This window comes from Cupriavidus sp. 96C5-1, from assembly GCF_057798855.1.
Genome location: NZ_JBYOJU010000048.1, coordinates 1 through 56,253, shown reverse-complemented (window position 1 = coordinate 56,253; position 56,253 = coordinate 1). Strand labels below are relative to the sequence as shown.

Genomic DNA, 56,253 nt, shown 5'->3' with positions numbered 1-56,253 from the left:
CCGAACTCGGCCGGGCGCTTGGCTTGCCCGTCAGGCTGCGTCATCTGCCGGCGGCGGGCAGCACCCAGTCACCCGGTTTCGATCTTGCCTTCGGCGCGGCGGCGGATAGCCGCCATCCCCGCACGGCCTCCGTGCAGGCGCCGGCCACCGCGCGCGGCACCCTGTTGACGCTGCGCTTCACGCCGGTCGACCGGCTCGATTCACTTGGCGGCAAGACCGCCTGCGTCAGCGAGGGCAGCCCCTTCCAGGCGGCACTGGCCCGGGCCGGGGCCGAACTGCGCCGCTACCCCTCCCCGCTGCAGGCGCTGCTGGCATTTCGCCGCGGCGAATGCGCCGCGGTGGCGGAAGACGCCGCGCTGGCCGGGCGCGTGATGCGCCTGTCCGAATGGCGCTTCTTCGTGGCGGCGCCGCTCGTGCTCAATGGCGAGGGCGCGGCGCTGACGCTGCGCGAGCCGGATGCGCAGTCCGCCCGCTACCTGGAACAGCTGCTGGCGCGCTGGCAGCGCGACGGGCGGCTTGGCCGGCTGCGGGAAGCCGCCGCGGGCGAGGCGGCTTTCAACATGATGCTGGTCGAGAGCGGGCAGATCTGTCATTGAGCGCGGCCGTGCCCCCCCAACAAGGCAGGCACGGCACAACACCACAAGACAACAGGGGAAAGCATGAGCTTGCAGTCCAGCGGTACTACCGCAAGGCGGCGAATTTCCGACTGGCACAGCGAAGCCGGTTTCGCGCCCGCCGTACCGGCGCCAGGTCCCGACGATGGTCTCACACCGCGCCCGCCCCCTCCGGAAGAGGCCTTGCGCGCGCTCTCCGCGCGCTTTGCCGCGCGCGCCGCCGGCCACGACCGCGACGCCACCTTTGCCTTTGAGAATATCGCCGAACTCCACCAGCTTGGCCTGCTCGCCCTCACCGTGCCGCGCACCCTCGGCGGCAGCGGCACTGGGCTGGCGGATGCGCGCCGCGTGATCCAGCACGTGGCTGCGGGCGATCCGTCCACTGCGCTGGTGCTGGTGATGCAGACCCTCGGCCATCGCAGCCTCGCGCAGGATACGCAATGGCCCGCTGCCGTGCGGGAAGCGGTACAACGCAGCGCGGTGGATCGTGGTGCGCTGATCAACTCGCTGCGCGTGGAACCCGACCTCGGTTCGCCCGCGCGCGGCGGCATGCCGGCCACCGTAGCGCGCCGCCATGGCGACGGCTGGCTGCTGTCCGGCCACAAGGTGTATGCCACCGGCATCCCGGCGCTGAGCTGGCTGGCCGTGTGGGGACGCACCGATGAGCCCAGCCCGCGCACCGGCGTATTCCTGGTGCCCCGCGACGCGCCCGGCATCACCGTGCTGCCAACCTGGGACCACCTCGGCATGCGCGCCACCGGCAGCCACGACGTGGTCTTCGACAACACGCCACTGCCCGCCGCCCATGCGGTCGATCTGCGCCAGCCGGAAGACTGGGCGCAACGCCATGACCCGGCCTGGGCCGTCTGGAGCGCCGTCCTGCTCGGCGCGCTGTACGACGCCGTGGCGCGCAGCGCCCGCGACTGGTTCGTCGCGTGGCTCAAGCTGCGCGCGCCCGGCAGCCTGGGCGCACCGCTCGCCACCCTGCCGCGTTTCCAGGAAGCGGTAGGCCGCATCGACGGCTGGCTCCTGGCCAACCGCATACTGCTGGACCGTTTCTGTACCGACGCGGATGCCGGCGCCCCGGCCAGCGCCACCGATGGCGGCCTGCTCAAGCTCACTGTGACCGACAACGCGATCGCCGCCGTCGAACTGGCGCTCAGACTGGCCGGCAATCCCGCCCTGTCGCGCGGCAATCCGCTGGAGCGCCACTACCGCAATGTACTGTGCAGCCGCATTCATACGCCGCAGAACGACGCCGTCCTGGCGGGCGCCGGTGCGCAGGCGCTGCGCGAGACCATCCAGGCCGCCCCTGCCGATCCCGCAGCAGCGGCCGCGCGAGGGTTGGGGAGAGGGGTGGTTTGACTGGGAGCCGCCAACTGCGTAATCCAGCGTGTGCGGCGGCATTTGCAGCTCCCGCCTCCCATCGGGGGGCCGTGGCGGGTTACTGCGCAGCCTTCGGATCGACCACCGGGTCCATGCCGCTGCGCTCGATATCGGCACGCGCTGCGGGAGACGCCAGGTAGCGGATCAGGGCGCGGCCGGCGTCCGGATGCTCGGCATTGACCGGCACGCCTGCAGCGAAGGTGGTGATGCTCTGCACGGCCTCGGGAATCTTGCCCACGAACGTGGTACCCGGCACCGGCAACAGTTCGCTGACCTGCTGCAGGCCGACCTCGTAGTCGCCCTTGGCCACCACGCTGCCCACGGGGGTTTTCTCGATCATATGGGCGCGGCCCTTGACCTGTTCTTCGATGCCCAGCTTCCTGAACATCTCCTTTTCCACGTACACGCCGCTGGCACTGTCCGAATAGGCGATGGAGGCGGCCTTCAGCAACGTGTCGCGGAATGCGTCGACCGTGCTGATATCGGGCTTGGGTGCGCCCGCCCGCACCGCGAGCCCAATGCGTGAATCGGCCAGCGCGACCTTGCTGTCGGGCACCACCTTGCCCTGCCTGATCAGGTCGTCCAGCGCATAGCCCACCATGATCACCACGTCGGCGTGCTCGCCCCGCGCCAGGCGGTTGGGAATGGCTTCGGGCGACTTGCCCATGGAGGGACCCCACGCGGTCGACAGCTTATGACCCGTGGCCTTCTCGAAATCCGGGCCAAGCGCTTTGTAGGCCGCAGTGAAGCCCCCCGAGTTCATGACCTTGACTTCGTCGGCCAGCGCGTTCCCAACGCCCAGGGCAAGGCTGGCCATGCCCGCCAATATCAGGGCCAGCAGGGGCCTGGCATGGGGCTTTACAGCATTCCTGCGGAGTGGGTTGACGGCGGGGACCAGCACGGCGGCGGATGAAATGGACATATGCACTCTCGATGGGCATTGAAGGGAAACCGGCCTGCCACGTTGTCTCCACCGGGCAGGCTGCACATTCTATGCAAGGCCGGCGTGCCGCGATAATGCAAACTTTCTTGGCTTTGATCGTTTTTACGCATCAATACTGCCAGCATCCCGCGTGTCTTCCCGTGGCGGGCGCAAGGCCCGGCCGCGCTTGGGTACGGCCTGCCCGACCAGGTCGTACAGTGCCTGCGCGTGCGGCGGCAGCATCGCTCCACGGCGCCGCAGGATGCCCAGCGTGCGGGATACTGCCGGCGCGCGCAAAGGCACTGCCGCAAGCGCCGCGCCATCGCCGCCGGGCAGCGCCAGGCGGGGCACTGCCGCCACGCCGAGCCCGGCCTCCACCAGCGCCAGCACGCCGCTGACATGGCGCACTTCGTAAAAGGCGGCCGGCCGCACCGGCGTGTCGGCCAGCGCGAGGTCAAGCAGCAGCCGGTTGCCGCTCGATCTGGCCAGGGCCACCAGGGTGTGCTTGCCCAGTTCGGCCCACGCCACCGAGCGCCGCCGCGCCAGCGGGTGGTCGCGGCGGCAGGCCAGTACGAAAGGATCGCGCAGCAGCGGTTCGAACTTGAGGTCTGCCTCCTGGGTACCGATAAAGTTCAAGCCAAAATCCGCTTCGCCGCTGGCTACGCTGTGCAGCACGGCATTGGCGCCTTCATCCACGATCTTGACGCGAACATTGGGATATTGCGCATGAAAACAGCCGATCACCGCCGGCAGGAAATAGTGAGCGGCCGACGGCACGCAGGCAACGGTCACTTCGCCACCGTGCGTCACCGCCGGATCTCCGATGCCCAGCAGCGAGGACTCCACTTCCGCCAGCAGGGCGCGGGCCCTGGCGGCAAACTCCCGCCCCACGAGCGTGAGGGTGACCCGGCGCGTGGTGCGCTCGAACAGTCTCACGTTGAGCGCCTGTTCGAGCTTTTCGATGCGGCGCGAGAGCGCTGGCTGGGACAGGCTGAGCGCTTCGGCTGCGGCGCGGAAACCGCCCTGCTCCACAACCGCCACCATGGCCTGCAGGTCACCGAGGTCGAATCTGATTTGTTGCATCGTGCGCGGGCCAAATGGCTGTGAAGACGAGTATCATGGCGGCGCGCCAGGCCCCGGCGGCAAAGCCGGGACCACGGCCCCGCCAGTGCTGGGCATGGCCGCACCACTTTTATTGATGCGCCGCGCCGATCAAAACGGCATTACCAGCCATTCTAGCGCCGCGCCGGGCGGCCAAGGCTCCGCATACGCGGGAGGGAGTGCGGAGCGGGCCGCCGCGATATTCTCCAGAACGCCGCACGCCGATTGCAACGTGATAGCCAGGCGCCAGGCACAAATCACCAGACCCGGAGGAAACCGTCAGATGTCGGACACGCTCGCCATGCTGGTCGTCACAGCAGCGCTCAGCGCCATGATGCTGGCCATCGTCTGGTCGCTGCGCCGCTGCGGCCAGCCCGGCGTGACGCTATGGTGGCAAGCCAACCTGATCGCCACGCCGGCGCTGGTGCTGATTGCACTGCGCGGCAAGATCCCCGACGTGCTGTCGATCGTGGTGGCCAACGCAGGCCTGTCGTGGGCGCTTGCCTTGTTCCTGGCCGCCACCCTGCGCTTCTGCGGGCGCGAGCCGAACTGGCGAGCACTGGCCGTCGGCACCCTTGCCACGGTTGCCGGCATCGCGACGTGGCGCTACGTATTCAATGACTTCAATACGCGCGTGGTGATCGCGTCGGCCTTCAACGCAACGCTTTGCGCCCTGGTAGGCATCGCCCTGGTACGCCACCGCCCGCGCGGCCGCCCTTCCAGCCATTACCTGACCACGGCCGGCTTCGCCTTTATCTTTGCCGGCGGCCACGCCTTGCGCGGCTTGCTCTCTGCACTGTCGGTCATGGACGATCCCGCAACCTTGACCGCCCCCGGGCTGAATCTGGCCTTCCTGATAGTCGGTGCCCTGGTCACGCCCGCACTGAGCATGGGCGCGGTGCTGATGATCCACGATGCCATGGTGCGCCGGCTGGAAGCCATCGCCAATACCGATTTCCTGACCGGCGCGATGTCCCGCATGGCGTTCGAGGAGGAAGCCGGGCGGGAGCTGGCGCGCGCCGCTCGCGGTGGCCGCCCGCCAGTGCTGCTGATCGTCGATATCGATCATTTCAAGTCGGTCAACGACACTTTCGGCCATGCCGCCGGGGACGCCGTGCTGGCTGAATTCTCCCGGCTGGCAGCGGCCAGCCTGCGCACGCCCGACCGCATCGGCCGCATGGGCGGCGAGGAATTCGTGGTGCTGCTGCCCGGCAGCGCGCAGGGGGAAGCAAGCCACGCGGCCGAGCGCATCCGCGCGCAGGCCCAGGCCAACCGCGTCACCGGCCCCTTCGGCACGGTGCGCTACACCGTCAGCGGCGGCTATGCGGAGTGGCAACCCGGCGAGACCCTGGCTCAACTCACCGCACGCGCCGATACGGCCCTCTATATGGCGAAGCTGTCCGGGCGCAACCGCATGCTGGCCTATACCACGCCGGCCGGCGCCGGCGCGGGAACGCCCGCCGCGGCCGGCGTTCCGTCCGTGCAGCGCTAGATTCCTGAACCAGGACATCAGGCCTGCGCCGGCGTGGCGCGGTAGGCGCCGGGCCGCAGCCCGGTCCAGCGCCGGAACGCCCGGTGGAAAGCCCCCGGTTCGGCGAAGCCAAGCTCGGCCGCGATTTCCGCCAGCGGGCGGCTGGAATGGCTCAAGGCCTCGATGGCCAGGTCGCGCCGCATTTCGTCCTTCAACTGCTGGTAAGTGCCGCCCTCCTCCATCAGCCGCCGCCGCAACGACGATGGCGACATGTGCACGTCATGCGCCAGCCGGTCGAAGGTTGGCCACTGCTCCGGCGCCTGGGCGCGCAACTGGCGGCGCACGCGGGCCATGACGCTGGCGCGGTCGGTGTACTTGACCACCACATTGTGCGGCGCATCACGCAGGAACGCCTTGAGGCTGCGCTCGTCCTGGTGCACCGGCTGGTCCAGCCAGGCCGCGTCGAACACCAGCGCCGTGGCGGGCTGGTCGAACGCGAGGTGGCGCGAATACATCAGGCGGTACTCCGCCGCATAGGGCGGCTCGGGGTAGCTGAAAGCGGCCAGCAGCACGGGCACGCGCCGACGCATCAGCCAGCTCATCAGCCCGTGCAGCATGATCAGCATGGTCTCCTGGGCGAATACGCCGGGCGCGCGGTCCGAGGTCGCGGCCAGTACCAGGGCGGCTCGCCTGCCCCTGCGCGCAGGATCCTCGCTGCCATCCTTTTCCCCTTCGGCCTCGCCCTGGCCGACGCCCTCGCGTTCGAGACGTACGCCGATATCGTCCAGTAGGAGCCGGAAGTACCGGACCACCCGCTCCAGCCCCTGCGCCAGCGTCCTGCTGCCGGCCACCGCATGGCACAGCATGGCAAAGCTGCCGCATTTCATGCGGCGCGAATCCTGGCCAAAGAATTCATCGTCCAGCGCGGCGGCTACGCCCAGCCATAGGGCGCTGTAGCTGGCGGAGGACACGCGCGCCTGCGGCACCGCCAGCAAGGCCGGCGCAATGCCGGCCGCCTGCAGCACCGGCTCTGGCGCAATACCGCGCGAGCGCAGCCCCGCAATGGCGTGATGCACGAAACAAATGGCGACGCTGTGTTTTTCCATGGACGCAACAAAAGGGGATGGGTTGCCCTGCCGCCAAGCCGGCAGTGGCAAACGAGTTCAGCAAGGTTGGCGGATTCTGGCATAGGAGCCGCCCGGCTGTCTTCCTACACTGCTGCCAGGCCCATCCCGGATGGGACCGACGGATACGACAGACACAGCAGGCACGCCTTACCTGCCCCGACCCCGCCTCCACCAGAGCAGCCATGCAACACGAATTCACCGAACAGCAAACCATGATCCGCGACACCGCTCGCGCCTTCGCCAGCGAGCGGCTCGCGCCGAATGCGGCGGCATGGGACCAGGCCAGCCAGCTGCCGGCGGAAGTGGTGGCGGAGATGGGCGGACTCGGCCTGCTCGGCATGATCGTGCCGGAGGAGTGGGGCGGCACCTATACCGACTACATCGCCTACGCGCTGGCCATCGAGGAGATCGCCGCCGGCTGTGCCGCCTGCGCCACGCTGATGAGCGTACACAATTCGGTGGGCTGCGGGCCCATCCTGCACTACGGCACCCAGGCACAGAAAGAACGCTACCTGCCGCGGCTGGCCAGCGGCGAGATGATCGGCGCCTTTTGCCTGACCGAGCCGCAAGCCGGCTCGGAGGCCCATAACCTGCGCACCCGTGCCCGTCGCACGGAAGCGGGCTGGGTGCTGTCCGGCAGCAAGCAGTTCGTCACCAACGGCCAGCGTGCCGGCGTGGCCATCGTCTTCGCCTCCACCGAGCCGGAGCAAGGCAAGCGAGGCCTCTCCGCCTTCGTCGTGCCCACCGATACGCCCGGCTTCGTGGTACACACGCCGGAGCGCAAGCTGGGCATCCGCGCATCCGACACCTGCGCCATCACGCTGGAGGAATGCCATGTGCCGCACGACGCCCTGCTCGGCGAACCCGGCGAGGGCCTGCGCATCGCCCTGTCCAACCTGGAAGGCGGGCGCATCGGCATCGGCGCGCAGGCCCTCGGCATCGCCCGTTCCGCCTTCGAGGCGGCCTGCCGCTACGCTGCCGAGCGTGTGCAGTTCGGCCGCCCGCTGCGCGAGCATCCGCCCATCGCCAATATGCTGGCCGACATGGCCACCGAGCTGAACGCCGCACGCCTGCTGGTGCACCGCGCCGCGCATATGCGCACGGCCGGCCTGCCCTGCCTGTCCGAGGCCTCGCAGGCCAAGCTCTACGCCTCCGAACTGGCCGAGCGCGTGTGCTCCAAGGCGCTGCAGATCCACGGCGGCTACGGCTATCTGGAAGACTATCCGGTCGAGCGTCATTACCGCGACGCGCGCATCACCCAGATCTACGAAGGCACCAGCGAGATCCAGCGCATGCTGATCGCGCGCAGCCTGTGAGCGGCACGGTCCCCCTGGCCGCCCCCAACCATTGCACCACCCAAACCTAGAACCGACGGAGACCTACCCAATGAGTGCCCAGCCCACAACCGCAACCGGCGCCAGCGCCGCCGCGCCCACCGTCAAGCTGCTGATCAACGGCGAATGGGTGGAATCCGCGGCCACCGAGTTCCGCCCGGTGGTCAATCCCGCCACGCAGGAAATCCTGGCGCGCGTACCGCTGGCCACCGCGGCCGAAGTCGATGCGGCCGTGGGCGCGGCCCAGCGTGCCTTCGCCACCTGGCGCCATACGCCGCTCGGCGCGCGCCTGCGCATCATGCTCCGCTACCAGGCGCTGATCCGCGAGCACAGCAAGCGCATCGCCGCCATCCTGACCGCCGAACAAGGCAAGACCCTGGCCGATGCCGAAGGCGATATCTTCCGCGGCCTGGAAGTGGTGGAGCACGCCTGCTCGATCGGCACGCTGCAGCAAGGCGGCTTTGCCGAGAATGTGGCGGCCACGGTCGACACCTACACCCTGCAGCAGCCCATCGGCGTGTGCGCGGGCATTACGCCGTTCAACTTCCCGGCCATGATCCCGCTGTGGATGTTCCCGATGGCGATCGTGTGCGGCAACACCTTCGTGCTCAAGCCTTCGGAACAGGACCCGCTGTCCACCATGGAGCTGGTCAGGCTGGCGGTCGAGGCCGGCGTACCGGCGGGCGTGCTGAATGTGGTGCACGGCGCCCGCGAGGTCGTGGACGCCCTGTGCACGCATCCGGACATCAAGGCGGTTTCCTTCGTCGGCTCCACCGCCGTCGGCACCCACGTCTACAACCTGGCCGGCGCGCACGGCAAACGCGTGCAGTCGATGATGGGCGCCAAGAACCACGCCGTGGTGCTGCCCGATGCGCACCGCGAGCACACCCTCAACGCCCTGGTGGGCGCGGCCTTCGGCGCTGCCGGCCAGCGCTGCATGGCGACCTCCGTGGCGGTGCTGGTAGGGGCGGCGCGCGACTGGCTGCCTGATCTGGTGGCGAAGGCCAGGACGCTCAAGGTCGGCGCGGGCAGCGAGCCCGGCACCGATGTCTGCCCGGTGGTCTCGGTTGCGGCAAAGCAGCGCGTGCTCGGCCTGATCGACGCCGGCGTGCGCGAAGGCGCCACCCTGGCGCTGGATGGGCGCGAGGTGCAGGTGCCCGGCTATCCCGACGGCAATTTCGTCGGGCCGACGGTGTTCGCCGACGTCACGACGGACATGTCCATCTACACCCAGGAAATCTTCGGTCCGGTGCTGCTGGTGATCGGGGTCGACACGCTGGACGAGGCGATCGCCCTGGTCAACCGCAACCCCTTCGGCAACGGCACCGGCGTGTTCACCCAGAGCGGCGCCGCGGCGCGCAAGTTCCAGAGCGAGATCGATGTCGGCCAGGTCGGCATCAATATCCCGATCCCGGTACCGGTGCCCTACTTCAGCTTCACCGGCTCGCGCGGCTCCAAGCTGGGCGATCTCGGGCCCTACGGCAAGCAGGTGGTGCAGTTCTATACGCAGACCAAGACGGTGACGGCACGCTGGTTCGACGACGCCACGGTGAATGATGGCGTGAATACGACGATCAGCCTGCGTTGACGAGCCGCGGGAAGGGCACGGGCTGCATGGAAAATGCCCCTGGCCCGCTCTCCACTCCCGCGCGGCGGGCGTGGGGAGAAACAATCGCAATCCGGAAGTCACCGCGACCTGGTCCGCGTCCGTGACTCTTGATCAAGGAGACAATATGCATATCGCCTTCATCGGCCTCGGCAACATGGGCGCGCCCATGGCCCGCAACCTGCTCAAGGCCGGCCACAGCCTCACCGTATTCGACCTCAACGCCGCCGCGCTCGCCTCCCTGCAGGCCGATGGCGCGGCCGTTGCGCAATCCGCCCGCAAGGCCGTGGCCGAAGCCGACTTCGTGATCACCATGCTGCCGGCTGCCGCCCACGTGCGTGCCGCCTATCTCGATCCGGAAGGCGTGCTCGCCGGCGTGCGCCCGGGCGTGCCGCTGGTGGATTCGAGCACCATCGACCCCGCCACCATCCGCGCGCTGGCCCTGGAGGCCGGCAAGCGCGGCAACCCGATGGCCGATGCCCCCGTCTCCGGCGGCACCGGCGGCGCCCAGGCCGGCACCCTGACCTTCATGGTGGGCGCGGAGCAGGCGCTGTTCGCGCAATTGCAGCCGGTGCTGGCCGGCATGGGCCGCAATGTGGTGCGCTGCGGCGATACCGGCACCGGCCAGGTGGCCAAGATCTGCAATAACCTGATCCTCGGCATCTCGATGATCGGCGTCTCGGAAGCGATGGCGCTCGGCGTGAAGCTGGGCATCGACGCTGGCGTGCTGGCCGGCATCGTCAATACCTCCACCGGCCGCTGCTGGGCCGCCGACACCTGCAACCCCTATCCCGGCGTGATCGAGACCGCGCCCGCCTCGCGCGGCTACAGCGGCGGCTTTGGCGCGGACCTGATGCTCAAGGACCTGGGCCTGGCCGCGGACGCCGCCCGCAGCGTGCGGCAGCCGCTCCTCCTGGGCGCCCTGGCGCAGCAGATCTACCAGGCGATGAGCCAGGCCGGCGACGGCCAGCTGGACTTCTCGGGCGTGATCCGCCAGTACCTCTCGCAACAGGAGCGGGCAGCATGATCGACCACGCGATCGACGGGCATATCGCCCGTCTCACCCTGAAGCGCCCGCCCGCCAACGCCTTCAACGCCGAAGGCCTGGAACAGCTGCGCCAGCTGGTGGCCACGCTGAATGCCGATGCACGCGTGCGGGCCATCGTCATCACCGGAGACGGCAGCCGCTTCTTCAGCGCCGGCGCCGACCTGAACGGCTTTGCCGACGGCGACCGCGCCCATGCGCGCGTGATGGCGCAGCGCTTCGGCGCCGCCTTCGAAGCGCTGCAGAATGCGCGCCCGCTGGTGATCGCCGCCATCAACGGCTATGCCATGGGCGGCGGCCTGGAATGCGCGCTGGCCTGCGACGTGCGCATTGCCGAGGAACAGGCGCAGATGGCGCTGCCCGAGGCAGGTGTCGGCCTGTTGCCGTGCGGCTGCGGCACCCAGACCTTGCCCTGGCTGGTGGGCGAAGGCTGGGCCAAGCGCATGATCCTGTGCAATGAAAAGGTGGATGCCGCGACCGCGCTGCGCATCGGCCTGGTGGAAGAAGTCGTGCCTGCTGGCCATGCGCTCGACGCGGCGCTGCGCCTGGCCGGGCGCGCCTGCAACGTGAGTCCGCGCGCGGCCGCCTTCAGCAAGCAACTGGTGCACCTGGCGCGCCAGGGCGTGGCGCGCGGACCGGCGCTGGCGCTGGAGCGCGAGCGCTTTGTCGACCTGTTCGACGGCGAGGACCAGCGCGAGGGCGTGAACGCCTTCCTGCAAAAACGCGCGCCGCAATGGCGCAACGCCTAGGAGCACGCCATGCCCCCGAACCCCAACGACGCCAGCCAGCAAGCGCATGCCGCCGAACCCGAGGTCCGCTTCCAGGAAATCAACGGCGTCGGCGTGATCACGCTCAACCGGCCGCGCCAGCTGAACGCCCTGTCCTACCCGATGATCGGCGCACTCGATGCGCAGCTTGCGGCCTGGGCCGGGCGCACCGACATCGTCGCGGTGCTGCTGCGCGGCGCGGGCAGCAAGGCCTTCTGCGCCGGTGGCGATATCCGCGCGCTATACGACAGCTTCCACGCCGGCACGCCCCTGCATCGGCAATTCTTCGTTGACGAATACCAATTGGACTACCGCTTGCATCGGTATTCCAAGCCGCTGGTGGCGCTGATGGACGGCATCGTCATGGGCGGCGGCATGGGGCTGGCACAGGCCGCGCATCTGCGCGTGGTCACCGAGCGCTCGCGCGTAGCCATGCCCGAAACCGGCATCGGGCTGGTGCCGGATGTGGGCGCAAGCCATTTCCTGTCCAGGCTGCAGTTGCCGCTGGCGCTTTATGTCGGGCTGACCGGCGTGACGTTGGGCGCGGCGGATACGCTGCTGTGCGGGCTGGCCGATATCGCCATCCACAGCACGGCCCTGGAGGCACTGGAACAGACGCTGGCCGGCATTTCGTGGCGCGGCGATACGCTGGCAAACCTGCGCGGCGCCCTCGGCGCGGCCGCGGCTGCCACCGCTACCCTGCCGAGCGCGGCGGAGGCACCGATGCTGGAAGTCTTGCCGGCCTTGCTGCGGCATTTCCGGCCCGAGGCCAGCCTGGCAGACCTGATCGCCAGCTTGTCCACCGAAGCGGATCCGCGCTACGCGGAGTGGGCCGCGCGCACGCTGGCAACGCTGCGCAGCCGCTCGCCCCTGATGGCCGCCGTCACCCGTGAACTGCTGCTGCGCGGCCGGCGCCTGGACCTGGCCGACTGCTTCCGCATGGAGCTTGGGGTGGTATCGAATGCCTTCACGCGGGGCGACTTCATCGAAGGGGTGCGCGCGCTGATCGTGGACAAGGACAACGCGCCGCGCTGGCGTATCGCGAACCCCGAGGAAGTGAGCGATGCCATGGTGCAATCGTTTTTCGAAAGCCCATGGCCACCTGGCAGCCACCCCCTGGCTGCGGCGCTGAGCTGACGCGCCCCATGCCATGCCTGGGGCGCGTGCTTCAGAGCGGCATCACTCGCGCGCCTTGGGCGCGTGCGGATGCTGCTCGTCCACCGGCACCTTGACCAGCCCGTCGGCGCGGAACATCGCCTTGATGCCGCGCACCGCCTGGCGGATACGCGCTTCGTTCTCGATCAGCGCAAAGCGCACGTACTCGTCGCCGTAGTCGCCAAAGCCGATGCCGGGCGAGACGCAGACCTTGGCCTTGGCCAGCAGCTGCTTGGAGAACTCCAGCGAGCCGAGGGCGCGATACGGCTCGGGAATGCGGGCCCAGATGTACATCGAAGCCTTGGGGATCTCCACCGGCCAGCCCGACTCGATCAGCCCGCGCGCCAGCACGTCGCGGCGCGTCTGGTAATGCGCGGCGATCTCCTTGACGCATTGCTGGTCGCCTTCCAGCGCGGCGATGGCGGCCACCTGCAGCGGCGTGAAGGTACCGTAGTCGTGATAGCTCTTCATGCGCGTGAGCGCCGCCACCAGGTCCGGGTTGCCCACCATGAAGCCGATGCGCCAGCCCGCCATGTTGTAGCTCTTGGACAGCGTGAAGAACTCCACGGCGATATCCTTGGCGCCTTCCACCTGCATGATCGACGGCGCCTTCCAGCCGTCGAACACGATGTCGGCATAGGCCAGGTCGTGCACCACGAAGATATCGTGCTTGCGCGCCAGTGCGATCACACGCTCGAAGAAATCCAGCTCCACGCATTGCGCGGTGGGATTCGACGGGAAGCCCAGCACGATCATCTTCGGCTTGGGATAGCTGCCGCGGATGGCGCGCTCCAGCTCGGCGAAGAAGTCCACCCCCGGCACCAGCGGCACCGAGCGGATATCGGCGCCGGCAATCACCGCGCCGTAGATGTGGATCGGATAGCTGGGATCCGGCACCAGCACGGTGTCGCCGCGATCCAGCGTGGCGAGCATCAGGTGGGCCAGCCCTTCCTTGGAACCGATGGTGACGATGGCCTCGGTGTCCGGGTCGATCTCGACGTCGTAGCGCTCGCGATACCAGTGCGAGATCGCGCGGCGCAGGCGCGGGATGCCCTTGGAGGCGGAGTAGCCGTGGGTGTCGGGCCGCTGCGCGGCTTCCGTGAGCTTGGCAACGATATGCGGCGGCGTGGCCCCGTCGGGGTTGCCCATGCTCATGTCGATGATGTCTTCGCCACGGCGGCGCGCCGCCATTTTCAGCTCGGCGGTGATATTGAAGACGTAGGGGGGAAGACGATCGATACGCGCGAAGCGGCGCTTGCCTGCGGAGGCGGACATGGGTTTTCCTTTAACGTAAGCGCCCGGAACCGTCCGAGCGACGCTGCCGGCCGTTGGTGCGGCCGACGGAAAAGATATTAGCGGCGAATGCGGCCCACGTCTACGGGTTTTGCTGCGTCGCCGGCGGATCCCCTAGGACGATGGGCACGATGCACCGGCCACGCGGATCAGTTCGTCGACCTCGCCCTCGTTCCACACGCGCACACCGGCCTGCGTCAACAGCGCAGCCGCCACGCCCTGACCGGACCGCAGGCCGCCACTGAACGTCCCATCGTAGTGCTCGCGGTTGCCGCAGGACGGGCTGTACGCCTTGAGCAAGGCGTGCCGGCATTGCCGCTGGCGCGCGATCGCCAGCGCGTCGCGGGCACCTTCGACAAACGCCTCGGTGACGTCGGCTCCGGTCGCCTCGCGTACCAGTGCGACACCCGCCAGCACCTGTGCGCCGCTGCCCCCCAGGATCTCCGCGGGCGGACGTGGCGTCGGCAAGCCACCGAGCGATTCAGGGCACACCGGGATCAGTTCGAAGTGCCGCGCCAGCGCGGCCAGCGTGCCGGCCGGCTGCGCCTTGCCCTGGCCGTCGTAGCGCACCGGGTGGCCGAGCAGGCAGGCGCTCACGAGAAGCGCCGGACGAGGGGAGGAGGTTTCTGGCATGGCAGCGTTGGCATCGTGGCCCGGTCATGGCACCCGGCCGCGGCAATGTCAGTGGAAGCGGCTGGCGAAGCGCTCCGGCCTCGGCATCCAGTTGCCGGTGATATCGGCCGAGGCGATGATGCCCACCGCCCTGCCGATCAGCAACGCGCGTGGCACCAGGCCGAAATAGCGCGAATCCGCGCTGTTGTCGCGATTGTCGCCCAGCATCAGGTACTGGCCGGCGGGAATCCCCAGCGGCCCGAAACTGTCTCGCGCCGCCACGCCCGACAGCCATTGCACGCGATGCGGCGGCAACGGCCCGCTCTCCATGCTGCGCGTGGCGTCCACCGGACCAACCGGGTCCAGGGGTTCGCGCACGGATTCCAGCAGCTCGTAGGCAGCGGCCTCGCCGTTGATGAACAGGCGTTCATGGCGCATTTCCACGACGTCGCCCGGCACTGCCACCAGCCGCTTGATCAGCCGGGTACCGTCGGCGGGCGAATCGAATGTCACGATATCGCCGCGCCTGGGTTCGCCAAGCCGGGCCAGGATGACGTTGCTCAGCGGCAGCTTGAGATCGTAGGCCAGCCGGTTCACCAGCACGACATCGCCTTCGATCAGCGTGGGACGCATCGAACCCGAGGGGATCGGATTCCAGTCGGCCACGGCAGTGCGAAACAAGCCGAACAGCAGCAGGAAAATCAGGAAACCGCGATTGTGGCGCAGCCAGTTTTTCATGGTCGATCCCAGGGCGGCCATCAGGGCCGCGGAAACATGATGATACCCAGAAGCCAGGCGGTCGGCACCCGGCGGCCATCCCGCATGGCGCACGCTCAGGCGCGGGCGCGGGCGCGGGTCACGCGCCAGCGCCCTCGCCCACCTTGCTGACCACCGTGTCGCCGGGAGCGAGCAGGCGGCCATCCTCCGCGCGCACCTCGAGCAGCCTGACCGGCTTGCCTGCCTTGCTGTCCACCAGCACCGAATGCGACTCACCGGGGGCGAAGAAAAACGCCTCCCCCCATTGCCGCAATCCCACCACCACCGGAAACAGCGCGTTCCCCTTGGGCGTCAGCACATATTCCTGGTAAGCGCTGCCGTCCGATGCCGGCACCTGTTCCAGGATGCCGTGCGCCACCAGCGTGCGCAGGCGGTCGGCCAGGATATTCTTCGCCAGGCCAAGACTGCGCTGGAATTCGCCGAAGCGCCGCAAGCCATCGAAGGCGTCGCGCACGATCAACAGCGACCACCAGTCGCCGATCGCATCGAGCGAGCGGGCCACGGGGCATGCCGCGCCTTCCAGGCTGGTTCGGCGAACCATATTGCAACTCCGGTTGCGCGCCGCCCGCGTGGCGCCGCGGGATGCGGCGCGCTGCATCGGCGCCGGTACCGGCGCCTGCGGCGAGGCGGTCGCATTGTAAAACCAGTCGTCCGCCGCCACAACCTCGGACTGCCACGCTCGCCCTCAGTCTTCGAGCGTCTCGTGCACGGCGGCGGCGCCGGCCTTCCAGTAGCTGGCGGCCCGAATGCGCCCCTTCTCGATGCCGCGCTCGCCCACCAGGTACTGGCGCACCGCGCGCATCGCTGCCGCTTCGCCGGCCGCCCAGACATAGCCCTCTCCGCGCGGCAGCGTCAGCTCGCGCAGGGCCTGCTCGAGCAGGGCGCCAGCGCTGGTCCCCGCCGGCGCGCCATCGCGATGCTGCCAGCGGACCTGCACCTCGGCGTGGCTGGGCAGCGGGATTTCCGCTGCGGCATTGTCCACCGCCAGCACCACCAGTGCGCTCACGCCGGCCGGCAGCTCCTCGAGGCGGCGGCCGATCGCCGGCAAGGCGGTTTCATCGCCAACCAGCAGGTGCCAGTCGAAGCCATCGGGAATCACGAACGAGCCGCGCGGACCGCCCACGCCGAGATGCTGGCCGGGCGCGGCCTGTGCGGCCCAGGTGGACGCAGGGCCATCGCCATGCAGCACGAACTCGATATCGAGTTCGCCGGCGGCGGGGTCATAGCGGCGCGGCGTGTAATCGCGCGCAGCGGGCTTGGGTACGCCCTCGGGGAACACCGGTCCGTTGGGGCCGAGTTCGGGCAGCGCCGGCTTGTCCTGCCCGGGCGCCGGGAAGAATACCTTGACGTGGTCGTCGAAGGACGCGGACACGAAGTCCTTCAGATCGTCGCCGGCCAGCGTGACGCGCAGCAACTGCGGCGACACAGCCTGGGTGCGCACCACCTGCAGCAGGCGCATCTTGAGGGGGTGGCGAACGCGTTGCACGGTAAGGTCGCGAGTATGCATGGATTGACTTGATTCCTTGATGATTTGGTTTCTGCTTCTGTCCTGCCGGTGCCTGGCCGCATTGCGCGGCAGGCACCTGGTTAGCGTGCGGCGGGCGCGGCTGGCTCGGCGCTCGGCGCGGCCTCGATCTCCGCAGTCGCCCGCGTGAGGATGCCGGCAATGCGCCGCTGCTCGGCAGCAGAGGCATCGGTACGCATCAGCAAGGCACGCTTGAGCGCCATGCGGGCCTCGACGAACTCCGGCAGCCAGCCGCCCTGCGCGTCGCCCTCGTCGGCAGGCGTGCCACCCTCGGCCCCGCGCCCTGACAGCGCGCGGCGCACCCAGTCCATCTTGCGCGCCACATGCGTGATCTTGTTGAGCATCAGCGCGAGCCGCTCGCGGTTGGCCTCCAGGTGCGCCCGGCCCGGCTCGGCCAATTGGTAGCGCTTCTTGTTGCCCTCGGTGTCCACGGTGGCGTAGCCGAGTTCCTCAAGGAAGGTCAGTGCCGGATAGATCATGCCCGGGCTGGGCTTGTAGAAGCCGTTGGTGCGGGTTTCGAGGGCCTTGATCAACTCGTAGCCATGGCTGGGCTTTTCCTCCAGCAGGTACAGCAGCATCAGCTGGAGGTCGTCCGAGCTGAACTTGCGCCCGCGGCGCCAGCTATCGCCGTCGTCGTCGAAACCATCGCCCCCGCCGAAGAATCCGCCGGGACCGCCGCCGTGCCGGTGACGGCCAATGGCATGGCGCGCCAGGCGCGAAGCCGTGTCGGGGGATAAATGAGAAGACAGATGGGCAAGCATGTGATGACCTAACCTGCCCACAAGAGGATGGTGACGCATGGCCGTAGCTCCTTACATATCTGAAAACATATCTTAAGATATATATCGTACGTAAGGATGTCAAGGCGATATTTGTGGAACCGGCATGCCTTCCCTGCACCACCAACCTCCCCGGGAACCTCTTCCAAGCCGTCGAATTCATTGGGGGGCAATCTCAAGGCATGGTTGCGGGAATAGTGACCCGAAGGCGCCGCTGCCGGGCTGCAAGCCGGTGCCGTCCTGCGCGCCGGTGACTCTCCCGCAAAAAGAAAAAGCCCCCGGCCGGGGAGGTCAGGGGCTGAATAGAGAAGGCGGGTCGCGCACCGCCCAAGAGAAATGATAGCCAGCACAATGCGGTGCGCAATCCCCCGATCAGGTGACAGCCGCCAGGCCTGCCTGCCGCGCTCAGGAACTGGATGCCGGCACGCTGACGGTGACGGAAACCGCCTCGCGATAGACGATCCTGGCGAGACGGCCCGTTTTGATCCTGTCCAGGTTGATATTGGGATCCCTGACATTCACCGTGCGCAGCGTCTCCCGCGGGGTGCGGAAGGTCACAGTGCGATTCCTGGCATCCACCTTGGTGATCTGCGCCGTGACCGTAGTCGTGATCTCCCGGACAAAGCCGGGCTTGGCACCCTCGCCTGCCCGCGCGGTCCGCTCCACCGTCTCCGTCAGCGGCGCGTCCTTGCTGTCGAGCGGCTCCAGCGTGGTTACCGCCACCGCCCGCCGGGCGAGTGACACCACATCCCCTTTGTTGATCCGCCTGAAGTTCCTGGCTTCCGTACCGCCGATCAACTCAACGACGTTGCCGCGCGGGCCTTCCACCAGCACCGCCTTCGAATCCGGATCGATGGCAATCACACGCCCCGAAACCACCGATTCCTCGGCCATCCCAACCCCGACGGGCGGAGCAGCCTGGCTCGGCGGCGCAAAGAACACGGCCGCGCCAAGGCTGAGCGCATACAGGGAACGGGAGAACGGGCGGCGGTCTGGCATTTGTGTCCTGGCAAGTGAAGCAAGTGAAGGCAAGCGATTCGTCATTGAAGCCGTTCGAAGACAGTGCAGGCAGATGCGGGCGAGTCAACGCAAACAGGCTGCATGGGGTCCGATGTGGGTGCAACATAGCGCGTATCCAAGCCCCCCGGGACGCCGGTCGAAAGATTTCACATCACCCGCCGGAGGATGTGAATCCAGGGGTAGCCGGACGCGGATTGCCCAGGGTCACTGCCAAGCGCTGGATACCGCCATCGAGCCGTTGCGATCAAACAGCTTCCCTGGCAGCATCGCCGCCAAAGCGCGCTTCCAGCATCCGCCTCGCCCCCGCAAGGATGCCCCGCGCAACCTCGTCGCTGGCCACCGTGCGCGCCAGCACCAGCGCCCCCACACACTGGGAGATCAGTCCCCAGGCCTCTGCCCCGCCGTCAAGCCGCGCGGCGATATCCCGCTGTATCGCGACCATCCCCTCTTCGCATGCCCGCCGGGTATCCAGATCGGCGCGGGCGATCTCCGCCGCCAGGCTGGGCAACGGGCAGCCGGTCTCCGGGTGGCGCACATGCCCCATGGTCAGGTATCGGTCCAGCATATTCGCCAGCCACGCCCCGTCCTCCTCTCCGTCGGCCAGCAGCAATTCCCGGCTGCGCTCCAGTTCTCGCCCGATCACCTCGCGCAGCAGTGCCTGCTTGGATTCGAAATGGCTGTAGAAGGCGCCGCCGGTCATCCCGGCCGCGCTCATCAACTGGTCCACGCCAGTCGTGGCAAAGCCCTCGCGCTTGACCAGTGCGCCGCCGGCCTCCAGCACCCGCTGGCGGGTCGCAGCCTTGTGACTTGCGGAATAACGCATTGCTTCTCCTGGAATTGGTATCGGACGGATGAGGCTTGACGCAGCCCGCATCCATACCATAACGTTCGTTTATTAAACGATCGTTCAGCTTACGCCGGATACGCGCTTGCGGGAAGCGGGCGGTACCGGCAGATACGGGCAAATACAGGCAGGAACGCAAGAAACCCGTCCGGCGCCTTGCCGCGCGGATAATCCAAGACTGGAGACAAGCTATGTCGAACAAGAAAGCCATTCTCGTGGTGGGTGCCGGCGACGCAACCGGTGGGGCCATCGCGCGCCGCTTCGCACGCGAAGGCTATATCGCCTGCGTGACGCGGCGCCATGCCGATAAGCTGGCGCCGCTGGTGGAGCAGATCCGTGCCGAGGGCGGCGAAGCATATGGCTTTGCTTGCGACGCGCGCAAGGAAGAGGACACCGTGGCGCTGATCGAGCGCATCGAGCGCGAGATAGCGCCGCTGGAGGTGGCTATCTTCAATATCGGCGCCAATGTGCGGTTCTCCGTCCTGGAAACGACTTCCCGGGTCTATTTCAAAGTGTGGGAGATGGCCTGCTTCGGCGGCTTCCTGATGGGACGCGAAGCCGCCCGCGCGATGCTGCCGCGCGGACACGGCTCCATCTTCTTCACCGGCGCCACCGCCAGCCTGCGGGGGCGCGACGGCATGAGCGCCTTTGCCGGCGCCAAACACGCGCTACGCGCCCTGGCCCAGAGCATGGCACGCGAGCTTGGGCCGAAGAACATCCATGTGGCGCACCTGGTCGTGGACGCTGCCATCGACACCGATTTCATCCGCGAGAATTTCCCCGACCGCTACGCCACCAAGCAGGACGATGGCATCGTCAACCCCGAACACATCGCCGACACCTATTGGATGCTGCATCAGCAGCCGCGCGACGCGTGGACGCACGAACTCGACATCCGGCCATGGATCGAACCGTGGTAAGCCCCGGGGCCGGGCGGCACCGGCACAGCCACCGACGCAACGACTGACACAATGACTGACGCAACGACCCACGCCAGCAAAGCCAAAACACGATAACGAGCGGAGACGACGACATGACCCGGCAAGTAGAGTTTTATTTCGACTTCGGCAGCCCCTATTCCTACCTGGCCTACAAGGAACTGCCGCGCGTGGCGCAGCGCACCGGCGCGCAGATCGCATGGCGGCCGATCCTGCTGGGCGGCATCTTCAAGGCCACCGGCAACCACAGCCCCGCGGAGATTCCCGCCAAGGGCCGCTGGTCCAGGACCGATACCGCGCGCTGGTCGCGCCGCTATGGCGCAAACCTGCAGCAGAATCCATACTTCCCGATCAACACGCTGGCGCTGATGCGCGCCGCGACGGGTTTCCAGCTGCGGGACGAGGCGGCATTCCACCGCTACGTGGACGCGATATTCGCCGCCATGTGGGAGCAGCAGCGCAACCTGAACGATCCGGCCGAGATTGCCGCCGTGCTGGCGGCCGCAGGCTTCGATCCGCGCGAGGTGCTATCGATGATCGAAGACCCCGCAGTCAAGGAAGCCTTGAAGCAGGCCACCGAAGCGGCCGTGGCGCGCGGGGTGTTCGGCGCGCCGAGCTTCTTTGTTGGCGACGAGCTGTTCTGGGGCAACGATCGCCTGTTGTTCGTCGAGGAAGCGCTGGCAGGGTAGCGGGCGCCTCGCAGGAATGCAGCTGCCGTCAGGTCGTCGAGCCAGCGCGGCAGGATGGCCGAGTCCGCCTCGACGATCTTCCGCTTGCCCGGATTGCACGCTGGAGAAGGCACGCACGGGCACAGGTAGAATCCAGTCCCCGGGGAGGCGTCCGCACGATGCCGGCATTCCCGGCTCCCTGTTCCCTGCACCTATCCGGAAAGCCATGACGCAAAGTCCACCGGCCTCGTCCGCCTACGAGATCCTCTTCGCCTTCACCGGCAAGGCTGGCACCGTGCTTGAATTCAAGCGCCTCGGGCTACCCGCCGATGCGCCACGCGCGTGCAGATACCAATGGTTGTGGGTAGGGGCCGGCCATCGCCCCTGGCAAGCGCTGCCACTGCAATTTGTCTCGATGAGCCAGGGGCTCCGCCAGGAGCGCGTGTTTGCAGAAGCCACGCTGCGCTTCGACGAGCGGGAGGCAGAATTGACGCTGCGGGCGGGAGCCACGCTGCACTTGCAGGCATGCCTGCCGGACGCCGTACCGCCCGGCGTGGAGGCGCTGGTGGCGCGTTGCGCGGCACTGGTTGCGTGAGGGCGGCAAAACCGATGCAAACTGCAGCGGGCGCGCACCGCCTGTGCCGGCCTCTCCGCCCAGCCGCCTCACTCGCCAAGAAATTCCGCCAGCAATTCCATGCCCTCCACATGGTCCGCCACCACCTTGGCGATCACTGCGATGGGAATCGCCAGCAGCACGCCCCAGGCACCCCATAGCCAGGTAAAGAGCAGCAGCACCACGAACACCGCTACTGCGTTCATCTTTGCCATGCGCCCCGTCATCCAGGTCGTGAGCAGCGAGCCGACCAGGGTGGCGATCAGCAGCGAGCCGCCCGCCGCCAGCGCCGCCAGGCCGAAGCCACCGGACTGCATGAAGGCGGCCAGTCCGATACATCCCGCGATCAGGACCGCGCCAAAGTACGGCACCAGATGCAGGGCCGCGGCGGCAAGGGCCAGGGTACCGGCGTTGTCCAGTTGCAGCCACTTCAGCAGGATCCACGTCAGCAACCCCACCATGGCATTGGTGACCAGCAGCATCACCATATAGCGCTGGATCTGCCGGTTGATCTCGTCGAGCATATGCACGCTGATCTTCTTCTGTGTCAGTGTGGTGCCGGCCATCTTGACGAACTTCCGCTTGAACATGTCACCGGACACCAGCATGAAGAAGGCCAGGAACAGGACGACGGCGGCCTGGGCGGCCATCGCGAAGATCCCGAGCGAGCCTGCCAGCAGCATGTTGTTGACCGGGTCGCCCGCGCGCTCCACGACGATTTGCGAGCCGCGTGCATGTGGCGCCTGCGCGGTGCCGCCTAGCACTGTGGCCGCCCGCCGGATCTTTTGGAGCATGGAATCGTTGCCGCTGAGCAAGGCACTGACGGAGCGCGACAGCTTGGCGGCCACTTCCGGCAGCCGGTCGACCAGGGCGGCAATCTGGTCCTGCAGCAGATACGCGCAGCAGACCACGCCGGCCAGCAATGCCAGCAGCACCAGCGAGGCGCCGATCGCGCGCGGCACCCGGCGGCGCGACAGCACCGTGACCATGGGATCGAGCATGTAGGCAATGATCACCGCCAGCACCACGGGAATGACAAAGGCGCTGGCAAGGTGCAGCGTGTAGAGCGAGGCGAGCACTGCGAGGACGGTGAGCGCCCGCCCGCCGCGCCCGTCGGACACGATCACGGGCGTGGGCGCCGGGGCCTGGATTGCCGGCGCTGCGGCGGCCCGCTCTTCGCCGGCCTCCGGGGCACCGGCGCTCCCGCTCGCCGGATCGCCGCGCCCGCTGCCGGCGATGCCATCAGGTGGAGCGGACGGAGCGGAAGGTTGCCCCGCTGCGCCAGGAAAGGTGTTTGCATCTGCCATTGGGGGGCCGCTACCGGGCATGAACGAGGGACGAAGGCATCGGGGATTCCGGGATGCATGCAAGCGCAAGGCGTGCACGATCCTGCCAAAGCGCAGTGCGGCTGACCGAAGGAACCATGGCGCGCAAACGCGCCGCGCAATGCGTCATACAAGCATAGCCCCGCCGGCCGGCATTACTGTCGGAGAATGCCGCCTGCCCATGTAGGACAAGCACATCTTGTTCCTCGGCAAGCAATACGTCGCCTGGCCAGGAACGGTGCAGCGGCGTAGAAGCGGAGACAAAGCGGCGCACAGCGCGCATGACAGCCGCCATCATCGCGGAGTTCGAGCGCGGCTGCCATCCGGCGCCGCCGCCGGCCCGGGTGGCATCCAGCCATGCCCCCTAGAGCAATGGCCCCAGCAGTTTCGGCAGCGAGGCCGCCAGCAAGGCCACGCCGGAGGCTGTCAGCAGGCTCAGCACGATCCTGCGGAAGGCGATTTCGCTGATGCCGATGTACAGGCGCGCGCCCAGGATGCTCGGCACCAGCATGGCTGGGCCCACCACCATGAACATGGGCAGCATAGCGCGCGTGACGATGCCGCTGCCCACGTAGGTTGCCATGGTCACCGCCAGCGTGGCGAGGTTGAAGTTCTGGATGATGGCGCGCTGCTCGTCCTTGGGCAGTCCGCGCAACGTGCACCAGAGCGTCGGGATAACGCCTGAGAAGCCTCCGATACCCCCCATGATGCCGCCGGCCGCGCCGATCACGCCGTCTGCCAGCCGGCCGCCGGCCCTGATCTGCGGCAGTTGCTTCGACAACAGCATCAGTGGGCACCAGATCACAAGCAAGGCGCCCAGGCAGGCTTTGAACAGTCCCGCGTTCAGGCTTGGCAGGATGGCCACGCCGATGGGAATGCCGGCAAGCCCGCCCGCCAGGAAAGGCAGCAGCTGCCGTGGCGAGAAACTGCGCCGTACCGTTACGGCCGCCACCAGTTGCCCGGTCAGCGAGCCGAACACCGCCATCGCCGCGGCCAGGCGCGGCTCGATGGTCCAGACCCAGAACGACATCGCCACCATGCCGAAGGCAAATCCGGACAAGCCCTGCACGAAGCCGGCCACGACGGCGCCCAGCGCCACGATCAGAACGGGAAAATCCATCGGAGACTCGAATCCCTGCCGTGGACGCACCACCGGATGACGAAGGCGCCCCACGGAAAAACCGCAAACTATGCCGCGAATCGGGCGCTTTGTCATCCTCCCGCCGGTCTCGGCAGCGCCGCCCGGCCGCCACGCGCCTGGATATGGAGCACCCTGGCCCGGGCCGCGTCGAAGCGGGCGCCCTCCGCCGCCAGCCAGTCTTCCACCATGGCGATGTGCGGCGTCTGCCCATGCGCCGAGACAAAGAAGTAGGACGCCTGCGAGCGTGCGTGGACGCCAAACAGGTCCACCAGCCGTCCGGCTTCGATATCCTCCAGCACCAGCGCGGAACGTCCCATGGCGATGCCTTGCCCGGCCAGCGCGGAGCCCACGGCCAACTGGGACAGGTTGAAGCGCTGGCCAGAGTCCAGATCGTCCATCTCCACGCCCGCCACCTGCAGCCAGCACTGCCATTCCGCGAAGGCTTGTGCGCCGTCCCACGGACTGATGTCGTGCAGCAACCATGCGCCCTTCAGGTCTTGCGGCGAGCGCAGGCCGGGATGGGCGGCAAGGAAAGCCGGACTGGCCACCGGCAGCAGCCATTCGTCCAGGAACAGCCGTGCCTTGAGGTCGTCATAGCCGCCCAGGTCGAAACGCACCGCGGCATCGATGCCGTCGCGCACCATACGGGTGCGGTCGAGCGCGTGGAATTCGCCATATACCCGCAAACCCACCTCCGGGTGATCGCGAAAAAAGTCGCCCAGGCGCGGGGTCAGCCAGCGCATGGCGAACGACGGCGCACAACTCAGCGCAATCGGCCCGGACTCGCGCGGCTTGCGCAGCTGGGTCAGCGTGCTCTCGATGGCCTGGAAGGATTCGCGCAGCACAAAGCGCAAGCGTTCGCCCTCCGGGGTCAGCATCAGCGCGCGCGGAGTGCGCAGGAACAGTGGCCGGTCGAGCCATTGCTCCAGTTGCTTGACCTGCTGGCTGACCGCGCCCTGCGTGACGCAAAGCTCGGCCGCGGCGTGGGTGAAGTTGCAGTGGCGCGCGGAGGCCTCGAAACAGCGCAGCCAGCTTAGTACGGAAGACGATAACAAGGTGCTCATTGACGTTGGTACGTTAGCCGGCCTGGATTCCGGCACCTGGAATACCATTAGTTAAACTAATGCCTCGCTAAGTATAAATCGATTGCCTGAGGGCACGCCCGGCCCAACAATGCAGTCACCCCGGAACACGCGACAGCCAATCTATCCCGATGAATCAGCCTACCACCATCGACAATCCGCAAGAAAATCCGTCTGCATATGCGGATCTGCGCGCAGGAACCCCCTTGCTATGGTGCAATCCGGCCCGTACGGACATCCCGGCCACGGTCCAGGCAGCGGGCGAACTGCACATTAGTCTAGCTGATGTCGAAGCAGCCCAGGCGAGATTCCGGCGCTTTGCCCCGCTGCTGCCCGCACTGTTCCCGGAGCTGGCGGAGACGGCCGGCGTCATCGAATCTCCCCTGCTTGCCGTGCCCGCCATGCAGGAAGGCCTTGGGCTCGCACCGGTACAGGGCCGCCTCTGGGTGAAGGCCGACCATAGCCTGCCGGTGGCCGGCTCGATCAAGGCGCGTGGCGGCATCCACGAGGTGCTGGAATTTGCCGAGTCCCTGGCGCTGCGGCACGGCCTGATCGGGCCCGCAAGCGACGGCCCGGAAGACTACCTGGCACTGGCGCGGCCTGCAGCGCGGGAACTGTTCGAGCGCTACCAGGTGGCGGTGGGTTCCACCGGCAACCTCGGCCTGAGCATTGGCGTGATGGCCTCGGCGCTGGGCTTTCGCGCCGCCGTGCATATGTCGTCGGACGCCAAGGAATGGAAAAAGGCGCGCCTGCGCAACCGAGGCGTGGAGGTGGTGGAACACGCCGGCGACTACGAGGAAGCCGTCGCCGCCGGCCGCCGCCAGGCGCAGCAGGACGAGTTCACCTACTTTGTCGACGACGAGCGCTCGCTGTCGCTGCTGCTGGGCTACAGCGCGGCGGCACTGCACCTGCGCGAACAGTTGGCGGCGCAGGACATCCGTGTCGACGCCACCCATCCATTGTTCGTCTACCTGCCGTGCGGCGTGGGCGGCGCGCCGGCCGGCATCGCGTTCGGCTTGCGCCAGCTGTTCGGGCCGCATGTCCACTGCTTCTTCGCGGAACCGACCCAGTCGCCCTGCTTCCTGGTGCAGATGATGGCGGACAGTGGCAATCCCTCGGTCTACGACGTTGGCCTGAGCAACCGCACCGAGGCCGACGGCCTGGCCGTGCCACGCGCCTCCGAACTGGCGGCGGCGGTCATGCGCCCGCTGCTGTCCGGCGTCTTTACCGTGGCGGACGACACGCTCTTCGCCCATCTCGCGCTGGCATGGCGCATGCAGGGGCTGCGCATCGAACCATCGGCCGCCGCCGGTTTCAGCGGGCCGCGCATGCTGTGCGAGAGCGCCGCCGGGCGCGGCTACCTGGCCCGGCACCAGTTGCAGGCCGTCATGCCGCAGGCTACCCACCTGGTCTGGACCACGGGCGGATTATTCGTGCCGCAGGCCGAGTACCAGGGGTTCCTGGACAAGGCCGCCACGCTTGGCGCCTGATCCGCACGGCCAGCCTCATCGATCAACCATCGCACGCCAGCCGGCCCTCCGGCGGCCTCTGCCAAGCAGGAGAGTCAGCATGAAATCCGTCCACACCTTCAAGCTCGCGTGCCTGGCCGCCTGTTGCCTGGCGGTGCCTGCCGGCAGTGCGCTGGCCCAGGCCTATCCCACCCACCCGCTCCAGATGGTGATCCCCTTCCCGCCCGGCGGCGCCACCGATGTGATCGGCAGGCTGCTGGCCAAGAAGCTCGGCGACCGCCTGGGGCAGACCGTGGTCATCGACAACCGGCCGGGTGCCGGCACCATCGTCGGCGCCGGCCTGGTCGCCAAGGCCGCGCCGGATGGCTACACGCTGCTGGTCAGTTCCGGAACCACCTTCACGGTCAATCCGGCCATCCATCCCAGGCTGCCCTACGATCCGCTCAAGAGCTTCGAGCCGATCGGGCTGACCGGGCGTACCGGCCTGATCCTGCTGGCCAACCGCGACGTACCGGTCAACAACCTCAAGCAACTCGCGGCGACGCTCAAGGCCGCGCCCGGCAAGTACTCCTACGGCTCCTTCGGCACCGGCACCACCGCCCAGTTCGCCGGCGAAATGCTGCTCAACGATCTCGGCGTCAAGATGCTGCATGTGCCCTATCGCGGCAGCTCGCCGGCCATGACCGACCTGATCGGCGGCCAGATCCCGTTCTCGGTGGACACGGTCGCGGCCGCTGTACCGCAGCTCCGAGCCGGCAAGATCAAGGCCATCGCGGTGACCACCGCCAAGCGCTCGACGCTGCTGCCCGACGTGCCCACCGTGGCGGAGAGCGGCTTCCCGGCTACCGACATGGATACCTGGCTGGCGGTGGTGGCGCCGCGCGGCCTGGCGCCCGAGGTCAAGGCCCGGCTGGAGAAGGCCCTCGCCGAAACCATGGCCGACCCGGACACCCGCAAGAAGCTGCTGGACAACGGTTTCGAGCCGGCCTACGGCAGCGGGGCCGAGGTGACGGCGCTGATCACCAGGGAGCTGCCGCGCATGCGCGCCATCGCGCAGCGCGCCAATATCCAGGCCGACTGACCGGCGCCTGAAGGCTCGGAGGCCGCGCGGTTTGACAGTGCCGCCCTCCGCCCACATCATCGCAGGCACGGCCGCCCCCGAGGCGGCGCCATGCCATCCGGAACGAACCGAGACCCCCCGACACATGACGCTCCCCGATTCCGCCACACCAGGCTTGAGGCTCGCGCCGCCCGCCGTTGCCGGCCAGCCCGCGGCCACCATCGATACCCCCTCGCTGGTGCTCGACCTGGACGTCTTTGAACGCAACCTGGCGCAGATGCAGCAGGCCGCAGACAAAGCCGGCGTACACCTGCGCCCGCACGCCAAGGCGCACAAGTGCCCGGCAATCGCGCTGGCGCAGATCGCGCGCGGCGCGGTCGGCATCTGCTGCCAGAAGGTGAGCGAGGCGCTGCCCTTCGTGCAGGCAGGGGTTACCGACATCCACATCAGCAACGAGATCGCCGGAGCGGCCAAGGCCGCGCTGCTGGCCGGCATGGCGCGGCACGCCCGGCTCAGCGTCTGCGTCGACGACGCGCGGCAGATCGGCGCGCTCGCCGAAGCCGCCGGGCACGCCGGCAGCACCATCGGCGTGTTCGTGGAAATCGACGTCGGCCAGGGGCGCTGCGGCGTGGCCGATGCGCCTGCCGCGCTGCGCCTGGTACAGGCCATCGGCGCACACGCGCGGCTGGAATTCCGCGGCCTGCAGGCCTATCACGGCGGCATCCAGCATGTGCGCGACTACGCCTCGCGCAGGCAGGCAGCAGCCGACGCGGCGGCGCGCACGGCAGCCGTGGTTGCCGAACTGGCCGAGGCCGGCGTGGCCTGCCCGACGGTCACCGGCGGGGGCAGCGGCAGCGTCGAGTTCGACCTGGCGAGCGGCGTCTATACCGAGATCCAGCCCGGCTCCTATATCTTCATGGACGCCGACTACGGCCGCAACGACTACAGCGGCGCACTGCGCTTCGAACACAGCCTGTTTATCGCCAGCACCGTGATGAGCGTGGCGGCGGCGACGCGGCCCGCGCCACGCGTCGTGCTGGACGCCGGACTCAAGTCGATGGCGGTGGATTCCGGCCTGCCGCTGGTGTGGGGCGCGGCAGGCCCGGACCAGGCGTTGGCCTACGTGGCCGCCAACGACGAGCACGGCATCGTCGAGCCACTCACCAGGGCCGGTGCCAGTGCCGCCAGCCTGCCCGCCTTGGGCACCCAGGTGTTGCTGGTTCCGGGCCACTGCGACCCCACGCTCAACCTGTACGACGAAATCGTGGGCGTGCGCGGCCAGACCGTGGCATGCCTGTGGCCGGTGGCGGCGCGCGGGCTGAGCCGCTAGCCCTTCGCCACCACGCGTCGGGCCGCGCCAATGCACAGCCAATGCAGCCAATGCCTATCGGAGCACCGCCAATACCAGCGCGGTGCTCTCCACCCATGCCAGAGAATGCCATCATGACCCAGAACGACAGCCTGCTCGCCCAATCCGCCGTGGCCCTGCGCCGCATGATCGGCAGCAAGGAAATCTCGCCGGTTGAACTGCTGGAGGCATGCATCGCCCGCATCGAGGCGGTCAATCCCTTTATCAACGCCGTCACCGCCACCTGCTACGAGCGCGCACGCGACGAGGCCCGGGCCGCCGAACGCGCCGTGCTCGACGGCGCCCCGCTGGGCCTGCTGCATGGCCTGCCGCTCGGCGTGAAAGACCTGGAAGCCACCGCTGGCCTGCTCACCACCTATGGCTCGCCGCTCTACCGCGACAATGTGCCCAGCGCCGATAACGTGCTGGTGGCACGCCTGCGCGCCGCCGGCGCCATCGTTACCGGCAAGACCAATATTCCCGAGATGGGCGCAGGCGCCAATTCGCGCAACGCGGTGTGGGGCGCCACCGGCAATCCGTTCAACCCCAACCTCAATGCCGGCGGCTCGTCCGGCGGCTCGGCTGCCGCGCTGGCAACCGACATGCTGCCGGTGTGCACGGGCTCGGATACCGGCGGCTCGCTGCGCATTCCCGCCGCCAAATGCGGTGTAGTGGGCTTCCGCCCGTCGCCGGGCGTGGTGCCCAGTTCGCGCAAGCTGCTGGGCTGGACACCGATTTCCGTGGTCGGGCCGATGGGCCGCACGGTGGCCGATGCCTGCCTGCAACTGGCAGCCTCCGCCGGTGTCTCGGCCAGCGACCCGCTCACCTATGCGCTCGACCCGCTGTCCTTCCTGGTACCGGCCAATGTCGACCTGGGCTCGCTGCGGGTGGGCTGGACCGAGGATTTCGGCGTGTGCGCGGTGGACAACCAGATCCGGCAAGTCTTTCGCGACAAGATCGCGGCCATGCGGCACCTGTTCCGCAGTTGCGACGAGATCCGCTTTGACCTGGGCGATGCACACCGCTGCTTCGACGTGCTGCGTGCGGAGAGCTTCGTGGCCGGCATGCATGAGGCCTATCAGCGCGACCCGGCCAGCCTGGGGCCCAACACGCGCGCCAACTACGAGATGGGCGCCGCCATGTCGCTCGGCGACAGCGCCTGGGCACAGGCCGAGCAGACCCGCATCCTTGGCCGCTTCCAGGCGGCCTTCGAGGACTACGACATCATCCTGTCGCCGACCACCCCGGTCTCGCCCTTCCCGTGGACCAGCCTCTACGCCGAGCGCATCAACGGTGAGAAGCAGGAGAATTACTACCGCTGGCTGGCGCCGACCTACGTGGTGACGCTGACAACGCATCCCGCCATCAGCCTACCGTGCGGCGTGGACCATGCCGGCATGCCGTTCGGCCTGCAGGTGGTCGGACGCTTCCGCGCCGATCACCATACGCTGGGCGTGGCGCATGCCATGGAACAGGCTTTCGCAGGATCGGAGTCGCTGCGCCGTCCGGTGCCGCGCCTGGATCAATTGCGTGCGGCGGTGCCCGACCTGAGGTCGATTGTCACAGCACCGCCGATGCTGGCTGGTACCGGCTCCGGGCAAGGATCCCCGGTATCGGCCGTGTAGGCGGGGGGCTGCGGCAGGCCATATCCGCTGTCCGGCTATCCGGCGCCGGCAGGGGCTACGTCGACACCGGCTACCCTCTCAAACTGATACGGTCTTTTACTCCACGGTTGCTTCTGTTATCCATGCCGCCCTGCCGGTAGCATGTTGTCCATGGCACGCGCCCGGCACGATCACCCGATCGTCCGGCCGGGCGCCGCGCCCAATCTCCCGGCCTTGCTCATGGAAATCCCCGCTTCAACCCTGTCCGTCCGGACAGGCCTCTCGCCTCGCCAGGCATCCCTCCACTTGCCGCCCGGCCGCCCAGGCCCGAATAAAGAGCCCTTCAGTGCGCTCACGCAGTGGAGTACCCTATCTACTCGTGCGACTGAAACGCAACGCGGGCCGACCGCCAGCCCACACCGTCCCCGCCGCACCATGGAGGTCACCATATGTTCGGCTTGAGCGCGCTCGACCTGGCCCGGATCCAGTTCGGCTTCACCATTTCCTTCCATATCATCTTCCCCGCCATCACCATCGGCATGGCGAGCTACCTGGCGGTGCTGGAAGGCTGCTGGCTACGCACGCAGAACACGGTCTATCGCGACCTCTATCACTTCTGGTCCAAGATCTTCGCCGTCAACTTCGGCATGGGCGTGGTCTCGGGGCTGGTGATGGCCTACCAGTTCGGCACCAATTGGAGCTTCTTCTCGGACTTTGCCGGCAGCGTGACCGGTCCGCTGCTTGCGTATGAAGTGCTGACGGCCTTCTTCCTGGAGGCGGGTTTCCTCGGCGTGATGCTGTTCGGCTGGAAAAAGGTCGGCCCCGGCCTGCACTTCTTCGCCACACTGATGGTGGCGCTGGGCACGCTGATCTCGGCCACGTGGATCCTGGCCTCCAACAGCTGGATGCAAACGCCGCAGGGCTACGAGATCATCGACGGCCGCGTGGTCCCGGTGGACTGGCTCGCTGTCATCTTCAATCCGTCGTTCCCGTACCGGCTGGTGCATATGAGCGTGGCGGCCTTCCTTGCCACCGCGCTGTTCGTAGGCGCCTCCGCCGCCTGGCACCTGCTGCGCCGGCGCGACAACCCGGCCATCCGCAAGATGCTGTCGATGGCGATGTGGATGCTGCTGATCGTGGCGCCGATCCAGGCGGTGATCGGCGACATGCATGGTCTCAACACGCTCCAGCACCAGCCGGCCAAGATTGCCGCGCTGGAGGGCCACTGGCAGAACCGTGGCGACGAGGCGCTGCCGCTGATCGTGTTCGGCTGGCCCGACATGGCGCGCGAGGAAACCCGTTTCGCCGTGGAAATCCCGCGGCTGGGCAGCCTGATCCTCACCCACACCTGGGATGGCCAGATCAAGGGCCTGAAGGACTTCGCACCGCAGGACCGGCCCAACGCCACCATCCTCTTCTGGTGCTTCCGCGTGATGGTGGGACTCGGCATGCTGATGATCCTGCTCGGGCTCTGGAGCCTGCTGCTGCGCCGTGGCGAGGCACTCTACCGCTCGCGCGCTTTCCTGCGCATGGCGCTATGGATGGGCCCGGCCGGGCTGATCGCGCTGCTGGCAGGCTGGTTCACCACCGAGATCGGGCGCCAGCCCTGGGTGGTCTATGGCGTGATGCGCACGGCCGATGCCGTCTCGCCGCACGGCGTGCCGGAACTGGCCTTCTCGCTCGGGCTGTTCGTGGTGGCTTATTTCTTCGTGTTTGGCGTCGGTATCGCCTACATGATGCGGCTGGTGCGCAAGGGCCCGGTGATGCATGAGGGCGACCCGCCTCCCGATGGCGGCCACGAGGTGGAGGGCACCCCGGCGCGCCCGCTGTCCGCCGTGGACGATCCGGGCGATGTGCCGAATGCGGTCGCCTCCGCTAACCGCATGGCCGACAGCAGGAGCTGAACATCATGGGCATCGATCTCTCTCTTATCTGGGCCGTCATCATCTTCTTCGGCGTGATGATGTATGTGGTGATGGACGGCTTTGACCTTGGCATCGGCATGCTGTATCCCTTCGTGCCCGACCGCCAAGACCGCGATGTGATGATGAACACGGTGGCCCCGGTCTGGGACGGCAACGAGACCTGGCTGGTGCTCGGCGGCGCGGGCCTGCTGGCGGCCTTCCCGCTGGCCTACTCGGTGGTACTCAGCGCGCTCTACCTGCCGCTGATCTTCATGCTGCTCGGGCTGATCTTCCGCGGCGTGGCGTTCGAGTTCCGCTTCAAGGCCAATGACCGCGAGCGCCATGTCTGGGACAAGGCCTTCATCTGCGGCTCGCTGATGGCGGCCTTCTTCCAGGGGGTTTCGCTGGGCGCGTACATCGATGGCATCCGGGTGACGGGGCGCGCCTTCTCGGGCGGGCCGCTGGACTGGCTGCAGCCCTTCCCGCTGTTCTGCGGCGTCGGCGTGGTGGTGGCGTACACCGTACTGGGCAGCACCTGGCTGATCATGAAGACCGAAGGCCCGCTGCACCAGCGCATGCTGGAGCTGACGGCCAAGCTGGCCTGGGTGCTGCTGGCGGTGATCGCGGTGATCAGCATCTGGACGCCGCTCGCGCAGCCGCGCATTGCCGCGCGCTGGTTCAGCCTGCCCAACCTGATCTGGTTCTCGCCGGTACCGTTGCTGGTGGCGTTCGCCATGTACCGGCTGATCCGTTCGCTGCAGCACCATGCCCACCTGGCACCGTTCATGTACACGCTGGCGCTGGTCTTCCTGGGCTATAGCGGGCTGGCCATCAGCGTGTGGCCGAACATCGTGCCGCCGAACATCTCGATCTGGGATGCCGCCGGGCCGGCGCAGAGCCAGGGTTTCGCGCTGGTGGGCGCACTGTTCATCATTCCGTTCATCCTGATGTACACCGTCTGGTCCTACTACGTGTTCCGCGGCAAGGTCAAACACGGCGAGGGGTACCACTGATGGCGGTGGCGAATCGCGGGCGCGGCGGCAAACCGCACAGGCCCTGGCTCAGGCGAGTGGGCTGGATGCTGCTGATCTGGGTGGCCAGCGTGGCAGCGCTGGGCGCAGCGGCCCTGCTGCTGCGCCTGCTGATGCGCGCGGCAGGCATGCATAGCTGAGGGACTTCCCGCCGCTCCGTGGCCTACGCCGACAGGCCGCCATCCACGCCAATGCTCTGGCCGTGGATAAAGCGCCCGGCCGGCGACGCCAGCAGCACCGCCAGCCCCGCCACATCCTTCGCCTCTCCGATGCGGCGCATCGGGATGGCCGCGGCCATCCGCGCCTCCTGTTCCGGGTTGCCCCACAGCGCCTCGCGCGAGAACTCCGTGCGCACCGGCCCAGGGTTGATCGCATTCACGTTGATCCCCTTCGGACCCAGTTCCTGGGCCAGGCTGCGCACGGCCTGGTCGGTCGCCGCCTTGGTGATGCCATACAGCCCCAGCACCGCCGAGCCACGCTTGGCGCCGATGCTGGACATGAAGATGATCGAGCCGTCGCCGCGTTCGATCATCTGGGGCGCCAGCGCATTCACCAGTACCAGGTTGCCACGCACGTTGCCCGCCATGGCCTGGTCGAACAGCTCCGGTCCCTGGCTCAGCATCGAGCCCACGATGCCGCTGCCCGCCGCGTTCAGCACTAGCGCGTCGACCCGGCCGTAAGCCTCCAGCGCCCGCTTCGCGAAGACGCGGACACTATCCAGGCTGGCGATGTCGCAAGCGATGCCTTTCGCCTTGAAGCCCTCGCCTTCCAGCGCGGCCGCTACCGCCTCGGTGGCGGCCTGGTCACGTCCGGAAACCACCAGGGAGGCGCCCGAGGCGCCCAGCGCCCGGGCCATTTCCAGGCCCATGCCCTTGGTGGAGCCGGTAAGGACGGCCACGCGGCCGGTGAGATCGAACAGGTTCTGCATGACGGGTTCTCCTGAGGGAAAGGCACCGCCGCCCGGATCAGGGGCGGCGGCAGTTTAAATGACGACCAACATCTATTGAATAAATTATGGTCGTCATATAAAATCCGGTCAAGCAAAGTTTTGGCAGGAGAAACGGATATGGCGCGCGCATCACGAGAGCAAGCCGAGAAGCATCGGGAAGCCATCGAGCAGGCTTCCTCGAAACTGTTTCGCGAACGCGGACTGAACGGCGTGAGCGTGGCCGAGCTGATGGGCAGCGCGGGCCTTACGCACGGCGGCTTCTATGGCCACTTCTCCTCCAAGGACGAGCTGGCCGCACTGGCCTGCAAGCGCGCCTTCGAGGAGTCGGCGCGGCGCTGGTCGCGCCGCCTCGAACGCGCCGGCGGCGACCAGCACGCCATGCGATCGAGCCTGGTCGAGCCTTACCTGACGCTGGCGCATTGCACCAACCCCGGCGACGGCTGCGCAGCCGTGGCGCTGGCCGGCGACATCGCCCGCGAGCCGGCGGACAAGCCGGTGCGCCAGGTCTATATCGATGGCTTCAAGCACATGGTCGACGACTGGATGAAAACGGTCGGGCATGCCGACCCGGCCGAGCGCCGCAAGCTCGCGCTGGCGCAGCTCGCCACGCTGGTGGGTGCGATGACGATCGCGCGCGCCACCGAAGGCGATGCCCTTGCCGAAGACATGCTTGCCGCCGCGCGCGAGATGCTGCTGGGTCCGCTCGCGCAATAGCTGACAACGCGGGCAACGCATAACGCAACGACAACACACCAACGCCGATCCACCGCCCCCGGATATTCCATGTTCGCTCAAGCGCTTTCCAGCCGGCTCGACCGGCGCGGCATCCACTATGCGTGGCTGATCGCGGCCATCACCTTCTGCGTGATGCTGACCACCTCGGCCGCGCTCGGCCTGCCCGGCGCCTTTCTCAAGCCGCTGACCCGCGAGATGGGCTGGAACACCGACCAGATCTCGTCGATCCTGGCCTTCCGCTTTGCCCTGTTCGGCTTGATGGCACCGTTCTCGGCCATCCTGATGGAACGCTTCGGCGTGCGTAACGTGGTCTGGGCAGCGCTGGCGCTGATCGCCGGCGGCATGGCGCTGGCGACGGTGGCTACGCAGTTGTGGCAGCTGTTCATTGCATGGGGCCTGATGCTCGGCGTCGGCTCCGGCCTGACCGCGCTGGTGCTCGCCGCCGTGGTCGCCAGCCGCTGGTTCAGCGCACGCCGCGGGCTGGTGATCGGCATCCTGACGGCAAGTTCAGCCACCGGCCAGCTAGCCTTCCTGCCGGTCGCCGCCTGGCTGATCGAGCATCTGGGCTGGCGCACCGCCGTGCTGCCGGTGCTGTTCGCCTGCGCCCTGCTGGCCGTGCTGGTGTTCTGCTTCATGCGCAACCGGCCGGGCGACGTCGGCCTTACCGCCTACGGCGAGGTTCCGGTGCATGCGCCTGCCGCACCGGCACGGCCGAGCGCACCACCCGCGCCGCTGACGCTGCGCGGCCCCTTCGTGGTGCTGCGCGACGCGGCCCGCAACCAAACCTTCTGGATCCTCGCCGGCACCTTCTTCATCTGCGGCCTGAGTACCAACGGCCTGATCCAGACGCACTTCATTTCCTTGTGCGCGGACTTCGGCATGGCCGCCGTGCCCGCCGCCGGCGCGCTGGCGATGATGGGCGCATTCGACTTTGTCGGCACCATCCTGTCGGGCTGGCTGTCTGACCGCTACGACTGCCGCAAGCTGCTGTTCTGGTACTACGGGCTGCGCGGCCTGTCGCTGTTCTGGCTGCCGCATTCCACCTTCACGCTGTACGGCCTGTCGATCTTCGCCATGTTCTACGGCCTGGACTGGATTGCCACGGTACCGCCCACGGTCAAGCTGGCGGGCTCGGTGTTCGGCAAGGAGCGCGCGCCGATGGTGTTTGGCTGGATCTTCGCCGCCCACCAGGTTGGCGCGGCCACCGCCGCCTTCGGTGCGGGCCTGACCCGCACCCTGCTGCTGACCTACACCCCGGCCCTGTACGCCGCAGGGGCGGCCTGCGTGGTGGCGGCGCTGCTGGCGCTGATGGTCAGGCGCCCCTCGGCGCAGATCAGCGGTTCGACCGCCCGGGCAGCCAAGGCCTGAAAGTGGCGGCGCCGGCTGCTCGCGCCGCGTTGGCCCTTTCGCCATTGCGATAAGGAGGTAGCGCGGCGCAGTGCATTCCCGCTCGCCTATATCCCAGCCCAGCGCCTCATCTCTCCCGCCTTTCTTCCGCTCCCGGCATGCCCCACGGCCATTCCTGCGGCCGAATTCTCTGCGCCTGCCGGCATCCCCAAGCCAGCCGGCAGGCGCGTCCGTACGCCAGCTTGCTTGTCCCATCAAGAATGCAAATAGGCGTATCAGCATTCTTTGCCTCGACGTCACTCTGGTGACAACCCCTTTTCTTACTCTGCGAACGCGTCGCGGGCAGCGCGATCGGCAGTGCCGCCAACGCGGCGCGCCGCTTCAGACAACAGAGAAGAGGAACCGGATATGGCATGGAAACAGCAGGCTCGCATGGCGTTTGGCCTGGCGCTGGCAGGCACGGTAGCAGCATGCGGTGGTGGTGGCAGCGACACGCCGGCGGTGGTCGCCCCCGAACAGAGCAACCCGGGCGCCGCCACCAGCAAGAAGGTGTTGCTGGTCGGCGTGGACGGCGCCACCTATGGCCAGCTGCGCAGCGCGCTGAACCAGCGCACGCTGCCCAACCTGGCCACGCTGGCGATCACGCCCGCGTCCACCGGCGGCCGGCTGGGCACCACCACCGAGCAGGTTCCGCTCGACGGCCCGAGCTGGGCGGCCGTGCTCGCCGGCAACTGGGTGGACCGGCACGGCGTCATCGATGACGTAGGCGCAGCCGCCGGCCTGCGCGTGCCGAGCCTGTTCAAGTACCTGCGCGATGCGAATACCGGCAGTCCCCGGCAGCGCCTGGGCGCTGCCACCAGCGCCCCGATGCTGCCGGCGCTGCTCAAGGCCGACGCAGCGGCGGGCAACCTCGACTCGCTGCGCGACTGCACTTCCGATGACACCTGCGTGACGCAGGAAGGCGTCAGGCTGGTGCAATCCGGCTACGACGTGGTGTTCGCCCAGTTCAGCGCGCCTGGCAAGGCAGCTGCCGCGCAAGGCATCCAGGGCAGCGGCTACGCCAGCTCGCTATCCGCCTTCGACCAGGCGCTCGGCAAGTTGCTGGCCGCGGTGCAGGCGCGCCGCCAGGCAAATGCCGGGGAAGACTGGCTGGTAGCAGTGACCACCAGCCACGGGCTGGACGCCACGGGCGCCACCACCACGGTGCCAGCACTGGGCAACCTCACCACGTTCATCGCGCTCAATAAGCCGTTCAACGCGGCGCTGGCCAGCAACCTCGCCGCGGCACCTGCCGATGCCGCCGCCCTCGCGGCACTGCCGAGCGAGGTCGACGTGCTGCCGACCGTGCTCGCGCATGCCGGCATGGCCCTGCCCATCGCTACCTATCAGCTCGACGGCTCCCCCCTGATCGGCACCGCGGGGGTGCGTGCCATGAAATCCGTGGTGGGCAGCGCCAACGCCTCACTGGTGCTCTCCTGGCAGAACCCCTCCACTGCCAGCGGCGACATGACGCTGATACGCGATGGCGTACTGATCGCCAAGCTGCCGGCGGGCACCACCAGCTATGAAGACAAGACGCTCAACTCGCCCGCCAGCGGCCTCTACCGCTACAACTACACGCTGGTGCGCAACGGCGTGCCGGTATCGCTGCTGGCGCAGATCGACTACGTCAAGCCTATCGTGCTGGCGGACACACTGCGCAACAACCTGGCAGCCTATTACAGCTTCGAAACCCTGCCCGCGGTGGACAGCAAAGGCACCACCACCATCGGTCCGTGGGTGGCCGGCACCGACGGCGGCTCGCTCGGCAGCGACAACTTCGGCGGCAAGTCGCTGAAGGTCAACTCGAACATCGATGCCTACCAGCTCACGCAGAGCGGCGCCGATATCGCCCTGAGCCCGCAGTTCACCATCGGCTTCTGGTTCAAGTCGGATTGCACGCAGGGCAACGGCACCGGCGAGCCGATCCTGTCCAACAAGAACTACTACTCGGGCGGCAACGCCGGGATCGCCATCGGTTTGTGGAGCAGCTGCGAGGTGCGCTTCAACCTGGGCAGCGGCGGCGGCAAGCGCGACGACATCACGGGCATGAAGTTCAGCGCCAATCAGTGGGCCTACCTGGCCTTGTCGGTCAACGCCACGGGCAAGACCTTCAGCGCCTACGTCATCGATCCGGTGCTCGGGCTGCAGAAGACCGAGAACAGGTCCATCGCCAATACCGATGTCACCAAGCTGAACGGGCTGGCCACCAAGGTCTGGGGCATCAACGACGATGCCACGCACAACTATGTGCCGAACAACGCCGGCGCGCTCAAGGGCATGATGGAGTTCAACGACCTGGCCATGTGGACGCGCCAGCTCAGCCTTGCCGAGCTGCAAACGATCGCCGGCTCGCGCCAGCCGCTGTCCACGCTCAACCCCTGATCCTTATTCCTCCACGAGAGCAACGTGACCATGAAGCCTTTGATTTCCCTCCTCGCGCGGCCAGGCTGGCTGGCGGCAATGGCGCTGTGCGCCGCACTGGCCGCCTGCGGTGGCGACTCTGCCGACAACAAGTCCCCGGCCCCGCCGGGAGAGCCGGCCGCAGTCACACCGCAGTTGCGCTGCGCGCCGTAAGGCGCCGGCCCCGAGCGCACGTTCAGCACAAACCGACCCGATCAGATTGAAGACAACAATGAGCCTTAACAGCAGACGCAGATTCCTCAAGATGGCCGGCGGCAGCACCGCCGCCGCCGCCGCGCTGGCTGCCTTCCCGCCGTCGATCCGCCGCGCGCTGGCGATTCCCGCCAACAATGCCACCGGCACCATTCGCGACGTCGAGCATGTGGTGATCCTGATGCAGGAGAACCGCTCGTTCGACAACTATTTCGGCACGCTGAAGGGCGTGCGCGGCTTTGGCGACCGCTTCCCGATCCCGCTGGCCGGCGGCCTCAACGTCTGGCAGCAGGGCTTCACCAACCGCATCGTCCAGCCGTACCACCTCGACAGCGCCACTGGCAACGCCCAGCGCGTCAACGGCACGCCGCACAGCTACCCCGATGCGCAGAACGCCTGGGACCTGGGCCGCATGAACAAGTGGCCAACCTACAAGCAGACCCAGTCCATGGGCTACTACACCCAGACCGAGCTGGATTTCCAATTTGCGCTGGCCGACGCCTTCACCCTGTGCGACGCCTACCACTGCGGCTTCCATGGCGGCACCAACACCAACCGCCTGTTCCACTGGACCGGCACAAATGACCCCACCGGGGCCAATGGCGGCCCGGTGATCGACAACAGCGGCGACTCCATGGGCGCCTCCACCGGCGGCTACCGCTGGACCACCTATCCGGAACGCCTGCAGGCGGCAGGCGTGAGCTGGAAGCTGTACCAGAACATGCCGGACAACTTCACCGACAACCCGCTGGCCGGGTTCGTGCAGTACCGCAAGGCCAACGAGGCGCGCGGCAATGCTTCCAACGGCAGCCCCTACCCGGCCTACACCATTGCCGACGACGCCATCAATCCGCTCATCAAGGGCATCGGCAACACCATGCCGGACGGCGGCTTCCTGCAGGCGCTGAAGGACGATATCGCGGCGGGCAGCCTGCCGCAGGTGTCCTGGATCGTGGCGCCGGCGAACTACTCGGAGCACCCCGGGCCTTCCAGCCCGGTGCAGGGCGCCTGGTACACGCAAGAGGTGCTGAACGCGCTGACGGCAAACCCGGCGATCTGGAGCAAGACCGTGCTGCTGATCAATTTCGACGAGAACGACGGCTTCTTCGACCATGTGCCGCCGCCCTGCGCGCCGGCCTATGACGACAACGGCGTACTGGCCGGCAAGTCCACCATCGCCACCGATGGCGAGTACCACGTCGACAAGCACCCCTACGGCCCCGGCCCGCGCGTGCCGATGTATGTGGTCTCGCCCTGGAGCCGCGGCGGCTGGGTCAACTCGCAGGTGTTCGACCACACCTCGGTGCTGCGTTTCCTGGAGGCGCGCTTCGGCATCGCCGAAACCAACATCAGCCCCTACCGCCGCGCCATCTGCGGCGACCTGCTGTCGGCCTTCAACTTCGTCAGCCCGAACAGCGCGGCCCTGCCTGTCATGCCCAGCCGCACCAAGGCCGTTGCCGACGGCGTGCGCACGGCGCAGGAAGCCAAGGCGCAGGTGGCGCTGCCCACCGCCGCCTTCCAGGCCGCCAACCCTGCCACCCAGGAAACCGGCACGCGTCCCTCGCGCGCGCTACCCTACGAACTGCATGTCAGCGGGCGCGAAGATCCGGGCTCGCGGGCGATGTGGCTGCTGTTCAGCAACACCGGCACCGCCGCCGCGGTCTTCCATGTCTACGACCGCCTCCACCTGGATCGCGTGCCGCGCCGCTACGCGGTCGAGCCGGGCAAACAGCTCAGCGGGAGCTGGGACGTCTTCGCGGCGGACAACGGCAAGTACGATCTGTGGGTGCTGGGCCCGAACGGCTTCCATCGCAGCTTCCAGGGCGACGTCAGCACGGTATCGGCCGCTGGCGGCACCGCGCCCGAAATCCGGGTGTGCTACGACATCGCCAATGCCGCCGTCTACCTGACCATGATCAATACCGGCGCTGTGGCGTGCACCTTCACGGTCACGCCCGCCGCCTACCGCGAAGATGGCCCCTGGACCTTCGACATCCCGGCGGGCAAGCAACTGGACCAGCACTGGCCGGTGGGCCGGCAAGGCAACTGGTACGACTTCGTCGTGACAACCACCCAGGGCAGCTTCCGGCGCCGCTTTGCCGGCCGCCTGGAGACCGGCACCGACAGCGTCTCCGATCCGGCACTGGGCAAGCCCGCCCGGGCCGTGCCCTGAACGCTGCCTGGCAGGCGGAGCGAGCCGGCTCCTGCCGCCGGGCGGCGTTGCGGGCCGGCGCAGCATCGGCTGGCCCGCGCTTGTCCACCCCCCATTCTGTTTTTTCACCGCGCCTGGACGTTCGCACCGGTGCGGTGCAGAACTGTCACAAAACGCCGCTAGACTGGCGCGCTTGTTTTATCCCCTCGGAATCCCCCCATGCTCGGCGACCTGCTGACGACGTTCTATGAAGTGGCACGGCAGGGCAGCATCACCACCGCGGCCAAGCAGCTGCGCGTGAGCCAGCCCACCGTCACCGGCCGTATCCGCCAGCTTGAAGAAAACTATGGCGTCGAACTGTTCTACCGGCGTGCCGGCCGGGTCGACCTGAGCGACGTCGGCGTGGCCCTGATGCCGGTGGTGGAGCAGTTGATGCAGCATGAAGGCAACGCGGACTTCCTGCTGCGCAATGCCGGCAGCCTGCACCTCGGGCATCTGCGCATCGGCGCCACCGGGCCTTACTACATCCTGAAGAGCGTGGCCGCGTTCAGGCAGCGCTTTCCCGCCATCGAGATCAGCATCGATATCGGCAACTCGCAGCAGATGCTGGACGCGCTGTTCGAATACCGCATCGACGTCGCGGTATCGTCGCACGCCGTCAACGATGAACGCCTGGCGCGCATCACCCTGGCCACCGACCCGATGGTGGTGGTGGTCAATCCCGGCCACGCGCTGGCGCGCGCGCCCAGCGTCAGCCTGGCGCAGCTGGCCGCCTGCCACCTGCTGATCCGCGAGCACGGCTCGATGACGCGCAAGGCCACCGAGACCGCGCTGGACAAGGCCGGACTGCCGCTGCCGGCCAGCACCGTGATCGGCAGCCGCGAGGCCATCTACGAAGCGATCCGCCAGGGCCTGGGCGCCAGTGTGGTGCCTGTGGGCGAAGTCCCGCGCGACCCCGCGCTGTGCGTGGTGCCCTTCGCCAGCCACCCACCCGTGCTGCACGAATACCTCTATTGCCTGCAGGGCCGCACGCATACGCGGCTGATCGGCGCTTTCCTTGACTGCCTGGCGCCGCGCGCGGCGGCTTAGGCGCCGCACGGAATAAGCGGCGTCAACGCCCGCGCACCGCCAGCGAAAACCGTCAATACCGGTATCGGGATTCTTGGGCCGCACATCATCTGGGGGTCACCCCCGGCCCGCATGCTTGCCGGTTTTCCGACCGGAGACGGCGCATGTCCTGCCTTGCCTTGTTTGACCTTGACCACACCTTGCTGCCGCTGGATAGCGAATACGAATGGGCACGCTACCTGGTGGAGGCGGGCGCGGCCGACGCGCGGGAGGTCGAGGCCAATAACGCGCTATGGCTGGCCGAGTACGGCGCCGGGCGCCTCGATTTCCACCGCCATGCCGCGTTTGCCCTCGGCCTGCTGGCGCGCCATCCGCGCGCGCGGCTGGAAGCCTTGCGCAGCGATTTCATGCGGAACGTGATCGCGCCCGCCATCCTCCCCGAGGCGCGCGCCCTGCTGGCCAGGCACCGGGATGCCGGCGACCTGTGCTGCATCGTCACGGCCACTTGCCGCTTTGTCACCGAGCCGATCGCCGCGGCGCTGGAGGTGGACCACCTGGTGGCGGTGGAGGCAGCCCAGGATGCCCAGGGCAACTTCACCGGCGCGGTCGAGGGCGTGCCGAGTTTCGGCGCCGGCAAGATCGAACGCGTAGCGCAGTGGCTGCACTCGCTCGGACTGGCCTGGGACCAGTTCGGACATACCGCCTTCTACAGTGACTCGCGCAACGATATCCCCCTGCTCGAAGCCGTCAGTCATCCGGTTGCCGCCAATCCGGACGCCGCGCTGCGCGCCCTGGCGGCCTCGCGCGGCTGGCCGGTGCTGACGTTGTTCGCGCCGCCGGCCGCCCCGGCCCCGGCGCTGAACGCGGCCTGACTCGCAGCGCAAGCGCGCCATCCGTCACGCGGCCTTCACAATCCTGGGTGATGATGGCGGGCACGCTTTTGCACCGTGGCCTGCGTCAGCACCTATATTGGGAAGACCGGCAAGGCTGGCACGCAGCGGTTCCCGCGGCACGCGGCGCCTGGCGCAGCGCTGCGGCGCCCGGCGTCATGACACCAACGAATGGCCCGGCTTTCCGGCTCCTGGCTTGCCAGCCCGGCACCGCTTCCAAGGAACTGTCCCGCCCATGTCCGACCACCTGCCCCGCGTCACATCCGCCCCCCGCCGCCATCGCGCGGCACGCAGGACCGGCTGACGCCGCCGCCTCATGTCGCAGTTCCCCACCGGCAGCAGCCTGCCGGAAATGGCACAGCTGGAGGCCATCCTGGAAGCCGGCGCCGGGCGCCTGGAAGCCTGCCGGGTCGGCGAGGTGGAAGCGGCCGGCCAGCGCTTTCCCCTCTACACCGCCAGCATCGGCGCGACCGATCCGCACGCGCCCGCGATCGGCTTCTTTGCCGGCATCCATGGCCTGGAGCGCATCGGCACGCAACTGCTGCTGGACTATATGCGCATGTTGCTGTGGCGCCTGGAGTGGGACGAATTGCTGGAGCGGCAACTGCAATCGGTGCGGCTGCTGTTCATGCCCATCGTCAACCCTGGCGGCATGTGGGCCTCCACGCGCGCCAACCCCAACGGCGTCGACCTGATGCGCAATGCACCGCAGGATGCCGTGGGCCGGGTGCCGTTGCTGGCCGGCGGCCAGCGCCTGGGCCCCTGGCTGCCGTGGTACCGCGGCCGGCTCGGCGCACCCATGGAAGTGGAGAGCCAGGCCATGCTGCGCGTGGTCCGGCAGCAACTGCAGTCGCGCCCCTTAAGCTTTGCCCTGGACTGTCATTCGGGCTACGGCTGGGGCGACAGCATCTGGTTTCCCTATGCGCGCACCGTCGCGCCGATGCCGCACCAGCCGGAAATGTTCGCGCTCAAGACCATGTTCGAGCACGCGCATCCCCACCACGGCTACGCCTTCGAACCGCAGAGCCGCCAGTACCTGCTGCATGGCGACTTGTGGGACTGGGCCTACGACCATACGCCCGACGCCAATATCTTCCTGCCGATGACACTCGAACTGGGTTCCTGGCTGTGGATCAAGAAGAATCCTCGCCAGCTGTTTTCGCGCCACGGCTTCTTCAATCCGGTCAAGGCGCATCGCACGGCCCGCGTGCTGCGGCGCCATGCCAACCTGCTCGATTTCCTGGCCCGCGTGGCCTATGCTCCCGAGCGCTGGCTGCCGCGCGGAGAGCGCCGGCAGGCGCTGCTCGAACTGGCCAACGCCCAGTGGCCATGCGGACACCCCGGATGAGCGCCTGGATCCTGCTGCGCGGCCTGACGCGCGAGACACGCCACTGGGGAGCCCTGCCAGGCATGCTCGAGACCACTGCCGGCATCGGGCCCGTCGCCATGCTGGACCTGCCCGGCAATGGCGTGGAGACGGCCGCACAAGCGCCGGCCAACGTGGCCGCCATGGTGGACTTCGTACGCGAGCGCGCCCGGGGCCGGGGCCTGGACGCGCCCTACCGCCTCCTCGCCATGTCGCTGGGCGCCATGGTGGCGGCCGAGTGGGCACACCGCTATCCGCGGGAAATCGGGGCACTGATGCTGATCAACACCAGCATGCGGCCATTCTGCGGCGTGACGCAGCGCCTGCCACCGCGCAACTGGCCGGCGCTGCTTGGCATGGCGCTGCGCTGGCATGACGCCGATTTCTGCGAGCGCACCGTTCACAGGTTGACCTGCAGCACCAGTGCCGCGCTCGCCGCCGACGTAGCGGCATGGTCCTCGATTCGCGCCAGCGCGCCCGTGAGCCGCACCAACGCACTGCGCCAGTTGTGGGCCGCGGCACGCTATCGCGCCGCACCCGCGGCGCCCGCCTGCCCCACACTCGTCATATCGTCGAAAACGGACCGTCTCGTCGATCCGGCCTGCTCGGCCCGCCTCGCGGCGGCCTGGAGCGTGCCACACCGCCGCCACCCATGGGCCGGCCACGATCTGCCGCACGATGACCCGGCATGGCTGGCAGCCACCGTTGCCCACTGGCTGCAAACAGCCGGCATGGCCCGGCGCTGAGGCGCGCCGGCCGGCTACGCCCTTACGCCGGCGCGGCAATGGCAGGCCGCATGCGTGGGATGCAGCCGCAACAGCCTGCGCACCACGCCGTTGGTCCAGCCGAAGCCATCCTGCAATGGATACTCCCCGCCCCCGCCGCCCACCGCGCCTTCTTCGGCCGGATGCAGGGCGTACTTCTCCACCAGCTTGTATTCCCGCCGGTAAAGGCTGGCGACCGTCGCCAGCCAGCGATGGGCAATTTCGTGCGCAAGGGCCTGGTGCCCGTAGCGCGCGAACCCGCCGATCGCCAGCCACTGCAGCGGCGCCCAGCCATTGGGCTGGTCCCATTGCTCGCCGCTGACGCGTTCGGTGGTGGCGATGCCGCCGGGCTCCAACAGCCGCGCCGCGAAGGTGCCGGCCAGGCGCGCTGCCTGCGTGGCGCTGGCGGCCTCGACATAAAGCGGCATTGCCGCGGCGGCCGTGAGGTTGGTACGCAGCCGATGCTGCTGCCAGTCGAAATCGAACCACGCGCCCTCGTCCTCCTGCCACATCAGCCGCTCGATGGCTTGCCGCCGGGCATGCGCGCGCTGGCGGAAAGCCGGCGCGTCGGCGTCGCCGGCAACCCCGGCCAGTTCCGCGAGCTTGCTCTCCAGCTTGAACAGCAGGCAATTGAGATCGACCGGCAGGATCGCGGTGGTACGGATGCTCTCCAGACCGCCGCCGGGCTCCAGCCAGCGCGAACTGAAATCCCAGCCCGATTCGGCCGCCGCGCGCAGGTCGCGGTACACCTCGGGCGCGGACCGCGAGGATGCCGCGGCGGTGCGGGTGTCTTCGACAAAGGCTTCCTCGCGCGGCGTATCCCGCTCGTCCCAATACCGGTTCAGCAGGCTGCCGTCGGCGAGCCTGACCACCCGCCGGCACGCCTGCCCTGGCGCCAGGTGCCCGGCGCCGCGCATCCAGAACGCGTACTCCTTGCGCAAATGCGGCAGGTAGGCCAGCTCGGGCCGCACGCCGTGGTCCTCGAACAGTTCCACCATCAGCGCGAACACCGGTGGCTGTGAACGACTCAGGTAGTAAGTGCGGGTGCCGTTGGGAATCACGCCGTAGGTGTCGAGCAGGTAGGAGAAGTTGTCGGCCATGCAATGCAGCAGATCCGCCTGCCCGCTGGCCGTGAGGCCGAGCATGGTGAAATACGAATCCCAGTAGTAAAGCTCGCCGAAGCGCCCGCCGGGCACCACGTACGCATGCGGCAGTGGCAACAGCGAACCCTGCGGCGGGTGCTCCGCGGGATGCCGGGTCAGCACCGTCCACAAAGCGTCGATGTGATCGCGCAGCGGCTGCTTCGGATCGGACTTGTAGCAGCTATCCGGCACGGCCGGCAGCACGAAGTGCGCGTGGACGAAGGCGGCAAGGTCAAAGCCGGGCTCCGCCGAACGGGCGCGATAGGCCGCCAGTATGGCAGCCGGCTGCTGGCGCGGCATGGCGTCGACGAAGGTCTTGCTATCGCTGAAGATCCCGCCCGTCTGCACCGCGACGAAGAGCTCCTGGTAGCGGTCGGCCGGTGTGAGCGGATCGGCATGCGCGCAGCCCGGCAGGCGGTGGGGGGCAAGAGGCGGCGGCGCGGCAGGGTCTGCCACCTCGCGGACATGGGGCCGCTGTGCCGGCTGGGCCGTCGGTGCGGATGTGCCGGCCGGGCCGGATTGCCCGATGGCGCTGCGTGGTGCCACTGCCGCTCCCGGTTACGATGCGCGCCGGACGCGGCGCCCGCCTCTGCAATGAGAGTGGCCGGCCGGCGGGCGAGTTCCGCCCGTCTGGACGGAGAAGCGACGCAGCCGGCACCGCGCCTGCGGCACCGCTCAGGCCAGTGACGCCGCCGCGGCCGGGCGCGGGCCAGGCGCCGCGTGGGTGCGGCGAAAATACGCGAGCGGCTGGGGGCGGCCAAGCAGGAACCCCTGCGCTTCATCGCAGCCCTCGGCGTGCAGCAGGTTGAGCTGTTCGTCGGTCTCCACCCCCTCGGCCAGCACCGGGATAGCGAGGCTTTGCCCAAGCGCCAGGATGGCGCGGATGATCGCCTTGGCCTGCTGGCTGCCGGCGATCTCAGCGATAAAGGTGCGGTCCAGCTTGATCTTGTCGAACGGAAAGGAGCGCAAGGTATCGAGCGAGGAGTAGCCCGTGCCGAAGTCGTCGATGGCGATGCTCACGCCCAGCGCCTTGATACGGCGCAGTATGTCCAGCGCCCGCTCCTTGTCGCCGATGATGGTCGACTCGGTGATCTCGAGTTCGAGCCGGCCGGCGGCCAGACCGGTTTCCTCGAGCACGCGGGCCACCACCGTCACCAGGTCGCCGTGGGTGATCTGCACAGGCGACAGGTTGACCGATACCTTGTGCGGATAAGTCCACTGCGCGGCTTCCTGGCAAGCGGTGCGCAGAACCCACTCGCCGATCGGCAGGATGGCGCCGCACTCTTCGGCAAGCGGAATGAAATTGTCGGGGGCAATCAGCCCGCGCTCCGGATGCAGCCAGCGCAGCAGTGCTTCGCAGCCGATCGCCTCGCCAGTGGCGATGGTGGTCTGCACCTGGTAGTCCAGCACGAACTGGTTCGCGGCGATCGCGGTCCACAGCTCGCCGGCGAGCGCCCGGCGCGCGCGCTCCGCCTCGTCCATCCGGCTCTCGTAGAAGCAGATCGATTCCGACAGGCTGCCTTTGGCGCGATACATTGCCAGGTCGGTATTGCTGACCAGCTGGTCGCGGCCCTCGCCATCGCCGGGAAAGATCGCGATACCGATGCTGGCGCCCGTGGTCAGGTCGAAGCCGTCGAGGCGCACCGGTTCGCTCAGGCAAGTCACCAGGCGGGCGCTGAAGTCGCTCAGCTCGGCCTGGCGTTCGAAGCGCTTGACCGCGATAAATTCGTCGCCGCCGATGCGGGCGATGAACTCGCCGGGCTCCAGTTGGCCCGCGATGCGCGCGGACACCGATTTCAATACCGTGTCGCCGGCCGCATGGCCGTGCAGGTCGTTGATTTCCTTGAAGCGGTCCAGGTCGATGCCCAGCGTGGCAACCTGGCAACCCAGCTTTTGTGCGCGCAGCAGTTCCTCGTCCAGGTAGTCGTTGAAATAGTTGCGATTGGGTAGCCCGGTCAGGCCGTCGTGACACGCCATATGCTGGATCTTGGCTTCGATGCGGCGCTGCTCGGTGACGTCCTCGCAGGTGGTAACCCAGGATCCGTCGGCCATGGCACTGTGCGACAAGGCGATGGCGCGGCCGTCGGGCAGCACCTCCACGCTGCGCCAGTTCCGGTGGCGGCGCAGGATCTCGCGGTGGCGCTCGTACAGCGCCACCGCATATTGCCCGGCACGGCCGTCGGGCTGGCCAGGTTCAGGGTTGGCATCGCCGTACTCCCTGCCGGCCTGCGCGCCGGGCGCGGCGGCTTCGTTCTCCAGTACGCCTGCCATGGTGCGGCACAGGCCGAAGAAATCCGCACCGGGCGCAAGCGTCTTGCCCGCCCCGCCGAAGATCTCGTCCATGCGCCCGTTGGTCAGGATGATGGTGCCGTCCGGATCGAACAGACACAGTCCCTGCGACATATTCTCCAGCGCGAGATCCAGCTTGCGCGTCACCTCGGCGAGACGCTCGGCATCGGCCTGTTGCTGCGTCATGTCGCGCGTGACCTTGGCGTAGCCGATCAGCCCGCCATCCATGCCACCCATGCCGTACAAGGGCGTAATCAGTACGTGGGCCCAGAAGCGCGTGCCATCCTTGCGCACGCGCCAGCAACCCGCCGCTTCGAACCGCCCCAGCTCCCGCGCCTGCAGCAGCGCCTGTTCAGGCTGCCCGGCGGCACGATCCTCAGCGGTATAGAAGCACGAGAAATGCGCGCCCAGGATTTCATCCTGCGTGTAGCCCTTGATCCGCTGCGCGCCGGCATTCCAGCTGCTCACGCTGCCCGACGGATCCAGCGCGTAGATCGCGTAGTCGGCCACGCCCAGGACCAGCGTGCGAAAGAGTTCGGCCTCGGCGGGAGGGCCTTGATTGTGCGTCATGTAGGGGGGATGCGTAGAGGCCGATGCCGCCTTGCGCCTCCCCGGATTCCCCTAGGAATACAGGTTGCGCGCGCAGGCGGATCGACGGGACCGGCGCGGCATATGTGCCGGGACGTCGCCTCCTATAACGGCAAAGCGGGCCCGAAGTTTACCCATGCCCCGGCAAAGCACAACCCTGCGCGTCGCAAACCGCGCCGCCCATGCCACCCTCCCTGCTATCGGCGCCCCCACCTTCCTGCACAATCGCGCGGGCAAGGCTGTCCTGCCACGCCTGAACGTCGCCCAGGTACGGGCCAACGTCCAGCACGGCGAAACGCCCGTCGCAGCGCTCCAGCGCGAAGGTGGGGAAGCCGTGGCCACCGAGACGCCCCAGCAACGCGCGGCTCGCGGCCATGTGGGCCTGCGTTCGCTCTCCGTCAATATCCAGGCATAGCGCGGCGAAGCGCTGCCGGTCGAGCCCGGCTTGCGCCGCCACTTCGGCCAGCACCTCGGCATCGGCAATACGCCGCCCGTCCACGTAGTGCGCGTGCTGCAAGCGTGCCAGCAGATCGGCGCCGGATTCGCCCCCCGCCATCGACTGCGCGGCCAGGATCGCCGTGGTGGGCGGCCCGGAGTCAAGTACAGCCCCCTCGTCGCGCAGCAAGCCTTCGAAATAGCGTTCGCCGAACGGCTGCCCCGTCAGCGCGGCAATGCGGCGATCGTGCGGCATCACGTATTCGCGCCATTGCGGTGACATGCGGCGCCGGTTGGCGCCCGTCAGCATGCCGCCGGCGTGCAGCGCCAGTGCCAGCCCCGGCACGGCGCGCGCGGCGCGCACCAGCGGCGCGGCGCCGTAGCACCAGCCGCACAGCGGGTCGTAGATGTAATGCAGGGTCAGACCGGACATGATCGGTGCGTTCCTATCGTTTGTAACCTTCGAATCTTTCATGGTGTTCCGCTGGCGGTGCCGCGCACGGCCGCTATTTTGCCGGCCAGGTCATCTCGCCCTTGATGACCTTGGCGCTCAGCTCGAGCGAATCCACGCCGCCCAGATGCGCATAGCGCTGCTGCATGGCCGCGGCGAGCGCCTTGCCATCCGGCGCACGCGCCGCCTCGCGCTCGAAGGTGCGCAGGTAATCGCGCGTGAAGCGCACGGAGGCCAGGGTCTGCGGCGCGTTATCCAGGTAGTGCCCCGGCACCACCCGCACCGGCTTCTTCGCCTCGATACGGTCCAGCATGGCGATCCAGTGCTGGCGCGAGGCCAGCGTCTGGGTGTCGGCAATCCAGACGTGGCTCTTGCCGAAGACCACCACCCCGCCCGCCACGGTCCTGAGCGCGGGAATCCATACCACGGTGCGCTCCGGCGCCGGGCCATCCAGGCCAAGCACCTCCAGCTTATTGCCTTCGAGCAGGATGGTATTGCCGGCCAGCGGCTCAGGCAACACCAGATCCCGCGGCGCATTGCCCTTCAGGATCGGCGACCAGTAAGCCTTCTTGCCAGCCATGGAAGCCTGGATCGCGGCCACCGTCTGCGGCGTGGCGACGATCTTTGCCGCCGGGAACGCGGCCTTCAGCACGTCCAGCCCGAAGTAGAAATCCGGATCGCTGTGACTGATGTAGATGGTGGTGAGGTTCTTGCCGCTGGCACGGATACGCTCGACCAGCGCCTCGGCGTCGTTGCGCTGGAACTGGGCGTCGATCAGCACGGCATCGCGCGCGCCTGTGACCAGTTCCGAGGAAACCGGGAAGACACTGTTCGCGCCCGGGTTGTAGACCTCCAGCTTGAGCGCAGGCGCCGCCATGGCGGGCGCGCCGCCGACGATGCCAAGACTTATGAAGGCGGCGGCCAGGCCGCGCAGGAAACCAGTCAGGATGGGGCTGTTGCGCATGCTAGATCTCAAGTTGTCGGGAAAACGCCAGCTTAAGTTGCGCAAGCCGGTACAAAAACCCGTTAGAATGAAAATATTTGTTGCACAAATCGATCAAATCGATCAAATCGATCAAATCGATCGATCAGATCGCGCGAGCGAACAGACCGGCACGGGCCGGCGCAAGCCTGCCACCACCACACCACCATGGACCGCATCACCGCCGCCGAAGTTTTCGTCGCCATCGCCGATCGCGGCAGCATGTCGGCCGCCGCCGAAGCACTGGACATGTCGCGCGCCATGGTCACGCGCCATCTCGCACAGATGGAGAACTGGGCCGAGCAGCGCCTGCTGCACCGGACCACGCGGCGGCTGAGCCTGACGCCGGCGGGCGAGGAAACGCTGGCCCGTTGCCGCGAGATGCTGGCAATCGCGGGCCAGATGACCCGGCCCGCCACCGAGCGCGCGGGCATGCCGCGCGGCATGCTGCGCATCAGCTGCGCCCAGTCGCTGGCCGAGGATGTACTGGCCGCCGCGGTGACGGCCTACCTGCGGCGCTATCCGGAGACAGCGGTCGACCTGCATATCGGCAGCCAGGCGGTCAACCTGGTGGAAGCGCGCATCGACCTCGCCATCCGCATCACCAACGAACTCGACCCCAGCCTGATCGCGCGCCCGCTGGCCAGTTGCGCCTCGGTGATCTGCGCCGCGCCATCCTACCTTGCCGCCCACGGGATGCCGCGCCGCGCGCAAGACCTCGCCACGCATAATTGCCTGACGTATTCCTACTTCGGCAAGAGCCTGTGGCAACTCGAGCGCGCCGGGGAAACGCTGGCGGTGCCGGTACACGGCAACCTCAGCGCCAACGAATCGACTGTGCTGCTGGCGGCGGCCGTGGCCGGCGCCGGCATCGCCATGCAGCCGCTGTATTCGGCCGCGCCGCTGCTGCGCAGCGGCCAGCTGGTGGCACTGCTGCCGGCCTGGCAGCCTCAGGCGCTTGGCATCTACGGCGTGTACGCGTCGCGCCGGCAGATGCCGGCGATCCTGCGCACCATGCTGGACTTCCTGGCGGAGCGCTTCGCCGCGGATCCCGGGTGGCAAGGGGCCGCGCTGGCGGGGAAGTTGTCCGGCTTGACGTAGAACATGGACTCCCTTTTCCTCACCGAGGAAGCCCCTCGCAGGCTAAGAGGCGCCTGGAAGCGGAATAGGTTCGCGACGCAAAATAAATCGGCGTGCCGCGGTGGGTACGCCGATCGGGTGCAGCGGAGGAACGCTGCGATCCTGCTGGAGAGAATGGAACCAACTGGAATCGACTGGCAGCAATCAGATGGGAAGCGTCTGCGCCACCACGGTGGCCATCGAACCGCTGGCAACGCAAACCACCGCCCAGCCTGCCAACAAACGGAAACTCTGCCAACGGCTCATGATGCGCTCCTGAAATCCGGGCATCGCCTTGGTGACGCCACGGGGTAATTCGTTCAATGCGGTACGCCGCAGTCGGAAGACCATGCGGCGTACCACGCATTGCCTCAGGCGTTTGCGCCGTCGGTGTACGGGTCGGGACGGCCGCTACGGGCGCCGTCGGTGTACGGGTCGCGCTTGTCGCTGCGAGCACCATCGGTGTACGGGTCGAAGCTGCGGGCCGGTGCCGCGGAAACGCCGCTGCGGTCCAGGCCGGCAACCGTGCGGAACCCATCGGTATAGGGGTCGGTCTTGCCAACGCGCGCGCCGTCGGTGTAGGGGTCGGCGCTGCGTGCGGGGTCGGACGACACACCGGCACGGTCAAGGCCTGCGATCCGCGCGCCTTCGCTGAAGACGTCGAACTTGCCAGCGCGAGCGCCATCGGTGAAAGGATCGGCCTTGGCGGCGCGTGCGCCTTCGGTGAAGGGATCGAACTTGCCGGTGCGTGCGCCATCGCTGTACACGTCGCGGGTGCGGAATTCGTAACCGTACTTGTCGGCGGGGACGGCGGCGGCCTGGGCATGGCCGGCTGCGAAGGCGGCGGCAAGGGTGGCGGCGGTAAGCAGGGACTTGGCAAAAAGCTTGGTGTTCATGATGTTCTCCAATCGAGCATGGGTCCGGGGGTCTGCATTGGCCGCGGGGACCGGGTTTAGCTATCGCGCCATTTCTTTTTATCTATCACTAGGTAGACAAGTGAGGCAAAAAAAATGACTTCCGTCTATGTTGCTTGTTTGCTGCGTGGAAGTGGGCATCTGGCTGGGCCTTGTCTGCTTGGCGTCACCTTGTTGCCGCATCCATGGAACGAATCTTATCTATCTGTAGGTAGATAGTCAAGGGTTTTTACTAGGTTATTCTAAAAGTCATCACAAGCGTATTGAAAAGCACTTTCAGTCCTTTGTTGCCATCCAGCGCTCTCCTACGCCATTCGCATGTACTAGGCTTTCAGATACGTCCGATATCCGCCACACCCATGTGCGCGATAGCCGGCATGTTCGCGACGAGAATTGCGGCAGCGCGGCATCCCGCGCCAACTCTGGCAGGCCCTGGCCTGACGCGCTTCGCGCAAGCCCAGGCAGCTTCGCCAATCCGGAGGCAACACAGCCATGAGCGCAGACCCCGCCATCGGAAACCTGGATGCCGCCAGCCAGCCAGCGGTGACACCTGCCGGCCTCACCGTCGACCCGGAGGCGGCCACGGCGGCGTTCTCTCCGATGGAGTCGCGCCGCCACCAGATGTTTCCGCTGCTTACCGCCGACGAAATCTCGCGGCTTCGGCAATTTGGCACCGTGCGGCAATGGCGGGCCAATGAATACCTGTTCCGCATGGGCGATGCCGCCCACGGCATGGTGGTCTTGCTAAGCGGGCGCGTGCGCGTGACGCAGCGCGATGCCCTGGACCGCTCGACGCTGGTGGGCGAGCACGGGGCCGGCCATTTCCTGGCGGAGGTGGGTCAGTTGTCGGGCAAGCCCTCGCTGGTCGACGGCATGGCGATCGAAGACATCGAAGCCATTGCCATTCCTCCCGACCGGCTGCGCGCATTGCTGGTGGCCGAGGCGGAACTGGGCGAGCGCATCATGCGCGCACTGATCCTGCGCCGCGTCGGCCTGATCGAGCGCGGCAAAGGCCCGACCCTGCTGGGGCGCGGCAGCGAGCCGCGCCTGCTGCATCTGCAGGCATTCCTGCGGCGCAATGGCTATCCCCACACGGTGGTCGACGCCGATACCGATCCCGAGGCAGGCGCGCTGCTCGAGTTCAGCGCGGCCGCCCCCGGCGATTTCCCCCTGGTCATCTGCCCGGGCGGCGCCGTGCTGCGCGCACCCGATGCCGGCCAGCTGGCTACCTGCCTGGGCTTGCTGCCCGAGTTCGATCCCGACCATGTCTATGACGTGATCGTGGTGGGCGCCGGACCCGCCGGGCTGGCAACCGCGGTCTACGCGGCGTCCGAAGGACTCTCTGTCGCGGTGTTCGACACCCTGTCGCCTGGCGGCCAGGCCGGCGCGAGTTCGCGCATCGAGAACTACCTTGGCTTCCCCACCGGTATCTCCGGCCAGGCGTTGGCCGGGCGCGCCTTCGTGCAGGCCCAGAAATTCGGCGCTCACGTCGCCATTCCGCTACAGGTGGCCGCCTTGCATTGCGCAGAGCATCCCCAGCGCATCGAACTATGCGATGGCCGCAAGATCCCCGCGCGCACCGTGGTCATTGCCAGCGGCGCGGCTTACCGCCACCCCGCCGTCGCGGCGCTCGAACGCTATGAGGGCCGCGGCGTCTACTATTGGGCGTCTCCGGTAGAGGCCCGCCTGTGCAGCGGTGAAGAGGTCATGCTGGTGGGCGGCGGGAATTCCGCCGGGCAGGCCGCGGTCTTCCTGGCCGCGCACGCGAACCGCGTGCACATCCTGATTCGTGCGCAGAGCCTGGAGGCCAGCATGTCGCGCTACCTGATCGAGCGCATCGCGGCCCAGCCCAATATCGAACTGCATACGGGAACGGAAATCACGGCCCTCGGCGGAAACGATCGCCTGGCGTCCATCAGCTACCGCAAGCGCGATACCGGACAGACAACCGAGGTCCCGATCCGGCATCTGTTCCTGTTTATCGGCGCCGATCCCAACACCGGATGGCTGAGCACGTGCAATGTCCGCGTGGACGCCAAAGGCTTTGTGCTGACCGGCCCGGACACCCCGCATGAAGGCACGACCCCGGCCTTAGCGCTGGAGACCAGCGTGCCTGGCGTCTTTGCGATAGGCGATGTGCGCTCGGGCTCGACCAAGCGCGTAGCGGCCGCCGTGGGCGAAGGCGCCGCGGTGGTCGCGCAGATCCACGGTTACCTGGCCAGGCTGAAGCAGCCGCCGCCGGGAACGCTGGCCATGTAGGGCGGGCCGCTGGAACGCGGACGGCTAAGAGGTTGTTTCAAAGTGGTGTCGGGGTCTTGGGCTTGGGTAGGTTGAGACAGGTCTGCAGGGCCTAAAGGCGGAGTGGTGTCGGGCTCTTGGGCTTGGGTGGGTTGAGACAGGTCTGCAGGGCCTAAAGGCGAAGTGGTGTCGGGCTCTTGAGCTTGGGTGGGGTGTGACAGGTCTGCAGGGCCTAAAGGCGGAGTGGTGTCGGGCTCTTGGGCACATGTAGGTGTCACTTTTCTTTACTCGTAAAGAAAAGTAACCAAAAGAAAGCGATCCTTGCAGGAGGCCGGCGTGTCGGGCTTGCCGGTTTTGCGGATTCGTGGTGGGCGTGGCAGTTCTAATGAACTGCTGGCGCTACCGGCGCGAACGGCATTGCCAATGCGGATGGCACTGGTTTCAGTATAGCGCCCCTGATGGCAATGGCCCGTGGTGGCTCACGCATCTGCCGTTACCGGCGCGAATGGCCACTGCCTCCCGATCGTTGCCGGTTTCGTCGTGGGCGCGTCGTGGGCGCGGTGGCCCCGCCTTGAATCCGAGTGCTCTAAATCTGGAGCCACCGCGCC

Annotated in this window: 50 protein-coding genes (1 of these 50 only partly in view); 29 read left to right on the top strand and 21 right to left on the bottom strand. The window is 67.7% G+C overall.

Features of this window, described 5'->3' with window-relative positions:
• Together AC3FOF_RS36360 and AC3FOF_RS36355 are read left to right on the top strand one after the other, a co-directional pair.
• On the top strand, positions 1-596 hold the 3' portion of the coding sequence (locus AC3FOF_RS36360) for a substrate-binding periplasmic protein (RefSeq protein ID WP_488729371.1). 364 nt of this gene lie to the left of the window's left edge; only the last 596 of its 960 coding nucleotides appear in the window; its start codon lies off the left edge, out of view; its stop codon occupies positions 594-596.
• A 63-nt stretch (positions 597-659) separates the two neighbouring features.
• A complete protein-coding gene (locus AC3FOF_RS36355) occupies positions 660-1,979 on the top strand; it encodes an acyl-CoA dehydrogenase family protein (RefSeq protein WP_488729370.1) in 1,320 nt (439 codons plus the stop codon).
• Between the two features lie 79 nt (positions 1,980-2,058).
• Here the strand turns inward: AC3FOF_RS36355 and AC3FOF_RS36350 are convergent, their stop codons facing one another.
• Positions 2,059-2,817: a substrate-binding domain-containing protein gene (locus tag AC3FOF_RS36350; RefSeq protein ID WP_488729379.1), complete on the bottom strand. Its 759-nt coding sequence runs from the start codon at positions 2,815-2,817 to the stop codon at positions 2,059-2,061.
• A gap of 228 nt (positions 2,818-3,045) precedes the next feature.
• Positions 3,046-4,005 carry a LysR family transcriptional regulator gene (locus AC3FOF_RS36345; protein ID WP_488729369.1) on the bottom strand — a complete coding sequence of 320 codons (960 nt, stop codon included), beginning with the start codon at positions 4,003-4,005 and terminating at the stop codon, positions 3,046-3,048.
• Between the two features lie 301 nt (positions 4,006-4,306).
• Between AC3FOF_RS36345 and AC3FOF_RS36340 the strand changes: the two genes are divergently transcribed.
• Positions 4,307-5,515 (top strand): GGDEF domain-containing protein, encoded by a 1,209-nt coding sequence (locus tag AC3FOF_RS36340; RefSeq protein WP_488729368.1) that lies wholly within the window; start codon positions 4,307-4,309, stop codon positions 5,513-5,515.
• Positions 5,516-5,532: 17 nt separating this feature from the next.
• On the opposite strand, the gene AC3FOF_RS36335 is transcribed toward AC3FOF_RS36340, so the two are convergent.
• The gene (locus AC3FOF_RS36335; protein ID WP_017229521.1) at positions 5,533-6,600 is read right to left on the bottom strand and encodes an AraC family transcriptional regulator; all 1,068 of its coding nucleotides are present in this window, start codon (positions 6,598-6,600) and stop codon (positions 5,533-5,535) included.
• 203 nt (positions 6,601-6,803) lie between these two features.
• Between AC3FOF_RS36335 and AC3FOF_RS36330 the strand changes: the two genes are divergently transcribed.
• From AC3FOF_RS36330 to AC3FOF_RS36310, 5 genes are all read left to right on the top strand, one after another.
• Positions 6,804-7,937, top strand: a complete 1,134-nt coding sequence (locus tag AC3FOF_RS36330; RefSeq protein WP_488729367.1) for an acyl-CoA dehydrogenase family protein — start codon at positions 6,804-6,806, stop codon at positions 7,935-7,937.
• A 70-nt stretch (positions 7,938-8,007) separates the two neighbouring features.
• A complete protein-coding gene (locus AC3FOF_RS36325; RefSeq protein WP_488729366.1) occupies positions 8,008-9,543 on the top strand; it encodes a CoA-acylating methylmalonate-semialdehyde dehydrogenase in 1,536 nt (511 codons plus the stop codon).
• 145 nt (positions 9,544-9,688) lie between these two features.
• Positions 9,689-10,588 carry a 3-hydroxyisobutyrate dehydrogenase gene (gene mmsB / locus AC3FOF_RS36320; protein WP_488729365.1) on the top strand — a complete coding sequence of 300 codons (900 nt, stop codon included), beginning with the start codon at positions 9,689-9,691 and terminating at the stop codon, positions 10,586-10,588.
• Positions 10,585-11,355: an enoyl-CoA hydratase gene (locus AC3FOF_RS36315; protein WP_017229517.1), complete on the top strand. Its 771-nt coding sequence runs from the start codon at positions 10,585-10,587 to the stop codon at positions 11,353-11,355. Before mmsB ends, AC3FOF_RS36315 begins: the two co-directional genes overlap by 4 nt.
• A 9-nt stretch (positions 11,356-11,364) precedes the next feature.
• Positions 11,365-12,510 carry an enoyl-CoA hydratase/isomerase family protein gene (locus AC3FOF_RS36310; protein WP_276267899.1) on the top strand — a complete coding sequence of 382 codons (1,146 nt, stop codon included), beginning with the start codon at positions 11,365-11,367 and terminating at the stop codon, positions 12,508-12,510.
• Positions 12,511-12,552: 42 nt separating this feature from the next.
• Here AC3FOF_RS36310 and alaC read toward each other — a convergent pair whose 3' ends face one another.
• The 8 genes from alaC to AC3FOF_RS36270 all read right to left on the bottom strand — a co-directional run bounded on the left by alaC (position 12,553) and on the right by AC3FOF_RS36270 (position 19,357).
• Positions 12,553-13,803 carry an alanine transaminase gene (gene alaC, locus AC3FOF_RS36305; RefSeq protein WP_017229515.1) on the bottom strand — a complete coding sequence of 417 codons (1,251 nt, stop codon included), beginning with the start codon at positions 13,801-13,803 and terminating at the stop codon, positions 12,553-12,555.
• A 132-nt stretch (positions 13,804-13,935) separates the two neighbouring features.
• Positions 13,936-14,454 (bottom strand): 2-thiouracil desulfurase family protein, encoded by a 519-nt coding sequence (locus AC3FOF_RS36300; RefSeq protein ID WP_035815431.1) that lies wholly within the window; start codon positions 14,452-14,454, stop codon positions 13,936-13,938.
• A gap of 48 nt (positions 14,455-14,502) precedes the next feature.
• The gene (gene lepB / locus AC3FOF_RS36295; RefSeq protein ID WP_488729364.1) at positions 14,503-15,171 is read right to left on the bottom strand and encodes a signal peptidase I; all 669 of its coding nucleotides are present in this window, start codon (positions 15,169-15,171) and stop codon (positions 14,503-14,505) included.
• A gap of 118 nt (positions 15,172-15,289) precedes the next feature.
• Complete coding sequence (locus tag AC3FOF_RS36290; RefSeq protein ID WP_035815425.1) at positions 15,290-15,751, bottom strand: winged helix-turn-helix transcriptional regulator; 462 nt, start codon at positions 15,749-15,751, stop codon at positions 15,290-15,292.
• A gap of 144 nt (positions 15,752-15,895) precedes the next feature.
• Positions 15,896-16,717 carry a siderophore-interacting protein gene (locus AC3FOF_RS36285; RefSeq protein WP_276267902.1) on the bottom strand — a complete coding sequence of 274 codons (822 nt, stop codon included), beginning with the start codon at positions 16,715-16,717 and terminating at the stop codon, positions 15,896-15,898.
• An 80-nt stretch (positions 16,718-16,797) separates the two neighbouring features.
• On the bottom strand, positions 16,798-17,535 hold the full coding sequence (locus AC3FOF_RS36280; RefSeq protein WP_035810427.1) for a PadR family transcriptional regulator: 738 nt from the start codon (positions 17,533-17,535) through the stop codon (positions 16,798-16,800).
• A 384-nt stretch (positions 17,536-17,919) separates the two neighbouring features.
• A complete protein-coding gene (locus AC3FOF_RS36275) occupies positions 17,920-18,513 on the bottom strand; it encodes a hypothetical protein (protein ID WP_017226260.1) in 594 nt (197 codons plus the stop codon).
• Positions 18,514-18,778: 265 nt separating this feature from the next.
• Positions 18,779-19,357, bottom strand: a complete 579-nt coding sequence (locus AC3FOF_RS36270) for a TetR/AcrR family transcriptional regulator (RefSeq protein ID WP_017226259.1) — start codon at positions 19,355-19,357, stop codon at positions 18,779-18,781.
• Positions 19,358-19,569: 212 nt separating this feature from the next.
• Between AC3FOF_RS36270 and AC3FOF_RS36265 the strand changes: the two genes are divergently transcribed.
• The 3 genes from AC3FOF_RS36265 to AC3FOF_RS36255 all read left to right on the top strand — a co-directional run bounded on the left by AC3FOF_RS36265 (position 19,570) and on the right by AC3FOF_RS36255 (position 21,579).
• Complete coding sequence (locus AC3FOF_RS36265) at positions 19,570-20,298, top strand: SDR family oxidoreductase (protein WP_017226258.1); 729 nt, start codon at positions 19,570-19,572, stop codon at positions 20,296-20,298.
• 113 nt (positions 20,299-20,411) lie between these two features.
• Positions 20,412-21,005 (top strand): 2-hydroxychromene-2-carboxylate isomerase, encoded by a 594-nt coding sequence (locus AC3FOF_RS36260; RefSeq protein WP_017226257.1) that lies wholly within the window; start codon positions 20,412-20,414, stop codon positions 21,003-21,005.
• A gap of 205 nt (positions 21,006-21,210) precedes the next feature.
• Entirely contained in the window at positions 21,211-21,579 is a 369-nt protein-coding gene (locus AC3FOF_RS36255) for a hypothetical protein (protein ID WP_017226256.1), read from the top strand.
• 68 nt (positions 21,580-21,647) lie between these two features.
• Here AC3FOF_RS36255 and AC3FOF_RS36250 read toward each other — a convergent pair whose 3' ends face one another.
• The 3 genes from AC3FOF_RS36250 to AC3FOF_RS36240 all read right to left on the bottom strand — a co-directional run bounded on the left by AC3FOF_RS36250 (position 21,648) and on the right by AC3FOF_RS36240 (position 25,127).
• Complete coding sequence (locus AC3FOF_RS36250) at positions 21,648-22,724, bottom strand: AI-2E family transporter (RefSeq protein WP_488729363.1); 1,077 nt, start codon at positions 22,722-22,724, stop codon at positions 21,648-21,650.
• A gap of 562 nt (positions 22,725-23,286) precedes the next feature.
• Positions 23,287-24,042 carry a sulfite exporter TauE/SafE family protein gene (locus AC3FOF_RS36245; protein ID WP_017227666.1) on the bottom strand — a complete coding sequence of 252 codons (756 nt, stop codon included), beginning with the start codon at positions 24,040-24,042 and terminating at the stop codon, positions 23,287-23,289.
• 92 nt (positions 24,043-24,134) lie between these two features.
• A complete protein-coding gene (locus tag AC3FOF_RS36240) occupies positions 24,135-25,127 on the bottom strand; it encodes a LysR family transcriptional regulator (RefSeq protein ID WP_488729362.1) in 993 nt (330 codons plus the stop codon).
• 149 nt (positions 25,128-25,276) lie between these two features.
• On the opposite strand from AC3FOF_RS36240, the gene dsdA reads away from it, so the two are divergent.
• The 7 genes from dsdA (at position 25,277) to AC3FOF_RS36205 (ending at position 33,701) form a co-directional block, all read left to right on the top strand.
• Positions 25,277-26,635 (top strand): D-serine ammonia-lyase, encoded by a 1,359-nt coding sequence (dsdA, locus tag AC3FOF_RS36235; RefSeq protein ID WP_488729361.1) that lies wholly within the window; start codon positions 25,277-25,279, stop codon positions 26,633-26,635.
• A gap of 79 nt (positions 26,636-26,714) precedes the next feature.
• Complete coding sequence (locus AC3FOF_RS36230) at positions 26,715-27,695, top strand: Bug family tripartite tricarboxylate transporter substrate binding protein (protein ID WP_017227663.1); 981 nt, start codon at positions 26,715-26,717, stop codon at positions 27,693-27,695.
• Positions 27,696-27,819: 124 nt separating this feature from the next.
• Positions 27,820-29,004: a DSD1 family PLP-dependent enzyme gene (locus tag AC3FOF_RS36225; protein ID WP_488729360.1), complete on the top strand. Its 1,185-nt coding sequence runs from the start codon at positions 27,820-27,822 to the stop codon at positions 29,002-29,004.
• A 113-nt stretch (positions 29,005-29,117) separates the two neighbouring features.
• Complete coding sequence (locus AC3FOF_RS36220; RefSeq protein ID WP_488729359.1) at positions 29,118-30,647, top strand: amidase; 1,530 nt, start codon at positions 29,118-29,120, stop codon at positions 30,645-30,647.
• A 428-nt stretch (positions 30,648-31,075) separates the two neighbouring features.
• Positions 31,076-32,530, top strand: a complete 1,455-nt coding sequence (locus AC3FOF_RS36215) for a cytochrome ubiquinol oxidase subunit I (RefSeq protein WP_017229966.1) — start codon at positions 31,076-31,078, stop codon at positions 32,528-32,530.
• Positions 32,531-32,535: 5 nt separating this feature from the next.
• On the top strand, positions 32,536-33,543 hold the full coding sequence (cydB, locus tag AC3FOF_RS36210; RefSeq protein ID WP_017229967.1) for a cytochrome d ubiquinol oxidase subunit II: 1,008 nt from the start codon (positions 32,536-32,538) through the stop codon (positions 33,541-33,543).
• Positions 33,543-33,701, top strand: a complete 159-nt coding sequence (locus AC3FOF_RS36205; RefSeq protein ID WP_488729358.1) for a DUF2474 family protein — start codon at positions 33,543-33,545, stop codon at positions 33,699-33,701. Before cydB ends, AC3FOF_RS36205 begins: the two co-directional genes overlap by 1 nt.
• 23 nt (positions 33,702-33,724) lie before the next feature.
• On the opposite strand, the gene AC3FOF_RS36200 is transcribed toward AC3FOF_RS36205, so the two are convergent.
• Positions 33,725-34,489 carry an SDR family NAD(P)-dependent oxidoreductase gene (locus AC3FOF_RS36200; RefSeq protein ID WP_488729357.1) on the bottom strand — a complete coding sequence of 255 codons (765 nt, stop codon included), beginning with the start codon at positions 34,487-34,489 and terminating at the stop codon, positions 33,725-33,727.
• Positions 34,490-34,627: 138 nt separating this feature from the next.
• On the opposite strand from AC3FOF_RS36200, the gene AC3FOF_RS36195 reads away from it, so the two are divergent.
• The 9 genes from AC3FOF_RS36195 to AC3FOF_RS36155 all read left to right on the top strand — a co-directional run bounded on the left by AC3FOF_RS36195 (position 34,628) and on the right by AC3FOF_RS36155 (position 45,469).
• On the top strand, positions 34,628-35,224 hold the full coding sequence (locus AC3FOF_RS36195; RefSeq protein WP_017229970.1) for a TetR/AcrR family transcriptional regulator: 597 nt from the start codon (positions 34,628-34,630) through the stop codon (positions 35,222-35,224).
• A gap of 69 nt (positions 35,225-35,293) precedes the next feature.
• Positions 35,294-36,613: an MFS transporter gene (locus AC3FOF_RS36190; protein ID WP_017229971.1), complete on the top strand. Its 1,320-nt coding sequence runs from the start codon at positions 35,294-35,296 to the stop codon at positions 36,611-36,613.
• A gap of 387 nt (positions 36,614-37,000) precedes the next feature.
• The gene (locus AC3FOF_RS36185) at positions 37,001-39,016 is read left to right on the top strand and encodes a LamG-like jellyroll fold domain-containing protein (protein WP_488729356.1); all 2,016 of its coding nucleotides are present in this window, start codon (positions 37,001-37,003) and stop codon (positions 39,014-39,016) included.
• 24 nt (positions 39,017-39,040) lie between these two features.
• Positions 39,041-39,208 (top strand): hypothetical protein, encoded by a 168-nt coding sequence (locus AC3FOF_RS36180; protein WP_276267917.1) that lies wholly within the window; start codon positions 39,041-39,043, stop codon positions 39,206-39,208.
• Positions 39,209-39,266: 58 nt separating this feature from the next.
• Positions 39,267-41,420, top strand: a complete 2,154-nt coding sequence (locus tag AC3FOF_RS36175; protein WP_488729355.1) for a phosphocholine-specific phospholipase C — start codon at positions 39,267-39,269, stop codon at positions 41,418-41,420.
• Between the two features lie 198 nt (positions 41,421-41,618).
• Positions 41,619-42,488 (top strand): LysR substrate-binding domain-containing protein, encoded by an 870-nt coding sequence (locus AC3FOF_RS36170; RefSeq protein WP_488729354.1) that lies wholly within the window; start codon positions 41,619-41,621, stop codon positions 42,486-42,488.
• 143 nt (positions 42,489-42,631) lie between these two features.
• Entirely contained in the window at positions 42,632-43,339 is a 708-nt protein-coding gene (locus tag AC3FOF_RS36165) for an HAD family hydrolase (RefSeq protein WP_276267915.1), read from the top strand.
• A 334-nt stretch (positions 43,340-43,673) separates the two neighbouring features.
• Complete coding sequence (locus AC3FOF_RS36160; RefSeq protein WP_017224416.1) at positions 43,674-44,705, top strand: M14 family zinc carboxypeptidase; 1,032 nt, start codon at positions 43,674-43,676, stop codon at positions 44,703-44,705.
• Positions 44,702-45,469, top strand: a complete 768-nt coding sequence (locus tag AC3FOF_RS36155; protein ID WP_488729353.1) for an alpha/beta fold hydrolase — start codon at positions 44,702-44,704, stop codon at positions 45,467-45,469. The genes AC3FOF_RS36160 and AC3FOF_RS36155 overlap by 4 nt, the downstream gene beginning before the upstream one ends.
• A 14-nt stretch (positions 45,470-45,483) precedes the next feature.
• Here the strand turns inward: AC3FOF_RS36155 and treF are convergent, their stop codons facing one another.
• The 4 genes from treF to AC3FOF_RS36135 form a co-directional block, all read right to left on the bottom strand.
• Entirely contained in the window at positions 45,484-47,175 is a 1,692-nt protein-coding gene (gene treF / locus AC3FOF_RS36150) for an alpha,alpha-trehalase TreF (RefSeq protein WP_488729352.1), read from the bottom strand.
• A gap of 129 nt (positions 47,176-47,304) precedes the next feature.
• Positions 47,305-49,488: a putative bifunctional diguanylate cyclase/phosphodiesterase gene (locus tag AC3FOF_RS36145; RefSeq protein WP_488729351.1), complete on the bottom strand. Its 2,184-nt coding sequence runs from the start codon at positions 49,486-49,488 to the stop codon at positions 47,305-47,307.
• 148 nt (positions 49,489-49,636) lie between these two features.
• Positions 49,637-50,374 (bottom strand): DsbA family protein, encoded by a 738-nt coding sequence (locus AC3FOF_RS36140; RefSeq protein WP_488729350.1) that lies wholly within the window; start codon positions 50,372-50,374, stop codon positions 49,637-49,639.
• Between the two features lie 73 nt (positions 50,375-50,447).
• Positions 50,448-51,356, bottom strand: a complete 909-nt coding sequence (locus AC3FOF_RS36135) for an MBL fold metallo-hydrolase (RefSeq protein WP_488729349.1) — start codon at positions 51,354-51,356, stop codon at positions 50,448-50,450.
• A 186-nt stretch (positions 51,357-51,542) separates the two neighbouring features.
• Between AC3FOF_RS36135 and AC3FOF_RS36130 the strand changes: the two genes are divergently transcribed.
• A complete protein-coding gene (locus AC3FOF_RS36130) occupies positions 51,543-52,475 on the top strand; it encodes a LysR family transcriptional regulator (RefSeq protein WP_488729348.1) in 933 nt (310 codons plus the stop codon).
• Positions 52,476-52,658: 183 nt separating this feature from the next.
• On the opposite strand, the gene AC3FOF_RS36125 is transcribed toward AC3FOF_RS36130, so the two are convergent.
• Both AC3FOF_RS36125 and AC3FOF_RS36120 read right to left on the bottom strand, forming a co-directional pair.
• Entirely contained in the window at positions 52,659-52,817 is a 159-nt protein-coding gene (locus AC3FOF_RS36125; protein WP_488729347.1) for a hypothetical protein, read from the bottom strand.
• A gap of 47 nt (positions 52,818-52,864) precedes the next feature.
• Complete coding sequence (locus AC3FOF_RS36120; RefSeq protein ID WP_017227003.1) at positions 52,865-53,389, bottom strand: hypothetical protein; 525 nt, start codon at positions 53,387-53,389, stop codon at positions 52,865-52,867.
• Positions 53,390-53,899: 510 nt separating this feature from the next.
• On the opposite strand from AC3FOF_RS36120, the gene AC3FOF_RS36115 reads away from it, so the two are divergent.
• Positions 53,900-55,666 (top strand): FAD-dependent oxidoreductase, encoded by a 1,767-nt coding sequence (locus tag AC3FOF_RS36115; RefSeq protein WP_017227004.1) that lies wholly within the window; start codon positions 53,900-53,902, stop codon positions 55,664-55,666.
• The last annotated feature ends 587 nt before the right edge of the window (positions 55,667-56,253 follow it).

What these genes read in the sequence shown, in the direction of transcription:
- AC3FOF_RS36355 (WP_488729370.1), top strand. Translation starts at nt 660, where the DNA reads ATGAGCTTGCAGTCCAGCGGTACTACCGCAAGGCGGCGAATTTCCGAC.
- AC3FOF_RS36350 (WP_488729379.1), bottom strand. Translation starts at nt 2,817, where the DNA reads ATGGCCAGCCTTGCCCTGGGCGTTGGGAACGCGCTGGCCGACGAAGTC.
- AC3FOF_RS36345 (WP_488729369.1), bottom strand. Translation starts at nt 4,005, where the DNA reads ATGCAACAAATCAGATTCGACCTCGGTGACCTGCAGGCCATGGTGGCG.
- AC3FOF_RS36340 (WP_488729368.1), top strand. Translation starts at nt 4,307, where the DNA reads ATGTCGGACACGCTCGCCATGCTGGTCGTCACAGCAGCGCTCAGCGCC.
- AC3FOF_RS36335 (WP_017229521.1), bottom strand. Translation starts at nt 6,600, where the DNA reads ATGGAAAAACACAGCGTCGCCATTTGTTTCGTGCATCACGCCATTGCG.
- AC3FOF_RS36330 (WP_488729367.1), top strand. Translation starts at nt 6,804, where the DNA reads ATGCAACACGAATTCACCGAACAGCAAACCATGATCCGCGACACCGCT.
- AC3FOF_RS36325 (WP_488729366.1), top strand. Translation starts at nt 8,008, where the DNA reads ATGAGTGCCCAGCCCACAACCGCAACCGGCGCCAGCGCCGCCGCGCCC.
- mmsB (WP_488729365.1), top strand. Translation starts at nt 9,689, where the DNA reads ATGCATATCGCCTTCATCGGCCTCGGCAACATGGGCGCGCCCATGGCC.
- AC3FOF_RS36315 (WP_017229517.1), top strand. Translation starts at nt 10,585, where the DNA reads ATGATCGACCACGCGATCGACGGGCATATCGCCCGTCTCACCCTGAAG.
- AC3FOF_RS36310 (WP_276267899.1), top strand. Translation starts at nt 11,365, where the DNA reads ATGCCCCCGAACCCCAACGACGCCAGCCAGCAAGCGCATGCCGCCGAA.
- alaC (WP_017229515.1), bottom strand. Translation starts at nt 13,803, where the DNA reads ATGTCCGCCTCCGCAGGCAAGCGCCGCTTCGCGCGTATCGATCGTCTT.
- AC3FOF_RS36300 (WP_035815431.1), bottom strand. Translation starts at nt 14,454, where the DNA reads ATGCCAGAAACCTCCTCCCCTCGTCCGGCGCTTCTCGTGAGCGCCTGC.
- lepB (WP_488729364.1), bottom strand. Translation starts at nt 15,171, where the DNA reads ATGAAAAACTGGCTGCGCCACAATCGCGGTTTCCTGATTTTCCTGCTG.
- AC3FOF_RS36290 (WP_035815425.1), bottom strand. Translation starts at nt 15,751, where the DNA reads ATGGTTCGCCGAACCAGCCTGGAAGGCGCGGCATGCCCCGTGGCCCGC.
- AC3FOF_RS36285 (WP_276267902.1), bottom strand. Translation starts at nt 16,717, where the DNA reads ATGCATACTCGCGACCTTACCGTGCAACGCGTTCGCCACCCCCTCAAG.
- AC3FOF_RS36280 (WP_035810427.1), bottom strand. Translation starts at nt 17,535, where the DNA reads ATGCGTCACCATCCTCTTGTGGGCAGGTTAGGTCATCACATGCTTGCC.
- AC3FOF_RS36275 (WP_017226260.1), bottom strand. Translation starts at nt 18,513, where the DNA reads ATGCCAGACCGCCGCCCGTTCTCCCGTTCCCTGTATGCGCTCAGCCTT.
- AC3FOF_RS36270 (WP_017226259.1), bottom strand. Translation starts at nt 19,357, where the DNA reads ATGCGTTATTCCGCAAGTCACAAGGCTGCGACCCGCCAGCGGGTGCTG.
- AC3FOF_RS36265 (WP_017226258.1), top strand. Translation starts at nt 19,570, where the DNA reads ATGTCGAACAAGAAAGCCATTCTCGTGGTGGGTGCCGGCGACGCAACC.
- AC3FOF_RS36260 (WP_017226257.1), top strand. Translation starts at nt 20,412, where the DNA reads ATGACCCGGCAAGTAGAGTTTTATTTCGACTTCGGCAGCCCCTATTCC.
- AC3FOF_RS36255 (WP_017226256.1), top strand. Translation starts at nt 21,211, where the DNA reads ATGACGCAAAGTCCACCGGCCTCGTCCGCCTACGAGATCCTCTTCGCC.
- AC3FOF_RS36245 (WP_017227666.1), bottom strand. Translation starts at nt 24,042, where the DNA reads ATGGATTTTCCCGTTCTGATCGTGGCGCTGGGCGCCGTCGTGGCCGGC.
- AC3FOF_RS36240 (WP_488729362.1), bottom strand. Translation starts at nt 25,127, where the DNA reads ATGAGCACCTTGTTATCGTCTTCCGTACTAAGCTGGCTGCGCTGTTTC.
- dsdA (WP_488729361.1), top strand. Translation starts at nt 25,277, where the DNA reads ATGAATCAGCCTACCACCATCGACAATCCGCAAGAAAATCCGTCTGCA.
- AC3FOF_RS36230 (WP_017227663.1), top strand. Translation starts at nt 26,715, where the DNA reads ATGAAATCCGTCCACACCTTCAAGCTCGCGTGCCTGGCCGCCTGTTGC.
- AC3FOF_RS36225 (WP_488729360.1), top strand. Translation starts at nt 27,820, where the DNA reads ATGACGCTCCCCGATTCCGCCACACCAGGCTTGAGGCTCGCGCCGCCC.
- AC3FOF_RS36220 (WP_488729359.1), top strand. Translation starts at nt 29,118, where the DNA reads ATGACCCAGAACGACAGCCTGCTCGCCCAATCCGCCGTGGCCCTGCGC.
- AC3FOF_RS36215 (WP_017229966.1), top strand. Translation starts at nt 31,076, where the DNA reads ATGTTCGGCTTGAGCGCGCTCGACCTGGCCCGGATCCAGTTCGGCTTC.
- cydB (WP_017229967.1), top strand. Translation starts at nt 32,536, where the DNA reads ATGGGCATCGATCTCTCTCTTATCTGGGCCGTCATCATCTTCTTCGGC.
- AC3FOF_RS36205 (WP_488729358.1), top strand. Translation starts at nt 33,543, where the DNA reads ATGGCGGTGGCGAATCGCGGGCGCGGCGGCAAACCGCACAGGCCCTGG.
- AC3FOF_RS36200 (WP_488729357.1), bottom strand. Translation starts at nt 34,489, where the DNA reads ATGCAGAACCTGTTCGATCTCACCGGCCGCGTGGCCGTCCTTACCGGC.
- AC3FOF_RS36195 (WP_017229970.1), top strand. Translation starts at nt 34,628, where the DNA reads ATGGCGCGCGCATCACGAGAGCAAGCCGAGAAGCATCGGGAAGCCATC.
- AC3FOF_RS36190 (WP_017229971.1), top strand. Translation starts at nt 35,294, where the DNA reads ATGTTCGCTCAAGCGCTTTCCAGCCGGCTCGACCGGCGCGGCATCCAC.
- AC3FOF_RS36185 (WP_488729356.1), top strand. Translation starts at nt 37,001, where the DNA reads ATGGCATGGAAACAGCAGGCTCGCATGGCGTTTGGCCTGGCGCTGGCA.
- AC3FOF_RS36175 (WP_488729355.1), top strand. Translation starts at nt 39,267, where the DNA reads ATGAGCCTTAACAGCAGACGCAGATTCCTCAAGATGGCCGGCGGCAGC.
- AC3FOF_RS36170 (WP_488729354.1), top strand. Translation starts at nt 41,619, where the DNA reads ATGCTCGGCGACCTGCTGACGACGTTCTATGAAGTGGCACGGCAGGGC.
- AC3FOF_RS36165 (WP_276267915.1), top strand. Translation starts at nt 42,632, where the DNA reads ATGTCCTGCCTTGCCTTGTTTGACCTTGACCACACCTTGCTGCCGCTG.
- AC3FOF_RS36160 (WP_017224416.1), top strand. Translation starts at nt 43,674, where the DNA reads ATGTCGCAGTTCCCCACCGGCAGCAGCCTGCCGGAAATGGCACAGCTG.
- AC3FOF_RS36155 (WP_488729353.1), top strand. Translation starts at nt 44,702, where the DNA reads ATGAGCGCCTGGATCCTGCTGCGCGGCCTGACGCGCGAGACACGCCAC.
- AC3FOF_RS36145 (WP_488729351.1), bottom strand. Translation starts at nt 49,488, where the DNA reads ATGACGCACAATCAAGGCCCTCCCGCCGAGGCCGAACTCTTTCGCACG.
- AC3FOF_RS36140 (WP_488729350.1), bottom strand. Translation starts at nt 50,374, where the DNA reads ATGTCCGGTCTGACCCTGCATTACATCTACGACCCGCTGTGCGGCTGG.
- AC3FOF_RS36135 (WP_488729349.1), bottom strand. Translation starts at nt 51,356, where the DNA reads ATGCGCAACAGCCCCATCCTGACTGGTTTCCTGCGCGGCCTGGCCGCC.
- AC3FOF_RS36130 (WP_488729348.1), top strand. Translation starts at nt 51,543, where the DNA reads ATGGACCGCATCACCGCCGCCGAAGTTTTCGTCGCCATCGCCGATCGC.
- AC3FOF_RS36120 (WP_017227003.1), bottom strand. Translation starts at nt 53,389, where the DNA reads ATGAACACCAAGCTTTTTGCCAAGTCCCTGCTTACCGCCGCCACCCTT.
- AC3FOF_RS36115 (WP_017227004.1), top strand. Translation starts at nt 53,900, where the DNA reads ATGAGCGCAGACCCCGCCATCGGAAACCTGGATGCCGCCAGCCAGCCA.